We start from the raw sequence: 55,810 nt of genomic DNA on the forward strand, positions 1-55,810 counted from the left end.
GGAAGGAATCCGGCGTCCGATTGATAATCGCCATGACCGCGACCTGGCGCGAGAAGTCGAACGCCCGGCGTCCGATGGTCCGCCGCGGACTGATGAAGTCAGGACAGAAAATCTGAGAATTCGCTTCCATGCGCCCGACCTAGACGAAGAGGGGTATGACATACCGGCCGTGCCAGCATAACGGCAGCTCAGCGAGCCATCGGCCGAGCTGATCCGCGGCCGTCAGGACGGCCGGCGACGTACGTGCGTGACGAGTCTCAACAGGCCGAAGAACACCAGGGCCCCCACCACCACGACGGTCATCGCGACGGCGCGCTCGGAGAACGTCTTGGACTTGACGAGCACCGCCCCGGAGCCGATCAGGAACCCGAGCAGTGTCACGAAGAGCCCGAGCACCTCGACCATCTTCAGCAGACCTTCGGAGACCAGCTCCTGGGCGAACGAGACCCGCTGTGCGAGCCGCTGCGACGCCTCGTCGATCTTCTCTTCGAGAGCCGCGGACGCCTGGTCGATCCGCTCGTCCACCCGGGCGGCCATCTCGTCACCGAGCCGCGCGGCCTCCTCGGCCGCCCCCCGGCGCATGTCCCGCGTGTGGATGATCGTCCGCCGCTCCTGCGCGTACTGCTCGTGCACCAGCATGTTGCCGACACCGAACCGGTCGATCGCCAGATCGATCTCCGTGAGCGCCTCGTCGTACCTGCCCAGCCGTCGCAGGGCGGCGGCGCGCCGGTAGTGGATGTTCGCGTCGTCATCGCCGCGCGCCATCATCTCGTCGGAGAGGCGCAGCAGCATGTCCGGCTGTTCGTCGAGATGATCGGCGAACCAGATGGCGGTCAGGGCCACCTGACGGCTCTTACGATCCGCGTCCGGTGCCTGGACCGCCCTGTCGTACAGGTCGAGCCCGTTCAGCGCCCGCGAGCCGAGCCCGCCGAAGGCGGCGAAACTCCGGATCAGGGCATCGTCGTGGAACTCGGTCAGCCACTCGTTGCAGCGCGCCAGGATCTCCCGGAACCGGTAGTCGAACCGCAGCCGCTGACCGTGCACGTACGCCAGGACGAGCCGCTGCGTCCGCGAACCGGTGACGCCGCGGGCCGCACCCCACTCCAGATCCCCGGGGTACCGCTGCTCCCCCACCCGAGCCATCCAGGCGAGATCCGTGGCGGCCCGCCGGATCTCCGGAACGTCGAGCCCGTACCGCTCCACGTACCGAGCCAGCTCCGCGATCCAGTCAAGCCCGTCGGACGAGGTACGCGACGCGAGCCGATCGACCAGCACGGCGGCCCGCTCGTCCACCGGCACGAGCCGCATACGCTCATCGAGACCGTCTTCTCCCGGTAGCGGCGGAGCACCGTCCACGGATCGCCCCTGCGCGGGGACGGCACCTTGCTCCATGATCCTCCTCGCCACCACCGAACACGGGACCCGCGCCCGGCTCTGCCCGACCGGCAGTCTAGATCCCAGGAGCCGAGGATGATCAACAGCGCGGCTGCTATCGGGTGGCGGTAGGCGCCTGATGCTTGGCCGGCCACCACCAGCGCGCATGCCGGCCGAGGCGCGACCGGCACCAGCATGAGTCCAGACAGTTACAGCCGTGCCGCCGCTCAAAGCGCGTGTTGTAGGCCACCAGGGCGGCGAGTCCTGCCGCGAGCCCGGTCAAGCCGAGCAATAACCATCGCATGTCCGCACGGTAGACCGGCCGGTCGGCAGAGACCAGGCGGTGCAGCGGCGGGAACCCGCGGTCAGCCACCGAGCCGAAGCCGCACGAGGACGCACTACCCTTGACAGTGCGCTGGCGCACGGGCGGAAGACCAAGATCCGGAACACGCCCGGTACGGTCACCGACCGAGAGCACGGAACCCGCCGTCTCCGCTAGGCTCTACCAGCGACAAGCCCTCGTAGCTCAGGGGATAGAGCAACGGTTTCCTAAAGCGGATCTTGGATTCTGAGCCGCTTGCCAGTCCCCCACTCTGAACAGCCAACTTGCGCCGCGACCAGCGATGACGCGCTGCCAGTCGACACCGGGCATATGCAGCCGTATGTCACCGGGCGCAGGCCCTTGTAGGTGGTCGTGCAATATGTGTGCAATGGCCGCAGGGTGCGTTTGTCGAGGTCACCCGGCAAAACGAAGAGGCCCCCGGACGAGCCGAGGGCCTCTCTCAGACGCGGGACCGCTATTGGATGCCAAGCGCCGCCTCGATACGCCGATTCGCGATCTCACGCTGTCCGTCGATGCACTTGGCGTACACCTTGAGCAGGACGTCAACGCTGTGCCCTGCCCGCTCGGCCACGTCGGGAGCCGCAACCCCCGCGTTCAGCCAGAGCGAGACCGCCGCGTGCCGAAGGTCGTACGGAGTCTGAGCCAAGGGAGAGAGCACCTGCGCCGGGGTGAACGCCAGCGTCCGCGCCTGACTCCACACACCGTTGATCGCCGAAGCGGCGAACGGTCGACCCTTCGACGTCCGGAACAGCCGGCCGTCCGCCGACGCGCCGTGAGCGTCGATGTGCTCCCGCAGGATGGCGACCAGTTCCGGCGGGATCGGCACGTGACGTGTCTCCCTGTCGGCCCGGTGCTTGAGACCCCGATCGTCGTGCGTCTCACCACTGTCGGTCCATTGCTTGCCCGCCTGCGGACGCGTCCTCTCAAGCGTCAGGCTTCCCCACCCCTCCCCCGGTAGCAAACAGTCGGTTTCCCGCAGGCCGAGCGCTTCAGCGGGACGCAAACCGCCGTAGTACATGCAGGCGAACATCGCCCGCATGTGCTCACCTCTAGTACGCCCGCAGTAGGTCACGGCCGTCAGCAACTCCTTGGCCTGCTGCGGGTTGACCACGGCACGCCGGTCGACCTCTTGAGCGATCTTCAGGCTTCGTCGTTTCGACTTGACCCGGTCGAGCGGGTTGTCTGCGAGTTCTTCCAGCTCAACGGCGTACTCGATGACGTTGTAGAAGACCGCCCGCTTACGGCGGTAGGTCGTCGTAGCTGCCCGCTTGCCGTCCATCGTGAGGGAAAGGGCGTTGAGCGCGGCGTGCACCGTCGAACTGTCTTCCAGCGCTCGCACCGACAGCGACGCACGTTGTAGCCAGCGCAGCGCCGCACTGATCTCGGTGTCCGGACCGGCGCGCCGGTCCTCCGGCAACAGTGCGTGTCGCCTCAGCGCGGCCCGTAGCGTCTCGATGCTCGGCTTTCCCGGCTCATCCTTCGTCAAAGCCGGGGTCACCGTGGCGAGCGCGTCTGTCATGCTGTCTCGGCTCTTGGCGGCGAGATGCGGCCACTTGGTGGCGACGTACGCCTGCACGAATTCGAACCACGTTGCGGCGTTCTTCGCCTTGAGCATCGACTCAGGAAGGCCGGTGTCAACGTCGAAGGCTTCTCCGCGCTTGGCCGCTTGTCGAAGGTCGGACAGGAAGCTTTCCGCCAGCGCCTTGGTCCGGTAGGTCTTGGTTTTTCGACGTCCACCGACCTGCCAACGCGCCACGTACGACGGCGTCTTGCTCGACTTGTTCCGGTAGACCGTCCAGAACTTCACGTCATATGTGGTGGTCACGCCGCCTCCCGCAGGTTCTCAAGCCACGCGGTGAACTCACTGCGCCAGACGCGGATCTCGCCATTGGGCAACCGGAGACCAGCCGGAGCCGAGCCGGTCTCACGCCAGCGATAGAAGGTGCGCCGGGAGACGCCGCCCAGCTCATCGAGGATCTGAGGAACGGTCATCAACTCATCTCGTTTACTCACATGGCCTCCATGAGTCCCGGCAGGCTTCCGCCCGCTCCGGTGGAGTCGAGTGGTGGCAGTGCCCTGGCGCTAAGTGCGGCGGCCAGGAAGGCTTCGCCGGGAGTGTGACCCTGTCCCGCGTAGTCCCAGTGCGCGACGACGAGCACCTGGTCCTCGTCGAAGAGGGGTAGTCGGCCGGTCGTGATCTGGTGTTCGCGCTGGTTGTAGGCCATGCGCGCTTCTCTGAGCGCGCCGAGGGTCGTGGAGTACCGGCGGGACTTGGTGGAGAAGTGGCCCCGGAAGCCGAGCATGTGCGCCCAGTCGGCAAGCCGGAGGTCGGCCATCTCCTCCAGTGCGCCGAGACGCCGACACTCCGCGATCAGTCGGCGGGCGTGGTCGCGTATGGCGAGCTGGTCCAGGTCATCGGTGGCGCGTATCCGGCGGTCCAGGGTGCCGACGCACTCGGCGGCTTTGGTGGCGTACTTCGCGATGTAGCCGGCTACGGCTTGGTCGGTCAGTTCCCCGGTCGTGGTGATCGGTCGGACGTCGACCTGCGAACCCCACGTCAAGCGTCGGGCCTGGAGTTGCTCCGCCTCTGGGGTGGTCACCGTGACGGCGCGGGCGGCATGGCGTACGACGTCGTCGAGGAGCTCACCGGTCGCCCAGCCGGGCGGGGATGCGGTCGGCCCGTCGGGTCCGTCGAGGCGCACGATGGCGTGGAAGTGGACGACGCCCCGGCGCTGGTACTCGGCAACCTTGGCGAAGGACACGGTGAGGATGTCGCGCAGCTCACGGACGGTCAGGCCCGCCGACTTTGCCAACCGTCGCCGCAGGGCGAGGGTAAAGCGCCGCCACAGTTCAGGCGCGAGCGCGTTGAACAGCACCGAGCCGCTGTAGTCGTAGCAGTCCAAGCAGAGCGGTTCACCCAACCGCGGATCATCGGCCCCGTGCCGTTCGGTGCAGGATCGCGGGCGTCCGTGCGGGCAGTCCCCCAGGTCCCGGCGCGCGTGGCACGGCTGCACCCCGCCGGCCTTTTCTCGCCGGGCGTGGACCGGCCCGAAGGAGGGGGCGGTCAAGGTGACGAACGCAGCCGGGTGAGCGGTGACGCTGTCGGGGACGCCCTTTCCGCCGACGAGTCCCGCGCGGACGAGCTGGTAGGTATCGGCCCGGTAGACCTCTGCGCATGAGGGGCAGCGGGAGGCACGGCGGGTCTTGCACGCCACGCGCAGCACGCCGTCCGGCTCGTGGGCGGTGGAGTAGCGGTGCAGCAGAGCACCGGTGAGCGGGTCACGGTAGTCGACACGGCCGCGCAGGTGGATGGGTTGGGCGCAGCCGCCGGTACGTCGGATCTGAGCGGTCCACCGCTGGTAGTCCGGGGAGCTCGCGCGGCGCGCGATGTCGCGGAGCGTCAGCGGGGAGGGGACAGCAGCAGGCAAGATGAAGGTATCTCCTGTCGTGGAACGGCTGGGGATGGCCCCCGACGTGGCGCAGGACTTGGCGGTTGTGTGGCCACGCCGGGGGCGCCGAGGCTCAGCAGAAGCCGAGGCCCTCGCAGTGCTCGCAGGTCTCGCCGTAGGAGTCGAGGCCGGTTCCGCCGCAGGTGCAGCACTGGAAGTGCTCCGTCGGCGGGATGTCGGCCGGTCGGCCGGCGACGTTCATCAGGCGGCGGTGTAGCGGTCGGGGTGGAAGACCGGGGCGTAGCTCATGAGCGCCTCGTGGGCGGCCTGGCGTTTGGCAGGGACGTGGATGGCGTTGTAGGTGATGCGGCCGAAGGTCTTGGAGACGGTGTAGTGCCCGCCGCGTCCGGTCTCGTCGGTGACCGTCTCGCCCAGCGCGGTAGCGATGCGGTCGATCTCGGCGCGTTCGGCCGCGTCGTCGTCGGCGTAGGGGAAGACGGTGTAGTCCCCTCCGTACTCGCGGACGGGAATGCTGGGGTTGTTCTCCAGGAAGTCGGCCAGGGCGCGGAGGCCGGCGATGGTCTGGGCGCGGGCGAGCAGGTCGCCGGGAACGGTCGGCGGTGTGGTCATGGAGTTTCCCTTCAGGCGGTGCGGATCTCGTGGAGTAGCTCGGAGGCGAGCTGGTTGGACACGCCCAGCCGAGCCCGCAGGGCATCGCGGGTGATCGGCCGCCCGTGCCGGTTCTGGTGTTCGTCGGCCACGCGGCGGGCGAAAGTGAGCAGTTCATTCGCCGGTCCGCCCGTGGACGCCGTCTCTTTGGGGGCGTCCGGTTCGGCCTGCTCGTCCTGGCGGTTCGGGACGGGGACGAGGGCCGAGGACGGACGGCCGAAGGACGGCGGGACGGGGGACGTAGCAGTGACCGCGTCGTCCGGAACAGGGCGGTGGCCGGATGAGCGACGTTCGAGCATCGAGACCGCGACGAGGAACGCGCCCGCCGGAGTGGCAGCGGTCAGCCAGCCCCACGCCGTCCGCTCGGCCTGGGCAAGATTGGCGGCCAGGGAGAGCGAGACGCCGCCGGACAGGACCAGGGTCGGCCAGGACACCGGCCCCGTACGGCGACCGGTGCGGCGGTCACGCTGTCGCTCACGAGCGGCCATGACGCAGGTCAGATCGATGCAGACCGCGATCGCCCAGGCCATCCAGCCGTGTTGACCGTGCTGGTTGGCGGTGTCGCGTATGTGGGTGAACGAGCCCGCCGCCGCGATCGCCGCCAAGATGACGACCGGTCCCGAGTCGGCCAGGAGGCCACCGAGGCGGGCCATCACGCGGCCCCCCGGTCGCAGGAGGCCAGCAGCGCGGCCAACTCGGGGTCACAGCGGTGAGCCTCAGCCCAGCCGAGCAGCCAGCCGAGTGCATCCGGGTAGGCCGATTCGGTCTCGGCGCACTGGGCGCACACGGCGGCGTGGACGCTGCGCGTGGGGTCGAAGGTGAGGCGGACGGGGTCGAGGACGGAACGGCGGGACGAGGACGGACGGCCGTCCCGAGGACGGGGACGAGGGGACGAGACAGCGGCCGGGCGGTGCAGAGGGATCACGTTCGTCATGGCGAGTCTCCGAGGTCGGGAGTCAGGCGGCTTGGTTGTCAGGCAGAGCGCGCGGGCCGGTGCGGACCAGGTGGACCCATGGGGTGGTGAGGTGGCGGTTGGCGCGGGCGGCGGCTTCCGCGTCGGCCTCGGTGGTCAGTGCTGAACGCGCCCGACGCCAGGACCCGTCACTGCCGGCCACGATCGCCACGCCGGGGGTTTCGGCGGGGATGGCGCGGGCGGCCTCCAACGCGGCCGGGTCCATGTCGCCGAGGGTCATAGTCGCGGTCTCCGGATCGTTGACCCGATGGCAGACACGGCCGGACAGTTGCGAACGGAGTGCGGTCACGCCTGGTCCAAGGTCGGAGCCGATGCGCTGGCCGCAGACGATCAGGTAGACCCCGAACGCCCGCCCGAGCTGTGCGATACGCAGCAGCGCGACCGAGGTCTTCGCCACCTCGTCCTTCTCGGCCTTATCGGCGATCAGGAACAACTCGGCCACCTCGTCGACCACCACGACGATCGGGATTGGCCGCAGGTCCACCGGGAGTCGCCACACGTTGCGTACGCCGTGTTCGCGGCAGTCGGCCATCCGGTGCGTCAGCTCGGAGACCAGCCCGTCCAGCAGCCGCACGCAGGCGGACCGCGTGGTGGCCAGAGCGGACATGCGCGTCACGTACGGGGTCAACTCGACCCCGCCCTTGAGGTCGAACCCGACCAGTGCGACCGCTTGAGGAGCCAGGCCCCGGATGATCGCGTTCAGCAGCGTTGACTTACCCGATTGGGTGGCTCCGGCGAACAGCCAATGCGGGACGGTCTTGAAGTCGATCACCCACGGCCGCCCGTTCTCCAGAACTCCCGGCCGTACGGTCAGCAGGTCATCCGGTGTCGGAGCAAGCGGCGGAACCGTGACAAGAGGGTCCTTGCGAGTGGCGATCAGTACGACCCTGCCCGGCTTGGAGTCCAGCACCCGTACCGCGTGAGCACGCCAGGCGTGCGCGAGCCGTTCGGCGACCTTGGCGAAGTCGTCCGGAATCTGCCCGTCGTTGAGCCGGATCGGCAGGCGCCAGCCCTGCCGCGACGGCCGGATCAGGCCCAGCCGGGGGGCCTTTTCGATCTCGACCCGCCGCAGGTGGCGGCGTTCCACGATCGCCGTTGCCTCACGGGAGGCGGCCCCCAGGACCGGAATGGAATCCAGCGTGACGCGCCACCGCCGCCGCTTGTGGGTCAGCTTGCAGGCCGAGGCGACGTGTTGCCAGGTCGCGTACAGCCACACCGCGCGGGCCGGGAACCCAACGCACAGCCAGAACGACAGCGGATAAAACCGCCGCCACGCCAGGCCCCCGGCGACCACGGCGACAAGGACCGCGAGCGCTTCAATGAGCGTTGCCTTGTCGAGCATCTGCGCGCCCCTGCTCAGGCGGCCCGGACGGCGGACGCGGGAACGATGGCCGAGGCGCCGAAGGAGATCCCGTGCCGTTCCTGACCGTTGATCACCTGGTTCCAAGGCCGGGCGATCAGGTTCGAGGCGGTGACGATCTGCCCTACCTGGATCTCAGGATCGCCGGGAACGTTGACCTGGACGAGGTCGATCCGGCCGGCCTCGTTCGCGACCGACAGTCCGACCTGGTAGACCGTCCGTCCTTCGCTGTCGACCTTCACTTCCCCGGTCTCGCGGTTGGTCAGTCGCGGCTGGGGCGGCGCGACGCACACGAAGGTCAGGGCGGTGGTGTCGACCGGGATACCGATGTTCTGCATGGTTCTCCTCTACGAGTCGCTCTCTAGTTTTCTAGAGAACATGATTCATAGAGTACCTAGGGATGTTAGAAAAGCAAGCCATCTAGGCAGACTTCATTGGGGAACCTAGAAACCTGTGCTGGATCGGCTAGTCTTGGGCCATGGCCAGCACGCATCCCGACCGCCGCAAGCTGTACGTCCGCATCGCGGATGAGCTGCGAGAAGAGCTAGCCGCGGGCAAGTACCCGGTGGGTGAGCCCTTCCTGTCAATCGGGGAGCTGGCCGACCGGTTCGGCGCCGCGAAGATGACGGTGGACCGCGCCGTAGACGTCCTGCGTGGCGAAGGTTACCTAGAGAGCCGACAGGGAAGCCGTACGACGGTCATCGCGCTCCCTCAGCCTCAGCCCGACGCCGCCGGCGAGCCGCAGGAGCACAGCGAGGAGTTCCAGGTTCTCTTCGGCCAACTCCAGGAGATCCGCAGCCAGCTCAAAGGCTTTGCCGCCAAGCTCGAAGAGCTTGACCAGCGCACCAAGGGCCTCTGATCGCGGCGTCAGTTGAAAGGACCTATGTGCGCCGAAGAACACCGTGAGTCCCGGTGCGGCGTTCGGGGGCTGCGGGTCTGACTGCTGTGTCGTTCTGAGGGGTCGGGGTTCGCCTCAGTGTTCGGCGGCCAGGCGTAGACCGGCGTCAGCGAGTTTCGTTTTGATTTCGGCCACGGCGGACGAGCCGATGTTCCGAAACTGGCGAAGGTCATCTTCGGTGAGCGCGACGAGGTCACTGATCTTCACGGGCCTGACGTCGCCTCCCCATTTCAGCGCGTTGAAGGTACGTCTCGACAGTCCAAGACACCTGATCGGACAATCAAGCCGTACGGAATGGGCCTGGTCTGAATGATCCAGGCGTTCCGTCGAAGACTCTGCGGAATCGCTGTCGGCTAGGTCGGCCAGCAGGACGATGCTCAGGATGTGGGCCGCTTGATCCCCGGACTCAATGAGCCCACGGTCTTGCGTGATGACGTGGACCCTGTCCCTACCGATCGAGATGGTGACTGACTCATCCGGACCGAACTTCACCGTCTGAACGGCCTTCAACCCGGCCGACTGACGGCGTTCCGCCGTATTCAGAGCGACCAGACGTTCGGTCGTACGCCAATCCGCGCCGGTTACCTGACACCACCGGCGCACCTCGTCGTTGGACAGACGGGCCATGCCGCGCTCCACGCGTGACACTCGCGGCTGAGACAGACCGGTCCTCGCCGCCAACTCGTGCGTTGACAAAGCCGCTACCTGCCGCAATGCAGCTAGCTGAAGTGCGATGTCGGTCACATCAACCCTTCTTGCGCTTCCTTGTAAAAGGCCGGCCGCCTGACAGACGCAACGGCTTACGGCAGCGAGTCGGCGAGGCTGGTCGAGTCACCATAGAGCGCCCATATGGGGGCCGGCTGGGCCGGACGCCGCATGGTCATGCTCTGGTCGCAATAGCGATAAGCAGCACGGTGATGCCTATCAGCACAGGCATGTTCGGAGATCGCCGCAATCTCATCCGTATGCGAATGTAGTTGCGACTTCGACATAGACGGAACAGATAGGGCAGAAGGCACAGCGCCGCAACCTCGACCAGGGCCTTCATCCCGCTCCCCCTGCAGGCCGAGTCCTGGATGTGTGCGCTCGCCATCGTTTCCGCGCCAAAGCGCCGAGGATGCGCACATCGGTCGGGACGCCGATGCCGGTAGGCCATTGGGAGACATCGAGCAGGCCGGGATGGACCAGATCCAACGGGTCGAACCAGGAGAGGATCTGGTCGGCCGTCCGGAAGATCAGAGGCGCCGAGGCGTTTTTGTAAGCGTCTTCGATCTGGGTGATGACGGCCGGGTCGGTGTCGGTCGAGGTAACCGCCGAGACGGCGAGGTAACTCCCGGCCGTCATGGCGTCGGCGAACGTGTCGAGGATTCCGGCCGGGTCATCGGCATCGGGGACAAAGTGCAGCACCGCCACACACAGCACTGCGACCGGCCGGGACAGGTCGATCACTTCGTTCAGACGTGGATCGGCCAAGATCGCCCACGGCCGTCGGACATCGCCCTCAACGATCGTGTAGCCACCGGGTGTCGATGAGGGATGGGCGCGCTGGTGGCTGAGTACGACCGGATCGTTGTCCACGCCGATCACACGTACGCTCGGATTGAAAGCGCAGGCGACCTCGGCGACGTTCGGTGAGGTCGGGATACCGGTCCCAAGATCAATGAACTGATCAATCCCCGCCTGGACGCAGTACCGCACCACACGCAACAAGAAGGCCCTGTTAGCCAATGCGAGCGTGGGCGCCTGGGGGAACACTCGCATGACTCTCTCGCCCGCCTCACGGTCGGCCGAAAAATTATCTTTACCGCCGAGGTAATAGTCGTATATTCGTGCCGGTGTCGGCGTGGACGCACTGAACGAGAGATGTGCGCGCGTGTCGTCATTCATGGGCGGAAACGGTTCTTTCTAAAACAGAACGACCGAGTGTATGGGCAAGGCGCAGCGGTCAACGCGCGTTCGGGGCGCTATTTCTTACCTGCTGAGGCTGAGGGGAAGCTACTGAGGGCGTCGACGCGGGTAGGGCTGTGATGCAGCTCCACGCGGACCATTGCGCTGATCAGAGCCTCGGGCGTCGGCTCGTCGACCACCAACGGTTCGGGCGTGAAGCAGCTGAACGCGGTGAACGTTCGATGCCAGGGCGACCACATAACCAGCCAATCGCGGTAGGTCGCCTGAATATGCCGGGCCTGCTCGAAGCACTCCCCATCGTTGACGGGCGCCGCCCCGCTGCGCTTATAACGCCGAGCCAAGATGCCCGCGGAAGCCCGACCGGCCAGCCCTCCACGCGACATCACGACAGCCCACCCGGCCTCGATCGCTGGGCCTTGACGTACTCTACGATGGCCGCCGCTGCCCCGGACGGGTCGGCGACTGGATGCCGGTGCGCACCCTCGGACCACTCGAAGCAATCTCCCGAGGCGTCCACCGTGATCGTCAGAGTAGGTTCATTTCGGGTACGGATTACCGCCGCGGGCCGAGCGTCACTCATTCCCACGCTTAACCCCAGCGCGGCCAGGCGCCGACACAAGTGTGTAATCAGCTCAAGCTCACGGTCTTGGTAGCCGATGTTCACGGCGTTACCTCCTCGTTGGTTACCGAAGCCATCCGGCGGCTTCGCTCGCTAAACCTGCCAGACGAGCCAGTTTCAAGACGCCCGAGTGGCAGAGAGGCTTTGGGCTTATGCGGTTCGGCCCGTTCGCTCGTCCGCATGGTCGGTGACGCGCCGCGTAATCGCAGCGGCCCACGCCTGCAATTCGCCCAACTCTGCGGAGATCTTGGCGACCTCGGCAAGCAGTAGCTGACGCTCGGACTCCGTCAAGCGCTTCTTCCTCCCCATCCAGGCTTTCCGCGCCTGGTCGATTGATGTGACCAGTGCAAACTCGTCCGCGCTTGGGACGAAGTTGTCATTGCTCATCACGGCTCACCCCCGACGACGCGGAAACCTCGGACGTGCGTAGCGATTCGTCGGGCTGCGCCAGCCACGTCGTTGACAGGGTGCTGGTGGCTCGCTTCTGCCCAGGAGAAGTACCGACTGCTGAAACTGACGAAGATCCATAGAAAGACGCCAGGGGTGTCAGTTACGACGGCCAGCCCTGCCACGTCCTCGCGAATTTCAGAACAGATGTCATGCTCCGTAAGAGCCGCCCGCAATTCGGCAAGCAACTCCATCTCCAGTGACTTGCTCGTTTCCACTCTCACGTCCCTCGGTGGGAGTGAGACCGTGTGATGGCTGTCAGCCGATCTCGCCATGCCGCCGGTCCCGCCGTCGTTCATGTCTTAGAGCTTCGTGAAGAGACGTGTCGCGCTGCTACACCGCGCGTATTGCATCCCGAACGTCTAGTGCTCGCTTCGCCTCATCTATGTCTCATCTCGTGCTACCGTCGCCCGTGATGGACGAACGGATCACGGCCCCCGTACGGCTGAAGGTCTTGCTGCGGGAGCGTCATTGGCAGACGTACCGAACGTTCACCGCCGAGTACGACAAGGCTGCTAAGAAGGTTGACCCTTCGCTGGAGGGCGCCGGACCGAGCCGCGCGCAGCTCCACCGCTGGATGTCTGGAGACGTCAAGGGCCTGCCATATCCCGACCATTGTCGGGTTTTGGAAAAGATGTTCCCCGGCTGGACCGCTGAGCAGTTGTTCGAGCGCGTCACCGACGACCACGACACCCCGCCGGTCGGCGATGATTCGGCCGGCGCCACGAAGGCCGCAGACCTACTTGAGACCATTGACCGGCAGCTTCACGCGCCTGAGGGAGACGTGAGGTGGGAGCCTTCCGAGGCTTCAAGCCCGTCAGTGTCTCCGGCATTGCTTCACTCGGTCGAAGGAGCCAGCGACACTGCTCGCAGGCTCGGGCGTCAACTCCTTGAACTACAACGCGTGCTTCGCCTGAGTGACGATGAGGCAGCTCAGCTCGCCAGCCTGTCCGGAAACATCGTTGAGCTGTCGATGAGCGCAGACATCGACATCGACCACGAGGGCTGGTCGCGGGTCACCTACCGCCACCAGTTGCTCAACCTGACTGACAAGCCCATGACTCGGCTGGCCCGAGAGGTGTGGTTCGAGAACACGCGTGATCGACTCGTCATCGGACCTGTCAGCGACCCCGACCGCCACGTCATGATCCAGCGCAGACACGACACGGCGAACCTGTCGAAGTTCGCGTGCCAGATTTCCCCACCGCTCCAGCCGGGAGACATGGCGACAGTCGGTTTCGTCTGTGAAGGTGGCCAGTTTGTTTACGATCACTACTGGCGGAACTCGATCCCTCGCTACACGCGGCAGTACACGCTCCGTATCCGCCATCAGGGCGCCGGACAGCTCTTGCGTTGCTCGGCAACAGAGGAAGAACCGAACGGGTCGGAGAGCTCCGCCGAAGATCACCTAGTGTGGGATTACGACGGCGACGATGTGAACATGACGCTGACCCGTGACCATCTGCGCCCTAACCAGGCCATCACGCTGCGATGGGATGTCCAGCATGAGTCTGCGTGAAGACGTCGAAGCCGTCCTCCGTGCATGGAACGCCTACGAGATCGCCCAGGGCGGTTCGCCCATCATCGACTTCGATTGCTTCCCCGGAGGTCCGGAGGCTGAACCGGTCACCGACCGGCTCACGGCCTATCGCAGGCTGGCAGCGCTCCGCTCGGTGGCGGATGGGCCCCTTGCTAGCCGACTCGATGCCGACCTTGCCTATCTCGGCGCCGTCCTCGGAGAGCGGCCACCGTTGAGCGACTACATCCGGGCGACGCAGGGATGTGGTGCTGCCGGTTGGCCGGCTGAGTACGTGGAGGAACGCGCCGAGATGGCTCGCGGCGCTCTCGCAGATCTCGGCATCGGGTGGGGGCCGGACACTAACTCCGACCTTCGCCAGGCTGAAGGACTGCTCGACGTGCAGGAGGCACCCGATGCCATCCGCCAGGCCGCGCGGGAGCTGGAACCCGTCATCCGAGAGGCGACCGGTAGCACTGCCCCCTACAGACTGACGATCGAGACAGCCGAGATAGACGCGTACTGGACTTACTGGCTCGACGGAGCCGGTCAAGACGTCCGCCTACGGCTAAACCTGCCCAACGTCGAGTTCACCCAAGTAGGTGCCCGGCAGTTTGCCCTGCACGAGGTACTCGGACACGGATTGCAGAGCGCCAGTCTCGCAGCCAGGGCAGCAGCCGAAGACGTCCCATGGGTCCGTCTGCTGTCCATCCACGCGCCGCAACAGGTCATGCTGGAAGGGCTCGCCCAGGCATGGCCTCTCTTCGTTCTCCCAGACGACAAGGTGCTCATCACCAGAGTCCGTCTCACGCACTACACGCAACTCGTCCTCTCCCAAGTCCACCAGGCGCTCAACGAAGAGACCCCGGTGATCGAGTGCGCCGATCATCTGCGGGTCTGTGTTCCGTGGTGGAGCGACAAGACCATCGCGGGATACCTCACCGATCGTGGCGCAGACCCCGTACACCGGTCGTACATGTGGGCGTATCCCGCCGGGTTCGACTGGTTCGTGGCCCTCGCCGAGGCCGACGCTAAGGTGTCCCGGGAGGTGCTTCATGCCGCGTACCGGGAACCACTCACCCCAACCGACCTCGCCGAACTCTGGCCAGCGGGACCGCCTATCGGTGGCCCCGGAGGCTCTCTTCGTCTACGGAAGCCTCCAGTTTCCTGACGTCCTGTTCGCCCTCATCGATCGAGTACCCGACCACGAGCCAGCGGCGGCGAAGGGGTGGCGAGTGGCGACATTGCCCGAACGCGTGTATCCGGGTCTCGTTTCTGGAGAAGCCACCGCCCGCGGCTTCCTGCTGACCGGCCTCGCTCCCGAGGAGTGGCGCGTCTTGGACGCCTTCGAAGATCCGGTGTACGAACTCACGCGGATCGATCTCATCGACGGCCGCCATGGATGGGCATACGCGTGCAACCCTGACGCCGAGGTAGGAGCCGACGACTGGTCCGCCGAGGAATTCGAGACACGCCATCTCCCGGCCTACGTCGAGCGCTGCGCAGCATGGCGCCGACGCTACGAGAACCAAGCAGAAGCCGGCTGAGCCCACCAGAGCAGGCAGAAGACATCGGCGGGAACCCGGCATAGCTCGCCGGATGAGACTTTTCCTTACGTCTTTAAAGGCGTCCCGCTGCGCGGGCCGCCGCGGTTCGGCCGGTCCGCGCCGGGCGTGCGGCCTCTGCGGGCCGGTCCCGCCGCGGCCGTCCGACCGCAGCCGACGACAGCGATTGCCTAACCCAGCTGGTCTCATGACTCCGGGATGTCACCGGTTGGCTTGAGCCGATCGAGCTCCCCCCTTACGTGCTCCGCGTCTCCGGGTCGCCCCAACTCCTCCAATACCTGAATGAGGACCTCAAACGAACGTGTGAGGTCGGGGCGGTAGCGGTCGGGATAGATGGCGGCCAGCTCCCTTCGGATCGCTAAGGCTTCCTCAGCAACGGGCAGCGCCTCGGCTGAACGGCCCAGCTCCGAGAAAGAGATGCCGAGGTTGTTCAGGGATTGGGCGAGGTCGGGGCGGTAGCGATCGGGATAGATGGCGGCCAGCTCCCTTCGGATCGCTACGGCTTCCTCAGCGACGGGCAGCGCCTCGGCTGAACGGCCCAGCTTCGAGAAAGAGATGCCGAGGTTGTTCAGGGATTGGGCGAGTTTGGGGCGGTAGCGATCGGGATAGATGGCGGCCAGCTCCCTTCGGATCGCTACGGCTTCCTCAGCGACGGGCAGCGCCTCGGCCGGACGCCCCAGCTCCGAGAACCAGATGCCGAGGTTGTTCAGGGCGTCCGCGAGGTCGGGGCGGTAGCGATCGGGATAGGCGGCGGCCAGCTCACGGTAGATCGTGACAGCCTCCTCGGCGACGGTCAGCGCCTCGATCGGACGCCCCAGCTCCGAGAACCAGATGCCGACGTTGGACAGGGCGTCCGCGAGGTCGGGGCGGTAGCGATCGGGATAGGCGGCGGCCAGCTCACGGTAGATCGTGACAGTCTCCTCGGCGACGGTCAGCGCCTCGGCCGGACGCCCCAGCTCCGAGAACCGGACACCGACGTTGGACAGGGCGTCCGCGAGGTCGGGGCGGTAGCGATCGGGATAGGCGGCGGCCAGCTCCCTTAGGATCGCGACGGCTTCCTCGCTGACGGGCCGCGCCTCGGCCGGACGCCCCAGCTCCGAGAACCGGACACCGAGGTTGGACAGGAATCGGGCGAGGTCGGGGCGGTAGCGATCGGGATAGGCGGCGGCCAGCTCACGGTAGATCGTGACAGCCTCCTCGGCGACGGTCAGCGCCTCGGCCGGACGCCCCAGCTCCGAGAACCCGACGCCGAGGTTGGACAGGGATCGGGCGAGGTCGGGCCGGTAGCGATCGGGATAGGCGGCGGCCAGCTCCCTTCGGATCGCGACGGCTTCCTCGGTGACGGGCAGCGCCTCGGCCGGACGACCTACTTGAGACAACGCGACACCAAGCCTCGTCAGCCAGCGTCCGTGCAGCGGCACGGCCTCAGCGGGCAGCAGACCCAGAATCCGCCGGGTGATCGCGACATTAGCCTCGGCGAGCAGGATGGTGGGATAGGGGATGGCGTCCGCGATCGCGGTCAAGGTGTCCAGATCTGAGGTCAGGTCAGCCACCACGCGTTCCAGCAGCGGCAGCACCCGTTCCAGCAGCGGCGCTGCCGCCGGCTGATCGACCGACGCGCGGCCCAGCAACGTCAACGCACGCCGCGCCTGCCGGTCATCCAATCCTTCCAAGCATGCCTCGGCGAGTTCGGTGGACGTGCTCAATTGGGCGACGACGTGATGTTCGGCGAGCCGGTCAGGTTGCAGCGACCCCAACCACTCAGCCCCCGCTCCCGGATCAGCGTGGGGCGGATACAGCTCCCGCAGCCATCCGGCGACCTTCAGCGACACCACCGCACCCGGTACCCGCTCCAACAGGTCCATTGCCTCGTCCCGGCTGGCCGCCCCCAACAGCGCGCCGGCCGCCACAATCTGCCGCAGCGTCGCCACCGTCATCCCCGCAGGCCCCTCTAACAGACCACCGCGGACGGCGCTGCCCTGCCAGAACCTCTCCTCATGCCCCAGCAACTCATCCAGCACCTCGGCGACATCCACCAAAACTTCGGCGGTTCCATCGCCATCGCGGGCGTTCAACACCGCGACCAACGCGGCCGCATGCAAATCCAAAATCCGCGCCCGACCCGCACCGGTAGCCACCCTCACCCGTTCCGGCGGCCGTACCCCCAGTGCTCTGGCGAACTGCGGAACCGCCAGCGCCACGATCTGCTCATCCGACAGCCCCTCAGCCACCGCCGAAGCCAACGACTCACCCGGATACGCATCCGCCAACAGCTTCCGCACCCGCGGCTCGCCCTCCCCCAACCGGTCCCACCACTCACCGGCGCTACGAGCCAGCAACAGCACCCGCACCGGAACCTCCGCGGCGGCCGCGACCTGCCGCAGCAATCCCGCCAACCCAACCCGAGTCTCGGCATAATCCACCATCAGCAACAACGGCCGGCCCCCACCGAACGCCGAAACCGCGCCAGTCTCGCCTCCATCACCAACCCGGACACACGACCAGCCGACCTCAGCCATCCGCGCACACAACTGCACCGCAAGACGGCTCTTACCAACCCCACCCGGGCCGGTCACCAACCGAACCGGCCCCGCCGAATCGTCCCCACACCAGGCGATCAGCTCGGCCAACTCCCCCTCACGGCCAACGAAGTCCACCACCGCACGCCGCGGGTCCAACAACCCAGCCGGCCCCTCATCAGCAGCCAACTCACCAACGCTGGCGCGCGCCTGCAGCTTTCCGGCCTGATCCTTCATCCAATCGAAGACTGTCGGAGCGAACCCCCCACTGACCGCCCCGACGACTCCACCAAGCCACGTGACGTGGTGATCGCCCAGCCAGGTAGCCGCCAAGGCACCCAACCCGGCCATACCCGAGCCCACGACCACACGGACTAACCGCCGGCCACCTGCCATTAACCAACACCCCAACCCGAGCCCGCGGGAGACACCCGACTCAGACCTCCCATATGACCACAAGGTGCCACCCGGCCGTCACACATCAACCAAAAGCAGGTGCTGACGCGCCGCTTCCGGTCCTCAGAGCCTGACGGCTCCTGCGGTCCGGGTCGGCTTGTCCTCTAATCACGACACTCCTCACCGAGCGCCCGAACCTGCCGTGGTATAGCAGATAAATACAGCAACACCGTCATACAGCACCTCCCGCCGCCGTACGACACCACAGAACGACACGGCATATACGCGGGATGATCGCACCACTCGGTGGCGCGCTATGCAATGTCCCTCCAGCTCATAGCGCAAGTGGGAGCATGAACGCCGACCCTCTGTAAATCCGTCGCCGCTGGAGTCAGTCTGTAGGCCGGGTACTAATTCGGCGGGTCTGTGACCTGCCTCGGCGGCGGGTCCCCGCCGTTGACCTGGTCGTGGCGGTCTCGGCGGTTCTCAACGTTTCGTGTGTGATCGCGCTGCGATGTGCCCTCGATGTGCCCTGCGTGTTGACCTCTTCGGCGTGAAGCACCCCCACCCGGTTTAGAGAAGATCCTTCCTAGCAGCCCAGACCACAGCTTCGATTGGCGTATTAACGTCGAGCTCGTCACAAATTCTCCTCAGGCGTCGCCGGAGGACCTTGGGCGTCACTCGTAGTCGCTGGGCGGCGACGTCGGCCGTAACTCCACGTGAAATTTCTGCCAGTAGTTCGATATCTTCGGAAGCGAGGACCGTGACCTTCAGGGGGGTGGGGACGATGACATCTCGTTCCGCTCCGCGTACATCCTGGAGATCGTGTCCAATCGCCCGGGCGGCGAGGAGCAGGCCGAACGCGAAGCGCGTTCCCTTGATGAGCCGGGTGATCGGTAGGGCTTGATCGCCGCGCAAAACAAAGTGCAACTCAGGGAGCCACTCCTCTTCGTATGTCGGCATACGCAACTCGGGCGGTAGTCGCCGACTAGCTGCGAGGAGAATGGCAAAGGGGAGGCCGTCGAGACGATTGCGGATCTCTTCGCTCACCAGATCGCCTAGCGCGACCAGGAGCAGACCACCCATGAACGCAAGGCAGGTCCACGTGAAGGCGCTCATGTCTCACTCCCCCGAGACCGAGGGTTAAGAGGTCCGATAGCCGGCGGCCGTAGTTGCTCGCTGAGTGCGGCGAGTTCGTAGCGCGCGCCTTCGACTCCTTGTTCACTGATCATGTACAACCGACGACGCGGTCGCCCCGAGCTTGCAGGATCGATGTCCTCTTGACGTCCGACAAGCCACCCGGCCTGCTCCAAACGAGCCAAGATCGGATACAGAGTGCCACTCGCCAGCCGGGTCAGCTGCATGATTTCAAAGCCGTAGCGAAGCTGTGCAGGTTCTTCTAGAAAGACCCTCAACACCTTCGCCACGGTAGTCGTGATCTTCACTTCTGATGCCATGTAGAGAGTCTACATAGGGGTGCGTCGCCTGACGAGTCGGTTCGTCCATCCCGTCTGCCGTCGTCCCACCCGCACAGGGAAGCGGAACCGCCGGCGGTGGTGAAGGTGGAGCACTTCATGACTGAACGACCTTCGCCACCGCCGGCGGTTCTGCTTGGCTTGTCCTGGGACGTCGGCAGGCGGGATGGACGCTTCCACCTCAGCCACTCACAGACCCGAACCAGATTCGGGGCCACCCCGGAGCCGGAGTGCCCCGCCGGAGGCACTCACCCTCCTGGCACAACCGTCCACGCGACCAACAGCAAGATCCCTCGGCGACCGTCTGACGTCTCGGCGGCCCGAGGGTTAAAGCGTGATCCGCGCCAGCCGACCGGCTTTCCGGCCCGCCCGGAGCGGGAGCGTCAGCGGGAGTCGCAGGGCGGGCGCCGAGTCGGCGGCGCGTGCGGCCCGCTTGTCGGGCCGCCTCGAAGCCGTGCAGACAGCTTGCACAGAGTCTGGTGGCCCGAGTGGATGCCAGTCGCGGCGGCCCCCACGGCCGCACTGCACCCCGTATCCTGGACGTCGACGTGGAGGCGGGCGATCGAGCACAGGGCAATATGTGTGCAATGATCGCAGCGTGCAGCGGACGGCCCAGCGGCTCCGCTAGGCTCTGACCAGCGTCAAGCCCTCGTAGCTCAGGGGATAGAGCAACGGTTTCCTAAACCGTGTGCCGCAGGTTCGAATCCTGCCGGGGGCACCTACCTGATCAAGGAAAACCTCTGGCTGACCAGCACGAACGCCGGTCGGCGGGGTTCTGCATGTGTGCAGCCGTAGGCCGCCGGAAGCAGCTCTCAGTCGCTGGTCGCGGGAGATACGCGGGATGAACCTGGGCGGCGTTGGCCCAGGTGAACTCCTGGATCGACTGCTCCCGTCGAGCCTTGCGGGGTCGGCGTGTTGCGTGAGGCCTGATGCGGTCGGTGAGCCCTCGCCGATCTTCGTTCGATCTATGTTGCGTTTGTGCCGGCACTCCGGTCAGTGCGCGAGCGAACCCGGCGCCGGAACCATCAACAGATAGATAGCCACAAGAGACACGGCGATTATGACTATCGACCACAGCGGAAATGCGTTCATAAAGGCGAACTGACCGGCGATGGCAAGCAGCATGAGTGTGATTCCTGCCGTTCTCGCCCACGCTCGTCTTGCAAAAATCGAAACACCAACGAAGATCTGCAAGATCCCCACGATGATCCAGATCCAACCCCAGGCGGTGAAATCAAAGACGAGCAGCTTGCTCGATGGGACCAGATAGAGGGTCCTCTTAGTCAAAGAGGTAAGACCATCCACTATGTTGAAGAAGCCTACCAATCCAATCAGAAAACCGGCGAATGACAACAAGCCCGATGTGATCGGTTCGCGAGAAGTGTGACCTCCGGCAATACCCGGCATGGCAGCCCTCCGGTCGACAGGCCTGTACAGCAACCCCCGTTCCCTGCCCGCTGTCCACCCTAAACGGCACCAGTCATTTGATAGCCGATTCCATGGGACGGTCTTGACACATCGAGACGATCCACGGGGCAGCCGACCAGCGGCGCGGCCACTGCGAGGCAAGGCCGTGACGCCGTTCGAACATCGCTCGGCAGCTGGGCGCCGTGTCAGATGCTCCGACCCGATATTCCGTGAGTCCGGTTGGTTCGCTTAGTGTCCCGACGGGCCTTTCCGCCCCGGCCATTGACCTTGGTCGGCCCATTGAGCATCAGCCCAGCCGTAACATCCCAGAAGCCGAGGTCCGCGACGGTTGGAAGCCAGACGAACGTCCATCGTCGCGCGGTTCGCTTCATGGAGACCTCCGCACCGGTAGGACGCCCATTCAGGTCGACGGCCACCCGCCCACCTTGCCGCTGAGCTTCAGGTTTTCCGGAACATCGATCCGGAAGCTATCGCCGTACGCGCAGTCCGGCGATGACGAGTTCGACCAGTCGGCGTGCGTCGTAGCGGGGGTCGTTGTCCGCGCCGATGCAGAGGTTCCCGACGCCGCGCATGAGTTCGTACGCGTCGACGTCCGCGCGGATCTCGCCGGCGGTGGCCGCGGCTTCGAGCAACCGGGCGCACACGGGCAGGAGGCGGTCGATGAAGTAGGCGTGCAGTGCACCGAAGCCAGGGTCGTCGGATCGCAGCACCGCGGCGAGCCCATGTTTGGTGACCAGGAAGTCGACGAACAGGTTGACCCATCGCTCCAGCGCGGCGTGCGGGGTCGCGCTGCTCTCCAGCAGGGCCGGGCCGGCCTCGGCGCAGGCCTCGACCTGGTGCCGGTAGACGGCGATGATCAGATCCGCCCGCGTCGGGAAGTGGCGATAGATCGTGGCCACCCCGACTCCCGCTCTGGCCGCGATGTCGCGCACCGGCGCTTCGACGCCCGAGGTCACGAAGACCGCCGCGGCGGCGTCGAGCAGCGTTCTCTCGTTGCGCCGGGCGTCGGACCGTTTGCGCGGGGCCGTACTCCCCGCGCCCCCGTCGCCGTCGTTCACCGCGCCTCTCCTTCCGTCGGAACTTGCCAAACCGAAACAGCGTTCCGTATCGTTTCGGAACACGGTTCCGTTTGCTCATGATGCCAGAGCAGGGGGCCGGTGCCCAAACCACGTACACCCGGATGAAGGAAACACTGTCATGCAGTACCGCACCTTGGGCCGCACCGGTGTCCAGGTCAGCTCCCTCGTGCTCGGCGCGATGAACTTCGGCAGGATCGGACGCACCACCCAGGACGAGGCCACCGCCATCGTCGACGCCGCCCTCGAGGCGGGGATCAACCTCATCGACACCGCCGACATGTACGGCAACGGCGAGTCGGAGGAGATGGTCGGCCGGGCCATCGCGGGGCGCCGTGAGGACATCGTGCTGGCCACGAAGGCGAACATGCCGATGGGCGACGAGCGCAACCACCAGGGCAGTTCACGCCGCTGGCTCGTCACCGCGCTGGACGACAGCCTGCGTCGCCTCGGCGTCGACCACGTCGACCTCTACCAGATCCACCGGTGGGACCCGACGACCAGCGACGAGGAGACGCTGTCGGCCCTGACCGACCTGCGGCGCGCGGGCAAGATCCGCTACTTCGGCTCCTCGACGTTCCCCGCGTATCGCATCGTGCAGGCCCAGTGGGCCGCCCGGGAGAACCACCTGGGCCGGTACGTCACCGAGCAGCCGAGCTACTCGATCCTGCAGCGCGGGATCGAGGCGCACGTACTGCCCGTCACCGAGCAGTACGGACTCGGGGTGCTGGCGTGGAGCCCGTTGGCCTCGGGCTGGCTGTCGGGCGCGATCCGCGAGGGCCGGGAGATCACCACCAACCGCTCGGCGTTCATGCCGCAGCGCTTCGACCTCTCCGTCCCGGCCAACCGTGCCCGGCTCGACGCGGTCGAGCGGCTGGCGAAGATCGCCGACGAGGCCGGTCTGACGATGATCCAGCTCGCGCTCGGTTTCGTGACCGCGCACCCGGCCGTGACCAGCGCGATCATCGGCCCCCGCACGCTGGATCATCTGCGTTCCCAGCTCGCCGCCGCGGACACGGTGCTCTCCCCCGACGTTCTGGACGCCGTCGACGAGATCGTCGCACCCGGCGTCGACCTCGCCCCGGAGGAGAAGATCGACACTCCGCCCGCCCTGCTCGACCCGTCGCTGCGCCGCCGCTGATCGGCCTGCGCCGGAACCTCCCGGACCCGACGTCGGGTCCGGGAGGTTCCGCCGTCTCGCTACGGCAGAGTGCGCCAGTAGTACCAGAACCGGTTGAGGATCAGCAGTGCGATGAGCACGTACCAGGCCAGCGGCACCACCCAGTGGTAACGGGCGACCACCCGTGCCGCCGGTCGCCACGATCCCGGGACCGGTATCACCCCGCGCCGGACGTTGTGCAGCGTGACGTACCAGAACAGCGGGATCGTCGCGGTCCACACCACCATGCAGTACGGGCACAGCGCGCCGATGTGGTAGAGCGTCTGGTCGATGAGCCAGTGCACGAACACGACTCCGAACAGGACGCCCGCCTGGAGCCCGAGCCAGAACCAGCGACGGAAGGCCGCGCCGGCGAGCAGGGCGGCACCGACGACGATCACGGCGGAGAAGCCCGCGATGCCGAGGAACGGGTTGGGGAAGCCGAAGGCGGCTGCCTGCGGCGTGCGCATCACCGAGCCACAGCTGATGATCGGGTTGATGTTGCAGCTCGGCCGGTAGTTCGGGTTCTCCAGGAGACGGATCTTCTCCAGGGTGAGGACGGCCGAGGCGGCCAGGCCCAGCGCTCCGGCGAGCAGCAGCGACCAGGCCAGCGGGCCGCTCCCGGACACCGCCCGCGGACGCGTGGCCGCCGAGAGGGTGGACGTCGACGTGGTCATGACCGCTGCGAACGGCCGGAGACGGACTGCTGGACGAGCGCGGTGTACCGCGCCGGCGCGATCGGGTTCCCCGCGCCGTCGAGTACGGCCAGCGGCCGGCCGTTCAGCTTCAGCGTCGGGGTGCCGTCGACTCCGCTGCGGTTGAAGGCGTCACTGACCTTGTGCGCCCAGCCCGCGTAGGTGCGGTCCTTGACGGCCTGGACGAAGGCGGGCGTGGTCAGGCCGGGCACCTTCGCGGCGAGGGCGAGCAGCCGGCTCTGGTCGGCGAAGCCGTCGGTCCGTTCGTCGGGCTGGCCGGCGTACAGAACGTCGTGGAACGCCTTGAACCGCGCCGCGCCCTCGTTGAGCGCGGCACCGGCGGCCTGCAACGCCTCCGTCGAGCCGTGGCCGCCCAGGTTGCCGTCCAGGAACGTGCCCATGTGGTAATGGATCTTGTAGACGCCCGTGTCGGCGAGTCGCTGGATGGCCTTGCCGTCGGCCTTCTCCAGCTTGCCGCAGTACGGGCAGCGGAAGTCCTCCCAGACGTCCAGGGTGTCAGGCGCCGTCGCCCTGCCATAGACGATCACCGTGCCGTCGGTGCCGGAGGCGTTCGCGGGCATCGTCACCCGGCCGTCCTCGGCGCCGCCGCTCGCGGTGCCGATCGCCAGGGCCGTTCCGCCGCCCAGGAGGATCGCCGTGATGGCCGCGGCGATGCCGGCCTTGCGCCGGCGGGCGTGTGCCCGCCTCCGCCGGAGTTGTTCGGCGTGCAGGCGCGACCGCGCGGATCGGGAGCTCTTCGTCGTGTTCTTGGTGTTCTGGTTGTCGCTCATGGCCGTCCTCGGCTCGAAGAGTGGAGAAAGGGACGCATGACCTGAGCGGGAGACCCGCGGACGGGTCCCCTCCGGAGACAGCCGGGGACGCCGTACGGCGAGGCGTACGGGGGCCGGGCGGTCTCTCAGCAGGCCGGAGCGAGAACCGGCGGGCCCCGTCGTGTCGAGGTACGTCGCAGCACGTGCCGGGGGCCGGGGCACGGCCGCTCCAGCGGCGGCACCCGCCACGCGGGCGGCAGCGGGTCAGGAGTGGCCGCCGTGAGCAGCGCCCACAGCACCGTCAACCCGGTCCAGCTCAGCGCCGCGGCCGCGCGCAGCACCACGAAGACGGCCGCCTCACCGCGCCGCAGCCAGGCGGCCATCACGAGCGCGACCACGGTGTGCAGCGCGAGCAGCACCAGGACCTGGCCGGCGGCCAGAGCGGCCAGTGAGTGGGAGGGAGAAACAGCGGCGGCGCCGAGCAGGCCCGGACGCACCGAGCCGCCGCCACAGACGAGCAGCCCCGGCCAGCCGCCGGAACCCGCGCCCGGCACGGCCACGGCACACCGCTCCTGCACGGTGTTGAACAGCGCGTTCAGCGCCAGCTCGGCCGGGACCAGCATGGCCGCGATCTGGAGGAAGCGGCGCTCCGCCCCGGTCAGCAGCAGGGCCAGGAGGAAGACGGCGGCTCCGGCGACCAGCAGCGTGGTCAGCGGCAACGGCCTGCCGGTCACCACGAGACGGCCTCCGGCGGACAGCAGCACGGACAGCACGGTGAACACCACCGCACGCGCCGCCCGCAGCCCGTAACCCGCCCTCATGGGGCGAGTATGACATCACGGGCCGACGTCCAGAAGTCCGCGTTCCCGGAGAAAGCCGACGTCAGAGAGTGGCGAGCCCCACCGCGGTCTGGATGACGACGGCGAACACGCACACGACCGCGACGTAGGCCACGATGCGCTGGTTCGGCTCCACCGCGTGAGAGGGCGGCGCCGGCGTCTTGCGGTGCGACGGCGCGCCGTCGCCGTACCTCGGGCGGAGGCGGGCCAGCGGGTTGCCCCGGCCGGGCAGGCGCCACAGGGCGTCCGTCTTGAGCTGCTGGTGACCCGCGACGTTCGTGCAGGCGAACAGGCGGCCGCGGGCGCCGTTCCGGCAGGCGTCGCCCTCGCGCGTGGCCACTCCGCACCTGGTCGGGCAGAAGCACAGCTCGTACATGGACCAGACCAACGCAGTCAGCGCCCACAGCCTCCAGGTGCCCGCGAACAGGGCGAAGGCTCCCAGCACCGCGATTCCCGTCCACCACGCCCACTGCGCCTGGCTGCGGGTTCGTCTGGCCATGACCGTCCTCTGCTCGCGGTACCCGTCAGCAAAGCACCCCCGTGGCGCGGCACCACGGTCTTGGCCGGAAGAGGTGAAAAAGCCTCACATGTGGCATATGAGACAGGAGGAAACACGGTGACGGTGTATCGCCAAGGGCCGGGGTCGGCGCGGGGCCGACGCGGATGAGCGGGAAGGATGGCCTTCATGCGGTGGACGGTCCACGGACGGCGGGCGATCTATGAGAGTTCGTGGATCAGTCTCGACCTGGTCGACGTCGAACTCCCGGACGGCAAGCGGTTCGAACAGCACGTCGTACGGATGGCGCGGCCCGTGGCGGCCGTCGTGATCCTGGACGGACGCGACCGCGTCCTGCTGATGTGGCGCCACCGGCACGTCACCGACACCTGGGGCTGGGAGATCCCGGCCGGGCGGATCGAGGAGGGCGAGACCCCCGAGGAGGCCGCGGTGCGCGAGGCCGAGGAGGAGACCGGCTGGCGCCCGGGGCCGCCGCGGCTGATCGTCGTCTCCCAGCCCTCCAGCGGCTCGGTCGACTCGCGTCATCACATCTTCCGCGCGGACGGCGCCGAGCACATCGGCCCGCCGACCGACATCACCGAGGCCGAGCGCATCGCCTGGGTGCCGCTCTCCAGCGTCCGCGGCCTCATCGCCGACGGGAAGATCGTGAACGGCCCGACGCTGATCGGCCTCCTCCACGTGCTCTCCGACCCCGGGGGCGCGGCGGAAGGGACTTGATCGTCGCCCGGCGCGGAGGAGAATCCGCCCATGCGCCCAACGATTCGCGACATCAGGCCCGGCGACGGGGAAGGCTGCGCGCGAGCGTGGGCGGACGCCGGGCGCTACTACTCCGCGCTCGTCCCCGAGGTGATCCAGGTGCCGGAGGAGGACGGTCTCGCGGAGTGGTTCGAGGCGGCCATCCGCGAGGAACGCACGGCCGACGAACTGTGGCGGGTGGCCGAGATTCCGCCGCACGGCGTGGTGGGAATCATCGAGGCGGCGATCCTGCGGCCCGCGCCGGACGCCCACCGGCAGATCCAGCGCGATCTGTCGCGCACGCGTCTCGTGGTGAACCTCCTCGCGGTCACGGAGGATTACCGGCGCCGGGGCGTGGGCACAGCCCTGATGGAGGCAGCCGAGGAATGGGGGCGCGCGGGCGGGGCGGTGGTCGCGGTGACGGACACCAACCTCAGCAGCCCGCTCTCGGTCCCGTTCTACGAGGAGCGCATGGGTTACCGGCGGCAGGCGGTACTGCTGCGGAAGACCCTCGAGCGCGGGTGATCTTGTCGCCCGTGCCCGATGAATCATGATCAATATGCCTGAATCTCTCCGGCATAGCGGTCAAACCCATAGTTACGCCCCCAGGCGGCTACCTCGAATGACAGACGCGTCACCGCCGTGGCGCGTACGGTCCATAGGAAGGCGAGCCAACCATTCGAGGAGCCTCCTTGGACACGGTTCAGCAACTGCACGACATCTCGGATAGCGACGTCGCGGCATGGCATGACGTCCTCGCCGCGTCGGTGGCCCGTGACCTGCCCGGCGAGCCGATGCCCACGCTCGACCACGTGCACGGCGACCTGACCACCCCGGGTCTGGACAGCCGCGATCTGCGGTGGACCGTCCGGACCGGCGACGTGCTGACCGGGGTCGCGCGGCTCCGCCTCTTCGACGGCCCGGGGCGCGACCACCTCGGCCAGGTCACGATCGACGTCCATCCGGACCACCGGCGGCGCGGCGTCGGCTCGCGCCTGCTCGAGACCGTCGCCGAGGCCGCACGCCGGGAGAGACGCCGCAGCCTCGTCGTCGAGGCCTCCTCCGACACTCCGGGCGCCGCGTTCCTCGAGGCCAAGGGGTTCGCCTGCGTGCTCTCCCTCAGCCTGCTCCTGCTCGACGTACGCGAGGTGACCGGCATCACGGAGATCGTGCACGCCGAGCACCCGGGCTACCACCTGACGCGCTGGCTCGGCGTCGTACCCGACGAGCTGGCCGACACGTTCGCCACCGCCAAGTCCGCCATGGGCGACATGCCCGCCGGCGACATGGACACCACGACCACCTGGGACGCCGACCGCGTCCGCGACATGGCCGAGGTCGTGGAGAAGCGCGGCGACACCCTCCTCACGGTCGGCGCCCTGCACGGCGACACGATCGCCGGCTTCACCGAGCTGGTCATCCCGGTCGGCGACGGCACCCGGGCCATCCAGTCCGACACGGCCGTGGTGCCCGAGCACCGCGGCAACGGGCTCGGCCTGTGGGTCAAGGCCGCGATGCTCGAGTGGCTGCGCGCCGAGTGGCCGGCGGTCGAGGAGATCGAGACCGACAACGCCGAGGACAACGAGCACATGCTCGCCGTCAACGAGCGGCTGGGGTTCCGTCCGCTGCGCAAGACACGGCAATACCACTACGAGCTTTGACGACCGCCGCCCGCACCGCGACCTTCTCCTGAGCTTGACGGTCTACAGTTACTGAGAGTTCAGGGAGGCACAGGTGCTGTACTGGTTCATGTCCACCGTCGTCCGGCGGCTGCTGAAGATCGTCTTCCGGCCGGTGGTCTCGGGCCTGGAGAACGTTCCGGCCGAAGGTCCGATCATCTTCGCCAGCAACCATCTGTCGTTCGTGGACAGCGTGCTGATCCCTCTCGTCATGCCCCGCCGCGTCACGTTCCTGGCCAAGGCCGAGTACTTCGACAGCAGCGTCCTCGGCGCGTTCCTCAGCTCGATGGGCCACATCCCGGTGCCGCGCACGGAGCAGCGGGCGGCCGTCGCCGCGCTCGACATCGCGCTCAAGACCCTCGGCGAGGGCAACGCCTTCGCCATCTACCCCGAAGGCACCCGCTCCGAGGACGGCCGCCTCTACCGGGGGCACACGGGCGTGGGCTGGCTCGCGCTGAACGCCCAGGTGAGCATCGTCCCGGTCGCCGTACGCGACACGCAGCGGATCATGCCCGTCGGCGCCCGCCTGCCGCGCATCCACCGGCCGGGCGTGACGTTCGGCAAGCCGATCGACTCCAAGCCCTTCGCCGACATGCCGCCCGCACGCGGCCGCCGCGCGCTGGTCGACGAGATCATGCAGGAGATCCAGAAGCTGTCCGGCCAGGAGTACACCGGCACCTACAACGAGCGCTCCAAGGTCACCGCCGCCTAAGACTGCGCGTCGACCAGGGCGAACATCCCGTCCGCGAACCGGCGGGTGAGGCGGGCCAGCTCGGTACGGTCACGCGCGCTCCAGCCGGCGAACACCTCGTCGAGGACGCGACGCCGACCCTGGTTGATCGCCTCGACCACGCGGTGGCCCTCAGGGGTGACCGTCGCGGTCTTGATCCGCCGATCGTGCGGCGCCTCGTCCCGGCGGATCAGGCCCCGCCCTTCGAGCCGGGCCAGTGAGCGGCTGGCCTTCGGGTGGTTCTGCTCGGCGAGCTCGGCCAGTTCGAGGACGCCGATCGGGCCGCGCAGGTCGATGTGGACGAGATAGCGGATCAGATCCAGGTCCAGGTCGACCCCGGCCCGGTCGAGGATCAGCGCGAAGAACCGGGGGCGGGAGACCCGCCCGAGCATGCCGAGCCAGACGTCGTAGTAGTCCTCGGCCTCTTCCATTCCGTTCATTATGCACCGGTTCGGTGCTACGGTTCCGTTCACACTGAACGGAATTGGAGTGGCCATGCACGCCGCCGTACTGCACGGGCTCGGCCGTACGCCGCGCTATGAGACGTTCCCCGCGCCGGTGGCCGGTGCGGACGAGGAGGTCGTGACGGTCACCGCGGCGGCGCTGAAGCCGTCCGACCGCTGGATGGCCGCGGGCGTGCACTACGCCCCGCCGGCGTTCCCCACGGTCGTCGGGCTCGACGGCGTGGGGCGGCTGGACGACGGGACGCGGGTGGCGTTCTTCGGTCTCCGGCCGCCGTACGGCGGGATGGCCGAGCGGACCCTCGTACGGCGCGGCCTGTGGCTGCCGGTGCCCGACGGCATCGACGACGCCACGGCGGCCGCGGTGCTCAACCCCGGCGGTGCCGCCTGGAAGACCATCGTCGTGGAGGGCGAGGTGACGGCCGGGCAGACCGTCCTCGTGCTCGGCGCGACCGGGGCGTCCGGCCGGATCGCGGCGCAGCTCGCCAAGGGCCGCGGCGCGCGCGTCGTCGCGGCCGGACGCGACCAGCGGATCCTGGACGAGCTCGTGGCGCGCGGTGTGGACGCCGCGATCCGGGTCGATCGCCCGCACGACGAACTGGCCGCGGCGATCGCCGGCGAAGGCCCGTACGACCTGGTCGCCGACTACCTGTGGGGCGCGCCGGCCGAAGCGGTCTTCGCCGCGCTGCCGAGCACCCGGCCCGCCGCCGGGCGGACGCGGTACATCCTGGTCGGCATGAGCGCGGGCGAGACGGCGTCCCTGCCCGCCATCGCGCTGCGCCGGGCGCCCGTGCAACTCGCCGGCAGCGGGATCGGCGGAGCGGCCTCCGTCGCCGACGCCGCGACCGGCTACGCGGAGGTGCTCCGGCGGGTCACCGCGGGCGAGATCACATTCGACGTCGCACCGGTGCCGCTGGCGGACGTGGAGTCCGTCTGGCCGAAGGCCGGCACCGACCGGCGCACCGTGTTCATCCCCCAGGGTCTGTCTCGAAGTCCCCGTCCGTAGCGAGCGGTGTCCAGGCGGCGCGTCGCAAGGCGGAGGAGGGAGTCAGCCTGGTGTTGGCTGGCGACCGACGACAACGCGGCGAGGCGGCGTCTGGGCGCCGCGCAGTAGGACAGCGGGGCTTCGAGACAGGCCCTAGAGCAGGGCGAACGTCAGGTCGCATTCCGGCCAGCGCTCGCGTCGGCGGGCGATCATTCTCGACGGCATGAAGGAAATCGAAGGCAAGGTAGCCCTGGTCACCGGTGGTAGCCGGGGCATCGGTGCGGCCGTGGCCCTACGGCTGGCCGAGGGCGGGGCCGACGTCGCCCTCACCTACGAACGCGACACCGTACGCGCGGACGCGGTGGTCGACCAGATCAAGGGCATCGGCCGCCGGGGGCTGGCGATCCAGGCCGACAGCGCGGACGTCGCCGCCCTCACCGCCGCCGTGGACACGGCCGTGGGGACGTTCGGCGGGCTGGACATCCTGGTCAACAACGCCGGAGTGTTCATCGTCGGGCCGCTCGACGACCTCGGCCCGGCGGAGCTCGACCGCACTCTCGCGGTCAACGTGCGGGCGCCGTTCGTGGCCTCGCAGGCGGCGGCGCGCCACATGACCGAGGGCGGCCGGATCATCAGCATCGGCAGCAACATGGCCGAACGCGCGACGTTCCCCGGGTTCACGCTCTACGCGCTGAGCAAGACCGCGCTCGTCGGCATGACCAAGGGGCTGGCCCGCGACCTGGGCCCCCGCGGCATCACCGCGAACCTGGTCCACCCCGGCCCGACCGACACCGACGCCAACCCCGCGGACGGCCCGAACGCCGACGCGATCCGGGGCTTCACCGCCCTGGGCCGCTACGCCGAACCGCGTGACATCGCCGCCACCGTCGCTCATCTCGCGGGTGACGGCGGCCGGTACGTCACCGGCGCCGTGATCAACGTCGATGGCGGCTTCACCGCCTGACGACCGCGGGGAGGGCCCTAAGCGGTACGGGCGAGGAACGTCTCGACGGAACGGGTGAAGACGGCCGGGTCGTCGAGCCACGGGTAGTGGCCGGCGCCCGGCTGGACGACGAGCTCGGCGTCCGGCAGCAGCTTCGCGACGGCGGCCGCGACGCGGGGAAGCGGGCCGCCGTCCAGCTCTCCGGCCAGGACGAGCGCCGGGGCCCCCAGGGCGGCGCGGGTCGCGGCGGGCGCGAAGGCGCCGGCGGACGCGTACCGCTCGGCGGCCTGCTCGTTCATCTGCTCCGCCTCGGACGTGGCGTGCGCCCGTGCGGTCGCGTCCCAGCGGCCGTAGAAGAAGGGCGCGGCGGCGTCCCAGTCGTCGTCGGTCGCCGTGCCGGCCCAGATGGCGTCGAAGGACGGCCGGGCGGTCGCGTACCACGGCTCGGCCGATCGCAGCGCGGCGGCCTCCCGGCGGTGCTCCACGGTGAAGTCGATCCCGAGCGCGCGGGCGCGGGCCGTGACCAGGGTGAGGCTGCGGACGCGCCCGGGATGGCGGGCCGCGTACAGCAGCGCGAGGTCCCCCGCGGCCGAGTGCGCGAGCAGATCGACGCGGTCCAGGCCGAGGTGGGCGCGCAGGGCCTCGACGTCGGCGACCTGCCGGTCGCAGCGGTACGTGCCAGGGTCGGTGGGCACGCCGGAGTCTCCGGTGCCCCGCAGGTCGAGCCGGACCAGCCGGCGTCGCCTCGCCAGCCCGCCGAGGTCACCGAGGTAGGCGGAGGCGCGCATCGGCCCGCCGGGCAGGCAGAGCAGGGGCTCGCCCGTGCCGAGAAGGTGAAAGGCGAGGCGGGTCCCGTCGGCGGCGGCGAAGGCAGGCACGGGCCCCATCCTCACGGCCGGGAAACGCTCAACGCAAAGCGTTACAGCGACTGCTCGAACCAGACGACCTTGCCGGTCGGGGTGCGCTGGGTGCCCCAGCGTTCGGCGAGGGCGGTGACCAGTTGCAGGCCGCGGCCGTTCTCCGCGGTGACGTCGGCGCGGCGCAGCGCCGGGAGCTCGTGCCCGTCGTCGCGGACCTCGCACAGAAGAGAGTCGGTACGGATCAGGCGGAGTCCGATGTCGCCCGCGCCGTGGCGTACGGCGTTGGTGACCAGCTCGCTCACCAGCAGCTCGACCGTGTCGGCCAGTTCGGTCAGCCCCCAGGTCGCCAGGGCCTCGCGGACCAGCTCGCGGGAGTGGCGGACGCGGACCGGGAGCGCGTCGAACGTCCAGGAGATGACGTCGTCCTTGGGTATGCCCTTGAACCGCACCGCGAGCAGCGCGATGTCGTCGTCGCGCGGGCGGTTGGCGCCGAAGCCGTCGATCAGCGTCTGGCACACGCTCTCCAGGGGCTGCGGCGGGCCGCTGAGGTACTCCCGCAGCGCGGCGAGGCCCACGTCGATGGCCTGGCCCCGGCGTTCGACCAGGCCGTCGGTGCACAGCACGAACTGGCTGTCGTCCTCCACCTCGAACTCGGCGGTCTCGAACGCGACCCCGCCGACGCCGATCGGCGCGCCGGAGGGTACGTCGAGCAGTTCGCTGTCGCCGAACGGCGAGACCAGCACCGGCGGGAGGTGCCCGGCGTTGGCCACCTCGCAGCGCCGCGCCACCGGGTCGTACACGACGTAGATGCAGGTCGCGATGTACTCGTCGCCGAGCCGGCGGGCGAGGTCGTCGAGCTGGCGCAGCAGCCGGCCCGGCGGCAGGTCCTGCGCGGCCAGGGTGCGTACGGCCGTGCGGAACTGGCCCATGATCGCCGCTGAGGTCATGCCGTGTCCCATGACGTCGCCCACGACGAGCGCCAGCCGGCCGCCCGGGAGCGGGATCGCGTCGAACCAGTCGCCGCCCACGCGCACGGCCTCGTTGGCCGGGACGTAGCGGTAGCAGATCTGCGCGCCGGCGACGACGGGCGGCGCGTCGGGCAGCATGGTCTTCTGCAGCTCTCTCGCCGCGCGGCTCTCGCGCCGGTAGAGCCGCCCGTTGTCGACGCAGACCGCCGCGCGACGGCAGAGCTCCTCCACCATCGCGACGTCGAACTGGTCGAACGCCGGACGGTCGGGCCGCCGCAGCAGCGTGAGGTTGCCCAGCGCGGTGCCGCGGGCGATCAGCGGGGAGACGAGGAGCGCGCGGCCCTGCAGCAGCGGCCGGAAGTCGCGATCGGCGAAACGGGCCGACATCCGGCGCGCGAACCGCTCGCTGACCTTGGGAACGCTGACGCTGTGCCCGGTCAGCAGGCTCTGGGTGAACGGAGTGGCGGCGGGCAGGCGGAGCTTCTCGTCGCGCGGCACCAGGTCGTCCCAGCGCCCGTACGCGTCGTCGTGGCTCACCGCCACGCGTACGGCCGTGGGCGACTCGTCGGGGGTCAGCGGGGGCAGCTCCTGGTCGGAGACGATCGACTCGAGGAGCTGGACGTCGGCGAAGTCGGCGAAGCGCGGCACCAGCGCGGTGCACAGCGCCGCCGCGGTCTGCACCGGGTCGAGCGTGTCGACGATCCGGCTGCCCGCGTCGTTGAGGAAGTCGAGCCGCTCCTGGGCCGCCGACCGGTCGAGCGCGCGTACGGGCGCCGTCGCGCGCCGCGGCTCGCCGACCTTGGTGATGCGCTGCTCCGGGGACGGCGGGGTGCCGAAGTAGGCCGCGAACGGCAGCCGCGCGGTGACGCTGACGTTGACCGCGGGATAGCCGCGGATGAGGACCTGGCGGACGATCGATTCGGCGGCGCCGGGCGGCATGGCCGGCAGCATCTCGGTCAGCCGCCGGCCGAGCATCGACGGGTCGGCGCCGCCGGGAGGCAGGAGGGTCGGCTCGACGCGCAGGAGGCGTACGCCGCTCTCGCTGGTCAGCGGGGTCGGGGAGGGCGCCTTGACGAGGACGTCGCCCAGCGCGAGGCCGGGCCCGCCGTCACGCAGCCGGTTGGCGTCGGCGGCGATCGCCAGGACGCGGGCCCGGTCGGGGCCGCTGAGCGGATAGACCCACCAGGCGACCTCGCGGAGCGGGCCGTCGTCCATGGCCGGGACCAGGAAGGCGCCGGTCCAGGCGTGCCTGATGCGGGAGCCGCCGGGCTCGAACGCGTCACCGTGCTCCTGCGGCAGCCGCAGGAGCGTACGCAGCGGGCGGCCGGCGGCCTCCTCGTGCGCTAATCCGAAGATCTCGTCCGCGGTGTGGCTCCAGTGGGTCACGTGGCCGAGGTCGTTGAGGAGGATCACGGCCATGGGGGCGAGGCCGAGCAGATGCTCGTGCAGCAGACGGGGCGAGCCCGCGACCGCGGGACGAGCGACGGCATGGCGACGTTTCACCGGCAAGGACACCTCCCCGAACGAGCGCTTCGCACAGCCCCCCTGCACCCGTTGTGAGGGGCACGCTACAGACCGCGCGGCATATTCGCCTCGGTTTTCGCCCCAACGTCATGGGACCGGCCAGGCCAGCGGGTCCCAGCAGCCCCGTCCGCCTCCCGGCTGAGTGCGCGCTCACCGGCGCGGCGGGCCCTGGTAGCGTTCGAGACGAAGATCGAGGTGGAGGTCGCATGTCCGGCTCGATGCGCATCCGCATCCTCGCGGCGGCCGTCTCCGTCATGCGAGAGCGCGGGGTCGCGAACACCACGACCAAGGAGATCGCTCGCGTCGCCGGGGTGGCCGAGGGCAGCATCTACAACCACTTCGCCGACAAGACGGAGCTCGTCGCGGCGTCCATGGCCGAGGTGGCCGGCGGCATCCGCGACGCCCTCACCCGCCTGTTCGAGCGGGTCGGCCAGAACTCGGTGGAGGACAACCTCGCCGAACTCGCCGAGGCCCAGATCGCCTTCTTCACCGACGTGTTGCCGATCACCGGCGCGGTCCTGGGCGACCGTGACCTGTGCGCCCGGTCGCGCGACCGCGCGCCGGAGTCGCCCGACGGTTCTCCCCCGGGCCCGGTTCTCAGCCACGCCGCGGTGATCGCCTACCTGGAGGCCGAACGCGACGGGGGACGCCTGGCCACCTGGGCCCGTCCGCCGTACCTCGCCGCCCTCCTGATCGGCGCGTGTCAGCAGTACGCCTTGCTGCGGCTCCTGACGCCGCCCGAGGCCATGACCGAGGTCGCGGGTCTGCCCGCCGATCCGGCGGAGTACGCCCGCCAGGTCGCCCACACCGTCATGGCCGGCCACCACGCCCGCCGCGCCCGCCCCCGGTAACGGTCCGCTCCGCCTACCCGGAGTGGTCGTTCCGACGCCTCAGGTTTCTCAGCTCCACGTCCGGTCTTCCCATGTTGTTCCAGGTCACGTACGATTTGGGGTGGAAGCGCCGGAACGCGGAAACGTCCGGACCAGCACAGACCGTGACCAAAACCACTTTTCACGGATGGCATGTCCGCGTTAGAATCATTGCTCGTGGCAAACGCCGCGGATCGGGCGTAACACTGCCCCGGCGCCCTCCAGCGCGGCCCGCTCCCTCGGGCCTCTGGTCGGCGGCCATGTCCCGTTTTTCCCTTGGGCGATGAAGCCGACAGCCGCACAGGGTCCTGCTCTGTGCCCGGAGTCCGTACCTCCATCCGTGCCCCCGGCCCGGCTCCGGTTCCTGACAACCGCAGGGCGAAGGCTCGCCCAGCTCAGCACCCTACGGAGCGAGTATGACCACAGCGGCACCCGCAGCGGGCCGCCAGCACGACGAGCGCTACGAACGCGACGTCAGGCCGCTCATCGACCCGCTGTACGCCAGCGCGGTGCGTATGACGCGCAACCCCACTGACGCCGAGGACCTCGTGCAGGAGACCCTCGCCAAGGCCTACGTGAACTTCCACCAGTTCGAGGAGGGCACGAACCTCAAGGCCTGGATGCATCGGATCCTCACCAACAACTTCATCAACACCTACCGCAAGAAGCAGCGCGAACCCCAGCGCGCCGGCACCGAGGAGATCGAGGACTGGCAGCTCGCCCGCGCCGAGTCGCACACCTCGACCGGGCTGCGCTCGGCCGAGCACGAGGCGCTCGACCGGCTGCCCGACTCCGACGTGGTCAAGGCGCTGCGCGCGCTCGCCCCCGAGTTCCGTACGGCCGTCTACCTGGCCGACATCGAGGGCTACCCGTACAAGGAGATCGCCACGATGATGGGCACGCCCATCGGCACGGTGATGTCGCGACTGCACCGGGGCCGCCGCCAGCTCCGCGAGCAGCTCCAGGCGTACGCCCCTCGCGTGAGCGTCGTACGCGCCGCGTGACCCGCTGGGCCCTCAGGAGGCCTGGACCCGGAGATAGCCGGTGAGCTGCTCGTAGCGCTGCCAGCCCTCCTGCTGCCGTCCGTCGCCCAGGGGGTACCACATCGCCGTGTCGCCGATCCGCTGCCCGGGCACACCGGGCGGTCCCGGCGCGGTGCCGCTCACGGCCAGGCCGATCGGCGCCGCCGGTCCGACCCAGCGCGGCCCGGTGGTGAGATCGGTCAGTCCCGGGCTGAGCTGGACGAAGCACGAGACCAGGGGGAACTCCGCGGCGAGCGCGCCGATGACCGTCGACAGCGACCCGACCGGCGCCTCGCGGGGATCGGTGTAGCCGATCACCAGCGTGACCGCCTCCTCGGCCGCGTCGTCCACCTGCGACAGCAACATCGTGCCGACCGCGGGGCGACCGCCGCCCCCGCCCACCACGGTCAGCCAGATCGCGGCGGAGACGCGTGAGCTGAACATCTCGCCCAGGTCCTCGAGCCGCCACACCGCCGTCGCGGGCTCGGAGGTGCCCCATCCGCCGGGCGTCTCCCCCGTGAGCGACCGGCACAGCTGCTCCGCCGCGCCGCCGATCGCGCCGCCCTCCGGGTGCCGTACGCGGAAGGTCAGCGTCAGCTGGGCGCCGACCGGCGCGGCCGGAGGCGTCGTGTAGGTCGGCGCGTACGCCCGCGCCTGCGGGTCGACGACGAAGGCCTCGCCGTCCCACAGCAGGGGTACGCCCGTGAGCCCGTCATAGTGGCCGCCGTCGGCGCGGACGACCCAGCGGCTGTTCGGCCCGGTCAGCACGAGCCGCAGCGGCATCGTGATCCGCGACTCGGGCGGCGTCACGACCTGCAGGCCACGCCCGGTCTCGCTGCACAGCCGGAGCCCCTCGGCGAGCCAGGTGGTGAACGGCACGACCGGCCGCTCCTGGAGCACCACCATCGCCTTCGGGGTCAGAGCGTCGACGGCCGGGTGGGTCACCGGGTCTCCTCCGCGGGCCAGACGATGCCGCCCTGCCAGTGCACGATGTCCTGGGCGAACCTGCGCGCGATGCGCCGGGCCTCCGGCATCCCGGCGGCGGCGCGTACCTCCACCCACCAGGCCGGCAGCCGTACCCTCTCCGCCGGCTGCGTACCGAGCAGGCGCTCCACCTCACCGGGCACGCGCACCAGCTCCGGCGCCTCGATCGAGACGAGGAGCCGTCCCTCGGGATCGTAGAGATGGCGGGCGCCCGGGCCGGCCTCGACCATCCGCAGCGCCTCACCGAAGGCGATCATGCCCTCCACGACCGTGGGAATGTCGGGCTCGTTCCGCACCAACGCGATGATGTCGCTGGTCAAGGCCGCGAACCTCCTTTTCTCCGGTCGGGGTCAGACATCGAGGGCCCGGCCGAAGGCCTCGAGTGCGATGCGTATCGCCGCGGCCCTCGTCTCCTGGCCGATCCGGGCGGACTCTACCGCCGTTCCGGTCGCGAGGTGCCGGTCGTACGGCATGTGCACGACCGGCATTCCGCCGCCGCTGAGGAGCTGCCCGGCCCTGGTCAGGTCGGCGTCGACGTGGGGCGTGTGCGTGACGAACGCGATCACGGTGCGGGTCAGCAGGTGCTGGTAGCCGTTGCGGGCCTGCCACTCGAGGGCGCCGCGCGCGCTGAGCGCCCCGTCGACCGTGCCGGGCGTCACCATCACCTGCGCGTGCGCGTCGGCGAGGATGCCGCGTTGCAGCTCCGGCAGCAGCCCGGCGCCGCAGTCGATCACCAGGGCCGCGAAGTAGCGGCTCATCGCGCTCGCGACGGTCTTGAACTTGGCCAGGTCGAGTTCGTGGGTGATCTGCCCGTCCGCGGTCCCCGACAGCACCCAGAGCCCGTCGGCCGTGCGCCCGAGGAAGGACGCCGTCTCCTCGAAGCTCCGCGGCCCGGACTCGGCCAGGTCGTGCAGCGACCGCTCGATCCGGAGGCCGAGGCGCAGCGGCAGGGAGCCGAGGCCGGAGTCGGCGTCGACGGCGAGCACGCGGTCCTTGCGGTACTGCGCGAGCGCCGTGCCGGTGAGCCCCGCGATGGTGGTCTTGCCCGCGCCGCCGCGGATGCTCGTCACCGCGATGTGCCGGCAGGAGGACACCGGACGGCTCAGGATCTGCGCCGCATCCGCGGTCCGGCGTATCTCGTCGGCGGCGGCGGTGCCCATCGCCCGGCGCACGCCGCGGGACATGCGCCGCATCAGCGGGTCGCCGTGCACCGACCGGCGTACGAGATCCTGCGGCACCGGCCTGCCGGGCTGCGGAGGCGCGGCGGGCTGCGGAGGCGCCGAGCCCGGCGGCCCGGGGTCGCGCCGCCAGGCCTCCGCGTCGGACCGGTCCCACGCCTGGGGCGGCTGCTGCGCCTGGTCCTCCGGCGGCGGCTCGGTGCCCCAGGGCGTCTTGGCGACCAGGCCCCAGTGGGTCTGCGACGCCAGTTCCCAGGCGGACGCCTGGTTGGGACCGGCGTCCTCCTGCTGCTCGAGTGCCTGGTCGGGCCAGCCGTTCATCGACGGCTCGTCGCGCGGGCTCTTCTGCGGCTCCGGCGGCTGCTCCCACGTGGGCGGGCTCCAGGCGGGGCGCTGCTCGGCGGGCGTGGCCGCGGGCGGCTCCGCCTGCGGGCGCGGTCTCGGCTCGTCCCACACGGTCTGCGGGGCCGCCGGGACCGGTCGCCCTCCGTCGTGAGTGGCGGCGTCCTGAGAGGCGGCGCCCTGGTCCGGCGCGGGCGAGGGTCCCGGCTCGTCCCATCGCGTCGCGGACGGCGCCGGGACCGGTCGGCCCTCGTCCGTACGGGCCGCGCCTCCGGGATCCGGCGCGGGCATGGCGGGTGGCGGCTGCGGTCCCGGCTCGTCCGAGGGCATCGCGACGGGCGCGGCGACCGGCCGGTCATCGTCCTTATGAGGGGCGTTTTCCCGGGTCGGCGGGGACTGGGCGGGTGTTTCGCGCGGGCTTTCCGGGGGCGATGCCGGGTGGCCGTCCGTGGGCGCGGATGACCGGCCGGAATCGGGAGTCACCAGCCCGGACAACGGCATACCGAGCTCGGCAAGCGCGGTGGCCTGCCAGTCAGGCTCGGACAACGTCTTCCCCTCGGCGCGCAGCAGGCTGACAACACGGATTGCTCCCGATCCTATCGGCGTAAGCCCCCTCTGGCCTCCACAAACGGCACCCCATCATGATTACCGTGAGAGATCGATGCGCTACAGTATGCGACTGAGGAGCCGCCGAAACAGGCGGTCTTTTTCGGGGGGAAAAACCGACATGCGACGAATATTGGCTACTTCCATAGCCGCGGCCATTCCGGCCATGCTTCCGGTAAGTGCGGTCCACGCCTATTCCAAGCCGGCGCCTCCGCCCGCGGCGAGTGGCCATTCCAAGGTGCGGGCGCACGGCCACGGACGCACCTCGCACAACCGGCCCGTGTCCGAGGGCGAGACGCACGGCCGGCCGGACAACGACGTGAAGGTCGACGCGGACGACGGCGGCGGCCCGTCCGACGCCGCTCCGCAGAACGCCGCGCCAGAGCACGGCACCGGCCGCACCCACAACGCCACCGGCTCACGCGGCCGGCCGGCCCGGCCCGTCCGCAACAGGCCGACCTCTTCGCGGCCGGGCACCGGCCCGGACAGCTCGTTCGCCGACGCCGACGACCCGGCGCTCCCGCCGGAGGCCGCCGCGGCGGTCAAGGAGGCCGACGAACTGCAGGACTCCGCCGGCCAGGCCAACGCCCCGGCCGACAACGCGCCGAAGCAGGGCTCGGCGCCCGCCGGCGCCGCTCCGGCCGCTCCGGCGCAGCCCGGCGGCGCGACCCGCCCGCAGGGCCCGGTCTCCGACCAGAGCACCAACCAGACGGCAGGCCGCCAGCTCGGCCGGGCACGCGCTCCGAAGTCCATGCCGGTCGCGTTCTTCAGCGGCAAGCCGGCGGCGCAGGGCTCGCGCCTGGTGCTGCACACCACCGCCGGGAACACGCCCGAGCGCACCGTCACGCTGCAGTGCTACCCGACGGGCGGCACGCACCCGAAGGCCGCCCAGGCCTGCGCCGACGTCGCCCGGGCCGGTGGCGACCTGGCGCAGATGCCCGCCAACGCCAACCCGCGGGCGTGCTTCATGATCTACTCGCCCGTCACGGTCACCGCACAGGGCCAGTGGCATGGCCAGGCCGTTCGGTACACCAAGAAATTCCCGAACACCTGCGTGATGCGCGACAAGACGGGTTCGGTCTTCGACTTCTGAGCCGGGCCCGGTGAGAAGTTCGAATAAGTACCGCACGCTTGGGTAAGCGGGCGCTTGACGGACGAGAGGAGTCGGTCATGGCGTCGAAGGTTCACCGGCCGGTGCACTGGCGAGTGCATGAGGTCATGACGCCAAGACCCGTCACCCTTCCTCTGGACGCTCCGCTTACCGAGGCGGCACGACTGATGCGCGACGAGAACGTCGGCGACGTCCTCGTCACCCAGGACGGCATGCTCTGCGGCCTGCTGACCGATCGCGACATCGTCGTGCGCGCGGTGGCCGAAGGACGGGACCTGACCGCCACACGCCTCGCCGACGTCTGCAGCGCGGGCATCGTGACGGTCAGCCCGGACGAGGCCGCCGAGGTCGCGCTGCGGCTCATGCGCGACCGCGCCGTCCGGCGGCTTCCCGTCGTCGAGGACGGCCGGCCGGTGGGCGTCGTCTCGGTCGGGGATCTGACCTCCGACCGAGACGAGGCCTCCGACCGAGAACGAGAACAGGACACCGGCCGGAACGAGATCTCCGAGCACGCCCGCCGGAGCGCGTCCCCCACGCTCACCCACTGACACCGGCCGGCCCGCGGGATCGCCCGGGCGCGGACGTTCGACGCCGTACAGCGGCTACCGTGAATCCGTGGCGTTCGAAACGCAGATCAGCAGCGAGCTGGCGACCCAGGTCGCCCGGCTCGGCCTCGTGCAGGAGGCGTCCGCGACCGTGGCACTGCGGCGCATCACCGAGCTGGCCACCCGTGCCGTCCACGGATGCGCCGGAGCCACCGCCGTACGCTGGAGCACGGGCGAGGCATCCGAGCCGCTCGACCAGGCCGGCACCCATCCCCACCTGGCGTACCTCAGCGAGATCCAGTGCGTCCGCGGGGCCGGGCCCATCTACGACGCGGCCCGCAGCGAGACACCGATCTTCTGCGGCGACACACTCGCCGAGACCCGCTGGCCGGAGTACACGCCGCTCGCGTTGCAGCGCGGCGTCCGATGCTTCGCCGACACCGTCTACCGCACCGGCCCGGTGATCGTCACCCTCACCATGTACGGCGTGGTGCCCGGGGCGCTCGACCGACGGGAGCTCAGCCTGGGCGCGCTGCTCGCCGCCCAGGGCGGCGCCGCGGTGTCGAACACCCGCCTGTACGAGGACGCGCACCGCACCGCCACCCAGCTGCGCCAGGCGGTCGAGGCGCGGTCCATCGTCGACCAGGCCAAGGGCGTGCTGATGCATGCGATGGGCTGTGACGCGGACACCGCGTTCGCCGAGCTCAAGCGCATCTCCCAGACCCGGCACGTCAAGTTGACCGCGATCGCCCAACGGATCGTCTCCGGCAGCCGCACGGAGACCTCCGGGCACCACTAGTCCCAGGACTCCGCCGTCTTCGAGACAGGTTCCAGTCAGAGATTCGTCCGCTTTCGGAGGCGGGTTAGAGTTACGCACAGCCGACCGACCCCGACCGATCCGACCGACCCGCCAGCCGGAGGGCAGCATTCCCGACCAGCGACCACCCGAGTCTCTTCGTCCTGAGGCGCTCCGCGCCGAGATCGCCGCTCTGGAGGGCCGGGCCGGAGAGCTGAGCAGTGCGGCGTTGCTGCCGGACGCCGACCGGGCCGCGCTGCTCGACGCCGCCCTGACCGACCTCGAACGCGCCGTGACGGCGTTGCGGACGGTGGGGGCCGACCAGACCTCCACCCAGGCGAAGAACGAGGTGGCCGACGGTGAGCGCCGGCTGTTGCGCACCGTCTTCCAGGACGCGCCGGTGCCCCTCTTCCTGCTCGAGCGCGACGGCACCGTACGCCGCGTCAACCGCCAGGCCGGGGCGCTGCTCGGCTCCTCGGCCGGTTACCTCACCGGCAAGCCGTTCCCGACGTTCTGCGACCTGGCGACGCGGGCCACGGTCGGCTCGCACATCGCCGGAGTGTTCCACTCGGGCCGCCGGAAGCGCTCACGGGTGCGGCTCCTGTCGGGGCACGGCCCGGTCGAGGTGGACGTGACGTTCGCCCGCGTCTGGGTGACCGGCGAGCCGGACCCGCTGGTGGTCGCGGCCACCGCCCCCGCGACGCGCGAGCCGGCCGCCCAGGATCTGCCGCAGCAGGCCACCGCCACTCACGACGCCGTGGCCACGGTCGTCCACCGCATGGACGTGCTGTCCACGGCCACCGGCATGCTCCTGGACGACGACTCCTTCACCGAGTCCGTGGCCGTACGCCGCTGCGCGCGGCTGCTGGCCGCCGAGCTGGCCGACTGGGTCCTCATCGACCTCGAACGCGACGAGCGGCTTCTGCGGCAGGTGGTGATCGGCCCGGACGACGAGCGCAGCGCCGAGGTCGCCCGGACGCTGGAGGACCTCGACCCGGCCCCGGACACCCTGCCGGCCACCGTGCACGTCTCGGGCCGATCCGTGCTCCAGGCGCACCTCGACGATCTGGGCGTCCTCGGCATGAGCCCGACCGGGCCTCCGGTGTGCGGGCTGATCCAGGCGTCGTCGCTGATCTGCGTGCCGCTGGACGACGGCGAGCGGTGCCACGGCACCCTGACGCTCGCCGTCTCCGGCGAGCAGGGCCCGTTCGACCTGATGGACCTCGGCCTGGTCGAGCGGCTCGCCCGCAACCTCGCCCTGGTCATCCGGGCGGGGCGGCGCTACCGCCGCCGTGCGGTGGTCGCCGAGCGGCTGCGCGCCGGTCTGCTGCCGCGTGAGCTGCCATCCGTGCCGGGGGCGGAGGTGGCGGGCCGCCACCATCCGGCGACCCGCGACACCGGCTTCGGCGGCGACTTCTATGAGGTGTTCCCCACGGGCTCGGGCTGGGGCATGGTCCTCGGCGACGTGTGCGGCAAGGGCGAGGACGCCGCGGCGGTGACGGCCACCGCCAAGAACGGCATCCGGCTGCTCTCCCGCTGGAATCCCAAGCCGACCGAGGTCCTGTCGATGATGAACGACGCGCTCATCGACGACGAGCGCTTCGTCACCGCCGTGATGGCCTACCTCGAGCCGCGCGACCACGGCATGGCGATGACGGTGGCCAGTGCCGGGCACCCGCCGGCGATCCTGATCCGCCGCGACGGCGTCATCCGCACGACGAGCGGCGGCGGTTTCCCGCTGGGCCTGTTCGAGGACGACTTCGGGGTCGGCGTCGAGCAGCTCGACCTGGAGCCCGGCGACACGCTGTTCCTCTACTCCGACGGCGTGCCCGAGGTGTCGGACCCGGCGCAGACCCGGTTCGGGCACGAGCGGCTCATCGAGATCCTCGCCGCCCACGGCGAGCAGCCCGTCGCCGATGTCGTGCTGGCCGTGGAGAGCGCCCTGCTGGACTTCTCCGGCGGTGACCTGCGCGATGACGTGTCGATGCTCGCGCTCCGGGTGACCGGCTGAGCCGGGCTCGGTGATCTTTTTTCAACAAGATCCGGGTGATCGTGTTTAGACCGGTGCCCGGCAGGTAAAGTGACATAGCAAGTAACCGTGCCTAAGACGCAGGCACACCACGGGAGGGCGGTATATCCGCCCTCGACTTCCGGAGGGTGTGCATGCGTACTTCAAGCCTTTTCGCCAGCGCGAGGCTGACGCACGCGTTCTCCTCCTTGATCGCCGACACGGACGTACGTCCGGCGGCGGGGCGCACGCTCACGCTCTTCTCCGGTCGTGAGAGCCGGCGCTCATATCTCTCCCCCCTCGGTCGTCGCGACGCCCTGCCTCGTCCGGCCGGACGAGGCCCGTCGCCCACGGCCACCCAGACGAACCCCCTCCCCAGGGATATTCAGGAGTCAGCCCGATGAACATAGTCATGGTCTCCGTTCACACGAACCCCGTCGCCACGGAAGCCTCGTCGCACGAAGGCGTTCGCGTCCACGTCGCCGAGCTGGCGCGCGAGCTCGGCCGCCAGGGACATCGGGTCACCATCTACACGCGCCGCGACGGCCTCGGTTCCGGTGAGCGGGTCCGCCTCGCGCCGCGGGTGAACGTGGAGTTCATCTCCGCCGGCAACGCTCTGCCGATGTCGGAGCAGGAGGTCCTCCCCCATATCCGGGAGTTCGCCGACAAGCTGGCCAAGCGCCTGGTCGCGGGCCGTCCCGACGTCATCCACGCGCACCACTGGCTGAGCGGCCTCGTCGCGATGTCCGCCGCCGACGGCCTCGACATCCCCATCGTCCAGAGCTTCCACGGCCTGGCCTCCCTCCGGCGAGGGGGCGAGGTCTCCCCGGCCCGCCTGCGCGTGGAGCGGGCCATCAGCCGCAGCGTCGACGCGCTGGTCGCGACCACCGAGACCGAGTGCGACGAGCTCACCCGCCTCGGCGTCACGCGCAAGCGCATCGCCTGCGTGCCGTCCGGCGTCGACAGCGAGCGTTTCACGCCGCAGGGCCGCACCCTTCTCCCCCGCAGCGAGAACCCGCGCATCGTCATGCTGTCGCGGCGGTTCGCCGAGGACGGCGTGACCACCGCCATCAAGGCGCTCTCCCGCATACCCGACGCCGAGCTGGTCGTGGCCGGCGGGCCGGCTCCCGACGAGCTCGACGGCGACCCCGGCATCCACCGGCTGCGGATCGCGGCGAAGGAGGCCGGCGTGGACGAGCGGGTCACCTTCCTCGGCCGGGTCGACCCCGACGACGTTCCCGGCCTGCTGCGGTCGGCGGACCTGACGGTCAGCCTGCCCTCGTACCAGTCCTTCGGCCGGGTGCCGGTCGAGTCGATGGCCTGCGGCACGCCGGTGGTCGTCACTCCCGTCGGCGGCCACCTCGACACGGTGATCGACGACGTGACCGGCGTCTACGCGCGGCCCGGCCGGCCGGCCGAGCTGGCCCAGCGCATCCGCAACCTGCTCGCCGAGCGCACCCACCTGACCGCCCTGGGGATCGGCGGCGCCGACCGGGTACGGGCCCGCTACTCCTGGGAGCGGGTCGCCAACGAGACCCTCAAGGCCTATGAGTCCGTGCTCCCGGCCGCCGAGCCCGAGCAGGACGTGCACGAGGAGGAGGAACTGGAGCTGGCCGTCGCGAGCTGACGCCCGGCACAGAGAAGACCCGGGAGCGACCGCTCCCGGGTCTTTCCGTTCGCCGTTACGGCACCGGCGCGTACGGCTCAGGCGTAGGCGAGCTCAGTACGAGCGGGCGTACAGGATCCGCTTGCCGTACGCGGACGGCTCGCCGCAGCGGAAGCAGACGCCGTGCTCCTCGGGTGCGTCGCTCGGGATGACGCGCGGCGTCGCCGCCGTGTCGGCCTTGATGGCGTCCTCACAGTCGGTGCGGCCGCAGTGGAACACGCGCGCCCAGCCCTGGGAGACCTGGTCCGGGAAGGCGTCCCAGCTCTCGACGTCGGCGGTGTGCTCGTCGCGGAACCGCTCCGCGCGGGTGTAGAGGAAGGCCTGGAAGTCGTCCAGGATGCCGGGCATCAACTCCGCGGCGCGGTCGAGCGGGATCTGCTCCTTGCCCTGGTCGCCGAGGCGGCGAGCCAGCGTCACCACCCCGCCGTCGAGGTCGCGCGGGCCGATCTCGAGCCGCACCGGGACGCCGCGCAGCTCCCACTCGTTGAACTTGTAGCCCGGACGCAGCTGCGACCGGTCGTCGACGTGCACCCGCACCCCGGCCCGCTTGAGCTCACCGGCCAGGTCACGGGCTGCCGCGGCGGTGCGCTCGGCGGCCTCGTCGCGGCCGATCGGCACGATCACCACCTGGTACGGCGCGATCCGCGGGGGCAGCACGAGGCCCTTGTCGTCGCCGTGCGTCATGATCACGCCGCCGAGCATGCGCGTGGACATGCCCCAGGAGGTCGTGTGGGCGTGAACGAGCTTGCCGTCCTCGTCCTGGTAGGTGATGTCGAAGACCTTGGCGAAGTTGGTGCCGAGGTAGTGGGACGTGCCGGACTGCAGGGCCCGGCCGTCGCGCATCATGCCCTCGATCGTGTAGGTGCGCTCCGCACCGGCGAACCGCTCGCTCGGGGTCTTCTCGCCCTCGATCACCGGGATCGCCGCCAGCTCGCGCGCCAGGCCGGCGTACGCGCCGAGGGCCCACATGGTCTCGCGCATCGCGTCCTCTTCGTCGGCGTGCGCGGTGTGGCCCTCCTGCCAGAGGAACTCGGTCGTGCGCAGGAACATGCGCGGGCGCAGCTCCCACCGCACGACGTTGGCCCACTGGTTGAGCAGCAGCGGCAGGTCGCGGTGCGACTCGATCCACTTGGCCATGTACTCGCCGATGACGGTCTCGGAGGTGGGCCGCACGACCAGCGGCTCCTCCAGCTCCTTGCCACCGGCGACGGTCACGACGGCCAGCTCGGGCGAGAAGCCCTCGACGTGCTCGGCCTCGCGTTTGAAGTAGGACTCCGGGATGAACATCGGGAAGCAGGCATTGCCGTGCCCGGCCTCTTTGATGCGCCCGTCGAGGTCGGCCTGCAGCAGCTCCCACATCCGGTAGCCGTACGGCCGGATGACCATGGTGCCGCGCACGGGGCCGCGGTCGACGAGCTCGGCCTGGATGACGAGTTCGTTGTACCAGGCGGAGAAGTCTTCAGACTGAGGAGTTACACCTTCCCGACTCACGCTGCCGAGCGTACCGGCCCACGGCACCCCATGTGGACGACCGGCTCAGGCGAGCCCCCTTATGTCCCTCACACAGGCGGGCGGTCTAGCGTACAGAACGTGCCAGACGAGCCCACGCCCGAGGCCGAGTCCTCGGCGGAGAAGGAGCCCCGGAAGCGCAACCGGTCCTTTCTCCGCGAACTGCCCATCCTCATCGGCGTAGCACTCGTGCTGTCGCTGCTGATCAAGACGTTCCTGGTGCAGGCGTTCTTCATCCCGTCCGAGTCGATGGAGCGCACCCTCCACGGCTGCGCGGGCTGCACCGGCGACCGGATCCTCGTGGAGAAGATCAGCTATCGCGTGGGCGACCCCAAGCCCGGCGACATCGTGGTGTTCCGCGCCCCGCCCGCCTGGGAGCCGGAGACCCGCGTCGCCAAGCCGACGAACCCGGTCCGCCGCGCGGTCAACTGGGTCGGCGCGGCGTTCGGCGTCCCACAGCCGAATGAGAAGGACCTGGTCAAGCGGGTGATCGCCGTGGGCGGCCAGACCGTACGGTGCTGTGACGCGCAGGGCCGGGTGCTCGTCGACGGGCACCCGCTGGACGAGCCGTACGTCTACCAGGACGATCATCGGCAGTTCGGGCCGATCACGGTCCCGCCCGGGCGGCTCTGGGTCATGGGCGACCACCGCTCGGACTCCGCGGACTCCCGATTCCACCTCGACGACGGGCACGACGGCACGGTCCCGGCGGGCAACGTGATCGGCCGCGCCTTCGTGATCATCTGGCCGCCGTCCCGCTGGAACAGCCTGCTCTCGACCAGGTCGTGACGACCGCCCGGGCGCCGGCCGCGACCACGGTCGCGGCCGTCCGGGACGGCGGGCCGCTCGGGCATGCCGCGGTTGGTGGCGTTCCCGGGGCTCCCGTTCGTCCTGCCCGCCCACCCGACGGGCCGGGCCGCGCCACGACCGGCCTGGCCGGTGTCGGCCGCGATGTCCTGCCTGATCGGGTGGTCGCCGCGCGACCCGTGCAGCGTGGCCGACATCGTGATCGCTGATCACCCGCCTGTCCTGAGACGGAGAGCCGGGCCCGGCGTGGCGGGACCGCCGGTGGCCCGTGTCGTGCTGGGGCGCGCCGCCGGGCCGGGCGTCGGTGGCGTGGTCGTTCGGGTGGTCCTGGTGCTGTTCTTCGTGCCCGCGCCGCCGGTGGGTACGGCCTGATCGCCGGGGTCCCCGAAGACGCTCCCGGGCCGGGCCGTGTGGACGGCCGCCGGATCGGCGGCGCCGCCCTCACCCGCCTTGCCGCGGCTGCCGGAGGTGGCCGGGTCGTTCTCCGCCACGGGCGCCCTCCTCGACCGGCGGGCCGGACGCCCCACGACCTGACCGCGGCGGGCCGAGGCGGAAAATCGTTTGGGCGTCTCCGGCTGATGGCCCAGACTTGGCGGGCGTGGGCCACGTCGAAGTCGCGCATCTCGACCACACGCTTCCGGACGGGCGGGTGCTCCTCTCCGACGCCTCGTTCCGGGTCGGCGACGGGTCGGTGGCGGCGCTGGTCGGGCCCAACGGCGCCGGCAAGACGACCCTGCTCCGCCTCGTGGCGGGCGACCTGGAGCCGCAGAGCGGCTCGGTCGTGCGCAGCGGCGGCCTGGGCGTGATGCGCCAGTTCATCGGCAACATCCGCGACGAGTCGACGGTCCATGACCTGCTCGTGTCCACCGCGCCGCAGCGGGTGCGCGACGCGGCGGCCGCGCTGGAGCGGGCCGAGCTGGCCATGATGGAGCGCGACGACGAGCCCACCCAGCTGCGCTACGCCAAGGCCCTCACCGACTGGGGCGACGCGGGCGGATACGACGCCGAGGTGCTCTGGGACGCCTGCTGCGTCGCCGCGCTCGGCGCGCCGTACGACCGCACCCGCTACCGCGACGTGAAGACCCTGTCGGGCGGTGAGCAGAAGCGCCTCGTGCTGGAGGCGCTGTTCCGCGGCGCCGACGAGGTGCTGCTGCTCGACGAGCCCGACAACTACCTCGACGTCCCCGGCAAGCTCTGGCTGGAGGAGCGGCTGCGCGAGACGCGCAAGACGGTGCTGCTCGTGTCGCACGACCGCGAGTTGCTCGCGCGCGCGGCGCGGCAGATCGTCACGGTGGAGGCCGGAGCCGTCTGGACGCACGGCGGCGGTTTCGCCACCTACGCCGAGGCACGGCGCGAGCGGAACGAACGGCTGGAGGAGCTGCGGCGGCGCTGGGACGAGGAGCACGCCAAGCTCAGGGCGCTCGTGCAGATGTTCAAGCAGAAGGCGGCCTACAACTCCGACATGGCGTCCCGATACCAGGCGGCGCAGACGCGGCTGCGCCGGTTCGAGGAGGCGGGGCCGCCGGAGATCCCGCCGCGTGACCAGAACCTCAAGATGCGCCTGCGCGGCGGCCGCACCGGCAAACGCGCCGTGATCTGCGAGGCGCTGGAGCTGACCGGCCTGATGCGGCCGTTCGACACCGAGATCTGGTACGGCGAGCGCGTCGCGGTGCTCGGCTCGAACGGCTCGGGCAAGAGCCACTACCTGCGGCTCCTGGCCGGTGAGGACGTGGCGCACACGGGCGTGGCCCGGCTGGGGGCGCGCGTGGTGCCGGGCCTGTTCGCCCAGACCCACGCACGGCCGGAGCTCCGGGGGCGCACGCCGGCGGAGATCCTGATGACCGAGCACGCCCGGCTGCGCAACGAGGCGATGTCCGCGCTGTCCCGTTATGAGCTGAACTACTGTGGCGACCAGCCGTTCGAGACGCTGTCGGGCGGGCAGCAGGCGCGGTTGCAGATCCTGCTGCTGGAGATGAGCGGCTGCACGCTGCTGCTGCTCGACGAGCCGACCGACAACCTCGACCTGGCCAGCGCCGAGGCCCTGCAGCAGGGCCTGGAGGCCTACGACGGCACCGTGCTGGCGGTCACGCACGACCGGTGGTTCGCGCGGTCGTTCGACCGGTTCCTGGTGTTCGGCGGCGACGGCACCGTCTACGAGACGGCCGAGCCGGTGTGGGACGAGACCCGCGTCGACCGTCCGCGCTGACCGGGCGTCCACGGCGGGCCGCGCACGGCCCCGGCGGCGCGGCCTCCCTCGCCCGGCCCGGCCGGCTGCCGGGATCGCCCGGCCGACCCGATGAGGCGGTGATCCGCGAGGTCGGTCCCGCCCGTGGCGTACCGGGGACCACGGCCCCCGCGCGGCGCTCAGCCGGCCGGCTCCGAGTCGAACTCGATTTTCACCTCGTCCGCCAGCCGGAGCTGGCCGAACAGCGCGGAGTACGGCTTGATCCCCCAGCGCGACTGGACGACGGTCGCCTCCCCGGTCAGCCGCTCGCCGGAGATCCGGCCGTGCACGGTGACCGGCCGGGTGACGTCCATGATCGTCAGCTCGCCCTCGATGGTGAACGCCGAGGGCGTGCCCGATACTTCGGTGGACCGGAACCGGATCACCGGGTGGGCACGCGTCTTCAGGATCTTCTCGCGGACGGTCTTGAGGATCTCGATCCGGTCGGCGGCGGTGAGCGCCATGACACCGCCGCCGCCCTCGACGACCTCGAATGACGCGGGATCCATCTCGGCGGTCACCGCGCAGGCGGACGGATCATCGAGATCGATGGCCGCCTCGCCGGACCAGCGTGTGACCTCGATGGTCAGATCGTGGCCGGCCCGGCGGCCGAGCCCGCTCCGGCCCGTGCGCAGCCGGAGGGTCCCCGACGCGGGACCGAGTGCGTACGTGCCGCTGGTCAGCGCCATGGACGCCACACTACGGCCGTCTCGGCGGGCCCTGCGGGCGTCCGAGCGGAACTCAATGCTCGGTGAGCAGCCCGATGGCCCGGACGATCTCGCCCAGGGTGTGGAACTCCTGACCCTCGGGCAGCCCGGAGACGGCGTCGACGACCGAGTCGGGGGCCCGGTGGGACCGCAGGTGGGTCAGCAGCCGTGCCCGGTCGGCGGGGAACACGGTCGGCGGCAGATGCCGGGTCAGCGCGGCACGACGCGCGACGTCCGCGGGTGACATGCCGCGCGGCGGCGTCCGATGGCGCTCCGGTGGCGCGTCACCGCTCTCCTGCCCGCCCTCCCGGACGCGGCCGGTGCCGTTCCTGCTCAGGCTTTCGGTCTCCTTGTGCAGGTAGTCGTCGCGGACCGGACCCTGCTTGTCGCTCTCGCGGTGCATAGACCTCACCTTTCGCGTCCCTCTCAGGCGCCCCTGCGCGCTGGCGTTTCCGGGTCTACCTCCTTCGGGCCACGGCAGCGGAACGGAGCGCCGGATGCTCCACCTGGCACAGGGCGGTCGCCGCGCGACCCCCTGTGAGCCGCCGTACCCGAGCCGGGCCACGGCGAACCCTCACCCACGACGACCTGCGAAGTCTTCCCGATCAAGCGCTCGGCGGGTCCTCTTCGGCCGGGGGCTCGGGCAGGGGACGCCGGCTGGGCTCGGCGACCTGGGGCGGCCCGAACACGGCCAGCGCCGCGCGCTTCTTGGTGATCTCCACCGGGCCGTCGGCCGCACCGAGCTCGCCGTCGCAGGCGAGGCGCAGCGAGCCGTCGGTGCCGCTCAGGCGCAGGGAGGTGGTGCGCCAGGTCTTGTAGTCGGGCATCAGGTGCAGGTGCCCGATGAGCAGCGCGGCGACAGCCCGTGACTTGCCGATATGCCGTTTGGCGCCGATCAGCCGTACGTCGAGCAGGCCGTCGGCCAGGTGCTCGCGCCAGGTCGGCGCGACGCCGTAGGAGCCGTACCGGCAGTTGCCGATGAAGGCGAACCACACGCGCAGCCGCCGCCCCTCGACGTACACCTCCGTCGGCTCGGTGTGCCGCAGGACGCGGACCGCGGCCACCGCGAGCGCGGGCCACTTGCCCAGGCGGTTCTCCATGCGCCGGCGCAGGTCGACCAGTTCGGTGTACGCGCCGAAGCTCGCCGTGTTGAGGAACGGGCGCCGCCCCGCGCAGGCCACGTCGACCCGGACGACGGCGCCCGACCGGTAGGCCTCGATCGCGTCCTTGGCGGTCTCCAGGCCGATCGCGCGGGCGAAGTGGTTCAGCGTGCCGCCGGGGATCACCAGCAGTGGCAGCCCGCGCTCGACGGCGATCTCGGCCCCGGCGTTGACCGTGCCGTCGCCGCCGCAGACCCCGAGCACGGTCGCCCGGTCCGCGGCGTCGCCGAGCGTCTTGCCCAGGTCCTCACCGGCTTCGACGATCTCCGCCTCCGGCAGCTCGGCGCGGAGCAGACGTGTGACGTCGCCGCCGCCTGCGTCGTTGTTGATCACCACGACGACGCCGGCGCCGTCGGATGAGATGCCCTGGACGGCTTCGGCCGGCATGGACCACACGGCTCCGGCGGGCGCGGGACGGGTGGGCCAGACCAGCCGGGTCGTCGCGGCGGCCACCGCGCCGAGCGCCAGACCGGCCAGGACGTCGCCCGGGTAGTGCGCGCCGGTGTAGACCCGCGAGAAGGCCACCCCGGCGGCGGCCGCCGCGACGGGAAGCACGACGGACGCGGGCGCCTCCATCGCCAGCGCGCCGGTGAACGCCGCGGCCGCAGCCGAGTGCCCGGAGGGGAAGGACGGGGACGTCGGCAGCCGCCACCGCACCCGCGCGGCGGGAAGCGCGGTGCCGCGCCCCACGCTCGTCGGCAGGCCGGCCAGCTCGATCAGCGGACGGCGGCGGCGGAACATCTGCTTGCCGACGAGATTGGCGATCGGGCTGGTCAGGCTCAGCGCGAACACGCCGCGCAGCGCCGCCCGGCGCAGCCGCGGCTGTCGCGTCACGGCCAGTCCGCCGGCGACACCCAGCCACAGCAGGGAGTGGTCGGCGACTCTGGACAGGCGAGGGAGGACGTACTCGAAACCGGGGAGCCGCGCCGCGGCCACCGCGTCGAAGGCGCGCTGGTCGAGCCGGCCCGCTCTTTGCAACAGGGGCATGCGAGCCTCTATCCCCCGTCGCGGTCAAGATATGTCCGGGGTTATCCAAGGTCAGTGGCATCGTCGGGGGCCGGACGGCACACCCGGGCTCGGTATCCCGATTACCTCCCGATCACGCCGAAGATCACATTCTCGCCATGCATCTCACCGAACGTCGATGCCGGGGCTCTGTCTGCAATAGGCTCATCCGCATGAGTCACCCGGAACGGCTCGGAGCCTCGGGTGGCGGACCGGCCAACGCGATCGCGGAGCCCCCTCACATGAACGGGCATGGCTCGCTGGCCGACTTCGCCACCGCGCAGGGGCTCAAGCAGAGCGCCGCCCGCCCCCCGATGGGCTCGTACATTCGCCAGGTCTGGCAGCGTCGCCACTTCATCTGGGCGTTCGCCTCGGCCAAGAACATCGCGATGTACACCGAGTCGCGCCTCGGCCAGGTATGGCAGGTCCTCACGCCGCTGCTCAACGCCGCGGTGTACTACCTGATCTTCGGCCTGCTGCTCGGTGTCAGCCGCGGCCTGCCGCGCAACACGTTCATCCCGTTCCTGGTCTGCGGTGTCTTCGTCTTCACCTTCACCCAGCGGTCGGTGCAGACGGGCGCCAAGTCGGTCGGTGACAACCTGTCGCTGATCCGCGCCCTGCACTTCCCGCGGGCGAGCCTGCCGCTGGCGTACACCATCATCGAGCTGCAGCAGCTCCTCGTCTCGATGGTCGTGCTCTTCGTCATCGTGCTCGGCTTCGGCGAGCCGCTGACCCTCGACTGGTTGCTGCTGATCCCGGTCCTGATGATGCAGGTGCTGTTCAACGTCGGGATGAGCCTCGTACTCGCCCGCATCGGCGCGTTCAACCGAGACATCCAGCAGCTGCTGCCGTTCATCATGCGGACCTGGCTCTACTTCTCCGGCATCATCTACAGCCTGTCCGGGCTGATGAAGTCGCCCAAGATCCACCACCACCCGTGGATCGGGCACGTCCTCGAGGCCAACCCCGGATACGTCTACGTCGAGCTGTCACGGCTCTCCATCCTCGACAGCTACCGCGGCTACGTGCACGAGAAGCTGCACGAGCAGACGGACCATCTGTGGTGGTACGGCCTGGGTTGGGCGATCGTGGTGTTCGTCGTAGGGTTCTGGTTCTTCTTCCGCGCCGAGGAGAGGTACGGCCGTGGCTGACGTCAAGGAGAAGCTCAAGGTGTCCGAGTACGCGGCACCGCGGGTGACCATCGACCAGACCCGCGAGCCGATCGTCGTCGTCGACGATCTGCACATCAAGTACCGGGTGTACGGCGCCGGCGGCAAGGGCAACGCCGCGAGCGCCTTCATCCGCGTGCTCCGCCGCGAGCACCGCCCGACGATGAAGGTGGTCCACGCGATCCGCGGGCTGTCCTTCGTCGCCTACAAGGGTGACGCCATCGGCGTCATCGGCACGAACGGCTCGGGCAAGTCGACGCTGCTCAAGGCCATCGCCGGCCTGCTGCCCCCGGAGAGCGGCGGCGTCTACACCTCCGGCCAGCCGTCGCTGCTCGGCGTCAACGCCGCCCTGATGAACGACCTCACCGGCGAGCGCAACATCGTCCTCGGCTGCCTCGCGATGGGCATGTCCCCCGACCAGGTCAAGCAGAAGTACGACGAGATCGTGAAGTTCGCCGGGCTCAAGGAGGGCTTCATCCAGCTCCCCATGCGGGCCTACTCCTCCGGCATGGGCTCGCGGCTGCGGTTCGCCATCGCCGCCTCCAAGTCCCACGACGTGCTGCTCATCGACGAAGCGCTGGCCACCGGCGACGCCAAGTTCCGCCGCAAGAGCGCCAAGAAGATCGACGAACTGCGCGAAGAGGCCGGCGCCGTCTTCCTCGTCGCCCACCAGCTCGACTCGATCCGCGAGATGTGCAACCGGGTGCTGTGGATCGACGAGGGCACGCTGGTGATGGACGGCGAGACCGACGCCGTCGTCGACGCCTACACCGAGGCCACCGGCAAGTAACCCCCGCCTTCGGAAGCCCGAGCCCCGCATGAGGGGCTCGGGCTTCACGCTTCGTGAGCCGCCGTTCACCGGAAAAGCAGGTTTGGCGAACGACTTTCCGGGCCGCTCCGAACCGTGCCGAACTGCCCCTTTATGCCGGCCCGCCGCCGATCTACCTTCGAGGGAGACGCTACTTCCGAGAGAGGCGGGGGGTTGGCACCGAGCAGCGAACGGCCCGGCGAGCAGCCCGGCGAACACAGTGGCAGCGAACACAGTGGCCGGCACCGCCGGCGAGCGGGCCGGCCGTGAGGCGCCGCGACGAGGCGGGCACGGCGGCGAAGGCCGTCGAGGCCCGGGGTCTCGTCAAGGTGTACGAGGGGCGCCGTGACCGGCAGGTCCGGGCGCTCGACGGCATCGACGTGTCCTCGAACCAGGGTGAGTACCTCGTGCTGCTCGGCCCCTCGGGCTGCGGCAAGACCACGCTGTTGCGCACCATCGCGGGTCTGGAGCGGC

58 protein-coding genes and 1 tRNA gene (2 of these 59 running past the window's edge) are annotated in these 55,810 nt (G+C 69.7%); 25 read left to right on the forward strand and 34 right to left on the reverse strand.

Features of this window, described 5'->3' with window-relative positions; all coding sequences use genetic code 11:
- The 11 genes from folP to QSK37_RS13285 all read right to left on the reverse strand — a co-directional run.
- On the reverse strand, positions 1-34 hold the 5' end (the start) of the coding sequence (gene folP, locus QSK37_RS13235) for a dihydropteroate synthase (RefSeq protein ID WP_285620182.1). 773 nt of this gene lie to the left of the window's left edge; the window shows 34 of its 807 coding nt (coding positions 1-34); it begins with the start codon at positions 32-34; its stop codon lies off the left edge, out of view.
- 188 nt (positions 35-222) lie between these two features.
- Entirely contained in the window at positions 223-1,308 is a 1,086-nt protein-coding gene (locus QSK37_RS13240) for a hypothetical protein (RefSeq protein WP_285620184.1), read from the reverse strand.
- A gap of 863 nt (positions 1,309-2,171) precedes the next feature.
- Positions 2,172-3,542 carry a tyrosine-type recombinase/integrase gene (locus QSK37_RS13245; protein ID WP_285620185.1) on the reverse strand — a complete coding sequence of 457 codons (1,371 nt, stop codon included), beginning with the start codon at positions 3,540-3,542 and terminating at the stop codon, positions 2,172-2,174.
- A complete protein-coding gene (locus tag QSK37_RS13250; protein WP_285620186.1) occupies positions 3,539-3,730 on the reverse strand; it encodes a helix-turn-helix transcriptional regulator in 192 nt (63 codons plus the stop codon). The genes QSK37_RS13245 and QSK37_RS13250 overlap by 4 nt, the downstream gene beginning before the upstream one ends.
- Entirely contained in the window at positions 3,727-5,145 is a 1,419-nt protein-coding gene (locus tag QSK37_RS13255) for a replication initiator (protein WP_285620187.1), read from the reverse strand. The genes QSK37_RS13250 and QSK37_RS13255 overlap by 4 nt, the downstream gene beginning before the upstream one ends.
- A gap of 94 nt (positions 5,146-5,239) precedes the next feature.
- Positions 5,240-5,368 (reverse strand): hypothetical protein, encoded by a 129-nt coding sequence (locus tag QSK37_RS13260; protein ID WP_285620189.1) that lies wholly within the window; start codon positions 5,366-5,368, stop codon positions 5,240-5,242.
- Positions 5,368-5,736, reverse strand: a complete 369-nt coding sequence (locus QSK37_RS13265) for a hypothetical protein (RefSeq protein ID WP_285620190.1) — start codon at positions 5,734-5,736, stop codon at positions 5,368-5,370. Before QSK37_RS13265 ends, QSK37_RS13260 begins: the two co-directional genes overlap by 1 nt.
- A gap of 11 nt (positions 5,737-5,747) precedes the next feature.
- Complete coding sequence (locus QSK37_RS13270) at positions 5,748-6,428, reverse strand: DUF2637 domain-containing protein (protein ID WP_285620191.1); 681 nt, start codon at positions 6,426-6,428, stop codon at positions 5,748-5,750.
- Positions 6,428-6,709 carry a hypothetical protein gene (locus tag QSK37_RS13275; protein WP_285620192.1) on the reverse strand — a complete coding sequence of 94 codons (282 nt, stop codon included), beginning with the start codon at positions 6,707-6,709 and terminating at the stop codon, positions 6,428-6,430. Before QSK37_RS13275 ends, QSK37_RS13270 begins: the two co-directional genes overlap by 1 nt.
- A gap of 22 nt (positions 6,710-6,731) precedes the next feature.
- Positions 6,732-8,090 (reverse strand): FtsK/SpoIIIE domain-containing protein, encoded by a 1,359-nt coding sequence (locus QSK37_RS13280; RefSeq protein WP_285620194.1) that lies wholly within the window; start codon positions 8,088-8,090, stop codon positions 6,732-6,734.
- Positions 8,091-8,104: 14 nt separating this feature from the next.
- Positions 8,105-8,446: an SCO3933 family regulatory protein gene (locus QSK37_RS13285; protein WP_285620195.1), complete on the reverse strand. Its 342-nt coding sequence runs from the start codon at positions 8,444-8,446 to the stop codon at positions 8,105-8,107.
- A 140-nt stretch (positions 8,447-8,586) separates the two neighbouring features.
- On the opposite strand from QSK37_RS13285, the gene QSK37_RS13290 reads away from it, so the two are divergent.
- A complete protein-coding gene (locus QSK37_RS13290; RefSeq protein WP_285620196.1) occupies positions 8,587-8,967 on the forward strand; it encodes a GntR family transcriptional regulator in 381 nt (126 codons plus the stop codon).
- A gap of 114 nt (positions 8,968-9,081) precedes the next feature.
- Here QSK37_RS13290 and QSK37_RS13295 read toward each other — a convergent pair whose 3' ends face one another.
- The 4 genes from QSK37_RS13295 to QSK37_RS13310 all read right to left on the reverse strand — a co-directional run bounded on the left by QSK37_RS13295 (position 9,082) and on the right by QSK37_RS13310 (position 12,198).
- Complete coding sequence (locus tag QSK37_RS13295; RefSeq protein ID WP_285620199.1) at positions 9,082-9,750, reverse strand: DNA-directed RNA polymerase subunit alpha C-terminal domain-containing protein; 669 nt, start codon at positions 9,748-9,750, stop codon at positions 9,082-9,084.
- Between the two features lie 300 nt (positions 9,751-10,050).
- On the reverse strand, positions 10,051-10,893 hold the full coding sequence (locus QSK37_RS13300; protein ID WP_285620200.1) for an SAM-dependent methyltransferase: 843 nt from the start codon (positions 10,891-10,893) through the stop codon (positions 10,051-10,053).
- A 790-nt stretch (positions 10,894-11,683) separates the two neighbouring features.
- Complete coding sequence (locus tag QSK37_RS13305) at positions 11,684-11,920, reverse strand: hypothetical protein (RefSeq protein WP_285620201.1); 237 nt, start codon at positions 11,918-11,920, stop codon at positions 11,684-11,686.
- Positions 11,920-12,198: a hypothetical protein gene (locus QSK37_RS13310; protein WP_285620202.1), complete on the reverse strand. Its 279-nt coding sequence runs from the start codon at positions 12,196-12,198 to the stop codon at positions 11,920-11,922. Before QSK37_RS13310 ends, QSK37_RS13305 begins: the two co-directional genes overlap by 1 nt.
- Positions 12,199-12,395: 197 nt before the next feature.
- Between QSK37_RS13310 and QSK37_RS13315 the strand changes: the two genes are divergently transcribed.
- Genes QSK37_RS13315 through QSK37_RS13325 form a run of 3 tightly spaced genes read left to right on the forward strand, consistent with a single transcriptional unit; the run spans position 12,396 to position 15,043 of the window.
- A complete protein-coding gene (locus QSK37_RS13315; protein ID WP_285620204.1) occupies positions 12,396-13,499 on the forward strand; it encodes a hypothetical protein in 1,104 nt (367 codons plus the stop codon).
- Positions 13,486-14,667, forward strand: a complete 1,182-nt coding sequence (locus tag QSK37_RS13320) for a hypothetical protein (protein ID WP_285620207.1) — start codon at positions 13,486-13,488, stop codon at positions 14,665-14,667. The genes QSK37_RS13315 and QSK37_RS13320 overlap by 14 nt, the downstream gene beginning before the upstream one ends.
- Entirely contained in the window at positions 14,552-15,043 is a 492-nt protein-coding gene (locus QSK37_RS13325) for a gamma-glutamylcyclotransferase family protein (protein WP_285620208.1), read from the forward strand. The genes QSK37_RS13320 and QSK37_RS13325 overlap by 116 nt, the downstream gene beginning before the upstream one ends.
- A 203-nt stretch (positions 15,044-15,246) precedes the next feature.
- Here the strand turns inward: QSK37_RS13325 and QSK37_RS13330 are convergent, their stop codons facing one another.
- The 3 genes from QSK37_RS13330 to QSK37_RS13340 all read right to left on the reverse strand — a co-directional run bounded on the left by QSK37_RS13330 (position 15,247) and on the right by QSK37_RS13340 (position 19,433).
- Positions 15,247-17,817: a tetratricopeptide repeat protein gene (locus QSK37_RS13330; RefSeq protein ID WP_285620212.1), complete on the reverse strand. Its 2,571-nt coding sequence runs from the start codon at positions 17,815-17,817 to the stop codon at positions 15,247-15,249.
- 732 nt (positions 17,818-18,549) lie between these two features.
- On the reverse strand, positions 18,550-19,095 hold the full coding sequence (locus QSK37_RS51725; RefSeq protein ID WP_432705562.1) for a helix-turn-helix domain-containing protein: 546 nt from the start codon (positions 19,093-19,095) through the stop codon (positions 18,550-18,552).
- Entirely contained in the window at positions 19,092-19,433 is a 342-nt protein-coding gene (locus QSK37_RS13340; protein WP_285620213.1) for a PadR family transcriptional regulator, read from the reverse strand. Before QSK37_RS13340 ends, QSK37_RS51725 begins: the two co-directional genes overlap by 4 nt.
- Positions 19,434-20,096: 663 nt before the next feature.
- On the opposite strand from QSK37_RS13340, the gene QSK37_RS13345 reads away from it, so the two are divergent.
- Positions 20,097-20,169: transfer RNA gene (locus tag QSK37_RS13345), tRNA-Arg, on the forward strand.
- A gap of 275 nt (positions 20,170-20,444) precedes the next feature.
- Here QSK37_RS13345 and QSK37_RS13350 read toward each other — a convergent pair.
- On the reverse strand, positions 20,445-20,858 hold the full coding sequence (locus QSK37_RS13350; protein WP_285620214.1) for a DUF7144 family membrane protein: 414 nt from the start codon (positions 20,856-20,858) through the stop codon (positions 20,445-20,447).
- A gap of 488 nt (positions 20,859-21,346) precedes the next feature.
- Positions 21,347-21,937 (reverse strand): TetR/AcrR family transcriptional regulator, encoded by a 591-nt coding sequence (locus tag QSK37_RS13355; protein WP_285620215.1) that lies wholly within the window; start codon positions 21,935-21,937, stop codon positions 21,347-21,349.
- 139 nt (positions 21,938-22,076) lie between these two features.
- Between QSK37_RS13355 and QSK37_RS13360 the strand changes: the two genes are divergently transcribed.
- Positions 22,077-23,096, forward strand: a complete 1,020-nt coding sequence (locus QSK37_RS13360) for an aldo/keto reductase (protein WP_285620216.1) — start codon at positions 22,077-22,079, stop codon at positions 23,094-23,096.
- 59 nt (positions 23,097-23,155) lie between these two features.
- On the opposite strand, the gene QSK37_RS13365 is transcribed toward QSK37_RS13360, so the two are convergent.
- The 4 genes from QSK37_RS13365 to QSK37_RS13380 all read right to left on the reverse strand — a co-directional run bounded on the left by QSK37_RS13365 (position 23,156) and on the right by QSK37_RS13380 (position 25,917).
- Positions 23,156-23,791, reverse strand: coding sequence for a vitamin K epoxide reductase family protein (locus QSK37_RS13365; RefSeq protein ID WP_285620217.1), 636 nt, complete (start codon positions 23,789-23,791; stop codon positions 23,156-23,158).
- Complete coding sequence (locus QSK37_RS13370; protein ID WP_285620219.1) at positions 23,788-24,600, reverse strand: DsbA family protein; 813 nt, start codon at positions 24,598-24,600, stop codon at positions 23,788-23,790. Before QSK37_RS13370 ends, QSK37_RS13365 begins: the two co-directional genes overlap by 4 nt.
- Before the next feature lie 125 nt (positions 24,601-24,725).
- Positions 24,726-25,400, reverse strand: a complete 675-nt coding sequence (locus QSK37_RS13375) for a hypothetical protein (RefSeq protein ID WP_285620221.1) — start codon at positions 25,398-25,400, stop codon at positions 24,726-24,728.
- Positions 25,401-25,461: 61 nt separating this feature from the next.
- Positions 25,462-25,917 carry a hypothetical protein gene (locus tag QSK37_RS13380; protein WP_285620223.1) on the reverse strand — a complete coding sequence of 152 codons (456 nt, stop codon included), beginning with the start codon at positions 25,915-25,917 and terminating at the stop codon, positions 25,462-25,464.
- 186 nt (positions 25,918-26,103) lie between these two features.
- Between QSK37_RS13380 and QSK37_RS13385 the strand changes: the two genes are divergently transcribed.
- The 4 genes from QSK37_RS13385 (at position 26,104) to QSK37_RS13400 (ending at position 29,061) form a co-directional block, all read left to right on the forward strand.
- A complete protein-coding gene (locus tag QSK37_RS13385) occupies positions 26,104-26,652 on the forward strand; it encodes an NUDIX hydrolase (protein WP_285620224.1) in 549 nt (182 codons plus the stop codon).
- Positions 26,653-26,682: 30 nt separating this feature from the next.
- Positions 26,683-27,195, forward strand: a complete 513-nt coding sequence (locus QSK37_RS13390) for a GNAT family N-acetyltransferase (protein WP_285620225.1) — start codon at positions 26,683-26,685, stop codon at positions 27,193-27,195.
- Between the two features lie 167 nt (positions 27,196-27,362).
- On the forward strand, positions 27,363-28,331 hold the full coding sequence (locus QSK37_RS13395) for a GNAT family N-acetyltransferase (RefSeq protein WP_285620226.1): 969 nt from the start codon (positions 27,363-27,365) through the stop codon (positions 28,329-28,331).
- A gap of 73 nt (positions 28,332-28,404) precedes the next feature.
- Entirely contained in the window at positions 28,405-29,061 is a 657-nt protein-coding gene (locus QSK37_RS13400; protein WP_285620227.1) for a lysophospholipid acyltransferase family protein, read from the forward strand.
- Here QSK37_RS13400 and QSK37_RS13405 read toward each other — a convergent pair.
- Positions 29,058-29,510 carry a MarR family winged helix-turn-helix transcriptional regulator gene (locus QSK37_RS13405; protein ID WP_285568655.1) on the reverse strand — a complete coding sequence of 151 codons (453 nt, stop codon included), beginning with the start codon at positions 29,508-29,510 and terminating at the stop codon, positions 29,058-29,060. The two genes, QSK37_RS13400 and QSK37_RS13405, sit on opposite strands and share 4 nt — an antisense overlap.
- A 64-nt stretch (positions 29,511-29,574) precedes the next feature.
- On the opposite strand from QSK37_RS13405, the gene QSK37_RS13410 reads away from it, so the two are divergent.
- Positions 29,575-30,546 (forward strand): quinone oxidoreductase family protein, encoded by a 972-nt coding sequence (locus QSK37_RS13410; RefSeq protein ID WP_285620228.1) that lies wholly within the window; start codon positions 29,575-29,577, stop codon positions 30,544-30,546.
- A 202-nt stretch (positions 30,547-30,748) separates the two neighbouring features.
- Complete coding sequence (locus QSK37_RS13415; RefSeq protein WP_285620229.1) at positions 30,749-31,489, forward strand: SDR family NAD(P)-dependent oxidoreductase; 741 nt, start codon at positions 30,749-30,751, stop codon at positions 31,487-31,489.
- Positions 31,490-31,506: 17 nt separating this feature from the next.
- On the opposite strand, the gene QSK37_RS13420 is transcribed toward QSK37_RS13415, so the two are convergent.
- Complete coding sequence (locus QSK37_RS13420; RefSeq protein ID WP_285620230.1) at positions 31,507-32,346, reverse strand: alpha/beta fold hydrolase; 840 nt, start codon at positions 32,344-32,346, stop codon at positions 31,507-31,509.
- A 41-nt stretch (positions 32,347-32,387) separates the two neighbouring features.
- On the reverse strand, positions 32,388-34,799 hold the full coding sequence (locus tag QSK37_RS13425) for an ATP-binding SpoIIE family protein phosphatase (RefSeq protein WP_285620231.1): 2,412 nt from the start codon (positions 34,797-34,799) through the stop codon (positions 32,388-32,390).
- 227 nt (positions 34,800-35,026) lie between these two features.
- Between QSK37_RS13425 and QSK37_RS13430 the strand changes: the two genes are divergently transcribed.
- On the forward strand, positions 35,027-35,671 hold the full coding sequence (locus QSK37_RS13430) for a TetR/AcrR family transcriptional regulator (RefSeq protein ID WP_285620232.1): 645 nt from the start codon (positions 35,027-35,029) through the stop codon (positions 35,669-35,671).
- A gap of 434 nt (positions 35,672-36,105) precedes the next feature.
- Positions 36,106-36,693 carry a sigma-70 family RNA polymerase sigma factor gene (locus QSK37_RS13435; RefSeq protein ID WP_285568642.1) on the forward strand — a complete coding sequence of 196 codons (588 nt, stop codon included), beginning with the start codon at positions 36,106-36,108 and terminating at the stop codon, positions 36,691-36,693.
- A 12-nt stretch (positions 36,694-36,705) separates the two neighbouring features.
- Here the strand turns inward: QSK37_RS13435 and QSK37_RS13440 are convergent, their stop codons facing one another.
- Genes QSK37_RS13440 through QSK37_RS13450 form a run of 3 tightly spaced genes read right to left on the reverse strand, consistent with a single transcriptional unit; the run spans position 36,706 to position 39,506 of the window.
- A complete protein-coding gene (locus tag QSK37_RS13440; RefSeq protein WP_285620234.1) occupies positions 36,706-37,656 on the reverse strand; it encodes a DUF6177 family protein in 951 nt (316 codons plus the stop codon).
- Positions 37,653-38,015 carry a hypothetical protein gene (locus QSK37_RS13445; RefSeq protein WP_285620236.1) on the reverse strand — a complete coding sequence of 121 codons (363 nt, stop codon included), beginning with the start codon at positions 38,013-38,015 and terminating at the stop codon, positions 37,653-37,655. The genes QSK37_RS13440 and QSK37_RS13445 overlap by 4 nt, the downstream gene beginning before the upstream one ends.
- 30 nt (positions 38,016-38,045) lie before the next feature.
- A complete protein-coding gene (locus tag QSK37_RS13450; protein ID WP_285620238.1) occupies positions 38,046-39,506 on the reverse strand; it encodes a nucleotide-binding protein in 1,461 nt (486 codons plus the stop codon).
- Between the two features lie 595 nt (positions 39,507-40,101).
- Here QSK37_RS13450 and QSK37_RS13455 point away from each other — a divergent pair.
- The 5 genes from QSK37_RS13455 to QSK37_RS13475 all read left to right on the forward strand — a co-directional run bounded on the left by QSK37_RS13455 (position 40,102) and on the right by QSK37_RS13475 (position 45,908).
- Positions 40,102-40,914, forward strand: a complete 813-nt coding sequence (locus QSK37_RS13455; protein WP_285620239.1) for an SSI family serine proteinase inhibitor — start codon at positions 40,102-40,104, stop codon at positions 40,912-40,914.
- 77 nt (positions 40,915-40,991) lie between these two features.
- Positions 40,992-41,480 (forward strand): CBS domain-containing protein, encoded by a 489-nt coding sequence (locus QSK37_RS13460; RefSeq protein ID WP_285620241.1) that lies wholly within the window; start codon positions 40,992-40,994, stop codon positions 41,478-41,480.
- Positions 41,481-41,547: 67 nt separating this feature from the next.
- The gene (locus QSK37_RS13465) at positions 41,548-42,276 is read left to right on the forward strand and encodes an ANTAR domain-containing protein (RefSeq protein WP_285620242.1); all 729 of its coding nucleotides are present in this window, start codon (positions 41,548-41,550) and stop codon (positions 42,274-42,276) included.
- 226 nt (positions 42,277-42,502) lie between these two features.
- On the forward strand, positions 42,503-44,284 hold the full coding sequence (locus tag QSK37_RS13470) for a SpoIIE family protein phosphatase (RefSeq protein WP_285620243.1): 1,782 nt from the start codon (positions 42,503-42,505) through the stop codon (positions 44,282-44,284).
- Between the two features lie 397 nt (positions 44,285-44,681).
- Positions 44,682-45,908 carry a glycosyltransferase gene (locus QSK37_RS13475; RefSeq protein ID WP_285620245.1) on the forward strand — a complete coding sequence of 409 codons (1,227 nt, stop codon included), beginning with the start codon at positions 44,682-44,684 and terminating at the stop codon, positions 45,906-45,908.
- Between the two features lie 93 nt (positions 45,909-46,001).
- Here the strand turns inward: QSK37_RS13475 and proS are convergent, their stop codons facing one another.
- Positions 46,002-47,438, reverse strand: a complete 1,437-nt coding sequence (gene proS / locus QSK37_RS13480; protein WP_285620247.1) for a proline--tRNA ligase — start codon at positions 47,436-47,438, stop codon at positions 46,002-46,004.
- A gap of 99 nt (positions 47,439-47,537) precedes the next feature.
- Between proS and lepB the strand changes: the two genes are divergently transcribed.
- From lepB to QSK37_RS13495, 3 genes are all read left to right on the forward strand, one after another.
- A complete protein-coding gene (lepB, locus tag QSK37_RS13485) occupies positions 47,538-48,245 on the forward strand; it encodes a signal peptidase I (RefSeq protein WP_285568629.1) in 708 nt (235 codons plus the stop codon).
- 63 nt (positions 48,246-48,308) lie between these two features.
- A complete protein-coding gene (locus QSK37_RS13490; protein WP_285620249.1) occupies positions 48,309-48,635 on the forward strand; it encodes a hypothetical protein in 327 nt (108 codons plus the stop codon).
- A 226-nt stretch (positions 48,636-48,861) separates the two neighbouring features.
- Entirely contained in the window at positions 48,862-50,469 is a 1,608-nt protein-coding gene (locus QSK37_RS13495) for an ABC-F family ATP-binding cassette domain-containing protein (protein ID WP_285620251.1), read from the forward strand.
- 158 nt (positions 50,470-50,627) lie between these two features.
- Here the strand turns inward: QSK37_RS13495 and QSK37_RS13500 are convergent, their stop codons facing one another.
- From QSK37_RS13500 to QSK37_RS13510, 3 genes are all read right to left on the reverse strand, one after another.
- On the reverse strand, positions 50,628-51,176 hold the full coding sequence (locus tag QSK37_RS13500) for a YceI family protein (RefSeq protein WP_285620252.1): 549 nt from the start codon (positions 51,174-51,176) through the stop codon (positions 50,628-50,630).
- A 52-nt stretch (positions 51,177-51,228) separates the two neighbouring features.
- The gene (locus QSK37_RS13505) at positions 51,229-51,597 is read right to left on the reverse strand and encodes a DUF2795 domain-containing protein (protein ID WP_285620253.1); all 369 of its coding nucleotides are present in this window, start codon (positions 51,595-51,597) and stop codon (positions 51,229-51,231) included.
- A gap of 202 nt (positions 51,598-51,799) precedes the next feature.
- Positions 51,800-53,341: a bifunctional phosphatase PAP2/diacylglycerol kinase family protein gene (locus QSK37_RS13510; RefSeq protein ID WP_285620255.1), complete on the reverse strand. Its 1,542-nt coding sequence runs from the start codon at positions 53,339-53,341 to the stop codon at positions 51,800-51,802.
- Between the two features lie 191 nt (positions 53,342-53,532).
- Here QSK37_RS13510 and QSK37_RS13515 point away from each other — a divergent pair, with 191 nt between their 5' ends.
- From QSK37_RS13515 to QSK37_RS13525, 3 genes are all read left to right on the forward strand, one after another.
- Complete coding sequence (locus tag QSK37_RS13515; RefSeq protein WP_285620257.1) at positions 53,533-54,510, forward strand: ABC transporter permease; 978 nt, start codon at positions 53,533-53,535, stop codon at positions 54,508-54,510.
- Positions 54,503-55,318 carry an ABC transporter ATP-binding protein gene (locus tag QSK37_RS13520; RefSeq protein WP_432705563.1) on the forward strand — a complete coding sequence of 272 codons (816 nt, stop codon included), beginning with the start codon at positions 54,503-54,505 and terminating at the stop codon, positions 55,316-55,318. The genes QSK37_RS13515 and QSK37_RS13520 overlap by 8 nt, the downstream gene beginning before the upstream one ends.
- Positions 55,319-55,602: 284 nt before the next feature.
- Positions 55,603-55,810, forward strand: the 5' portion of a protein-coding gene (locus QSK37_RS13525; protein WP_285620259.1) for an ABC transporter ATP-binding protein. Its footprint extends 872 nt past the window's final position; 208 of the gene's 1,080 nt are visible here — the first part of the coding sequence; it begins with the start codon at positions 55,603-55,605; its stop codon lies off the right edge, out of view.

The organism is Actinoallomurus iriomotensis (assembly GCF_030269445.1).
GTDB classification, from domain to species: Bacteria; Actinomycetota; Actinomycetes; order Streptosporangiales; family Streptosporangiaceae; genus Actinoallomurus; species Actinoallomurus iriomotensis.

Coding starts and splice junctions, on each gene's coding strand:
- QSK37_RS13240 (WP_285620184.1), bottom strand. CDS start 1,308: ATGCGGCTCGTGCCGGTGGACGAGCGGGCCGCCGTGCTGGTCGATCGG.
- QSK37_RS13260 (WP_285620189.1), bottom strand. CDS start 5,368: ATGAACGTCGCCGGCCGACCGGCCGACATCCCGCCGACGGAGCACTTC.
- QSK37_RS13265 (WP_285620190.1), bottom strand. CDS start 5,736: ATGACCACACCGCCGACCGTTCCCGGCGACCTGCTCGCCCGCGCCCAG.
- QSK37_RS13270 (WP_285620191.1), bottom strand. CDS start 6,428: ATGGCCCGCCTCGGTGGCCTCCTGGCCGACTCGGGACCGGTCGTCATC.
- QSK37_RS13275 (WP_285620192.1), bottom strand. CDS start 6,709: ATGACGAACGTGATCCCTCTGCACCGCCCGGCCGCTGTCTCGTCCCCT.
- QSK37_RS13280 (WP_285620194.1), bottom strand. CDS start 8,090: ATGCTCGACAAGGCAACGCTCATTGAAGCGCTCGCGGTCCTTGTCGCC.
- QSK37_RS13285 (WP_285620195.1), bottom strand. CDS start 8,446: ATGCAGAACATCGGTATCCCGGTCGACACCACCGCCCTGACCTTCGTG.
- QSK37_RS13290 (WP_285620196.1), top strand. CDS start 8,587: ATGGCCAGCACGCATCCCGACCGCCGCAAGCTGTACGTCCGCATCGCG.
- QSK37_RS13300 (WP_285620200.1), bottom strand. CDS start 10,893: ATGAATGACGACACGCGCGCACATCTCTCGTTCAGTGCGTCCACGCCG.
- QSK37_RS13305 (WP_285620201.1), bottom strand. CDS start 11,920: ATGAGCAATGACAACTTCGTCCCAAGCGCGGACGAGTTTGCACTGGTC.
- QSK37_RS13315 (WP_285620204.1), top strand. CDS start 12,396: ATGGACGAACGGATCACGGCCCCCGTACGGCTGAAGGTCTTGCTGCGG.
- QSK37_RS13320 (WP_285620207.1), top strand. CDS start 13,486: ATGAGTCTGCGTGAAGACGTCGAAGCCGTCCTCCGTGCATGGAACGCC.
- QSK37_RS13325 (WP_285620208.1), top strand. CDS start 14,552: ATGCCGCGTACCGGGAACCACTCACCCCAACCGACCTCGCCGAACTCT.
- QSK37_RS13330 (WP_285620212.1), bottom strand. CDS start 17,817: ATGAAGGATCAGGCCGGAAAGCTGCAGGCGCGCGCCAGCGTTGGTGAG.
- QSK37_RS51725 (WP_432705562.1), bottom strand. CDS start 19,095: ATGAGCGCCTTCACGTGGACCTGCCTTGCGTTCATGGGTGGTCTGCTC.
- QSK37_RS13340 (WP_285620213.1), bottom strand. CDS start 19,433: ATGGCATCAGAAGTGAAGATCACGACTACCGTGGCGAAGGTGTTGAGG.
- QSK37_RS13350 (WP_285620214.1), bottom strand. CDS start 20,858: ATGCCGGGTATTGCCGGAGGTCACACTTCTCGCGAACCGATCACATCG.
- QSK37_RS13360 (WP_285620216.1), top strand. CDS start 22,077: ATGCAGTACCGCACCTTGGGCCGCACCGGTGTCCAGGTCAGCTCCCTC.
- QSK37_RS13365 (WP_285620217.1), bottom strand. CDS start 23,791: ATGACCACGTCGACGTCCACCCTCTCGGCGGCCACGCGTCCGCGGGCG.
- QSK37_RS13370 (WP_285620219.1), bottom strand. CDS start 24,600: ATGAGCGACAACCAGAACACCAAGAACACGACGAAGAGCTCCCGATCC.
- QSK37_RS13375 (WP_285620221.1), bottom strand. CDS start 25,400: ATGAGGGCGGGTTACGGGCTGCGGGCGGCGCGTGCGGTGGTGTTCACC.
- QSK37_RS13380 (WP_285620223.1), bottom strand. CDS start 25,917: ATGGCCAGACGAACCCGCAGCCAGGCGCAGTGGGCGTGGTGGACGGGA.
- QSK37_RS13385 (WP_285620224.1), top strand. CDS start 26,104: ATGCGGTGGACGGTCCACGGACGGCGGGCGATCTATGAGAGTTCGTGG.
- QSK37_RS13390 (WP_285620225.1), top strand. CDS start 26,683: ATGCGCCCAACGATTCGCGACATCAGGCCCGGCGACGGGGAAGGCTGC.
- QSK37_RS13405 (WP_285568655.1), bottom strand. CDS start 29,510: ATGGAAGAGGCCGAGGACTACTACGACGTCTGGCTCGGCATGCTCGGG.
- QSK37_RS13410 (WP_285620228.1), top strand. CDS start 29,575: ATGCACGCCGCCGTACTGCACGGGCTCGGCCGTACGCCGCGCTATGAG.
- QSK37_RS13415 (WP_285620229.1), top strand. CDS start 30,749: ATGAAGGAAATCGAAGGCAAGGTAGCCCTGGTCACCGGTGGTAGCCGG.
- QSK37_RS13430 (WP_285620232.1), top strand. CDS start 35,027: ATGTCCGGCTCGATGCGCATCCGCATCCTCGCGGCGGCCGTCTCCGTC.
- QSK37_RS13435 (WP_285568642.1), top strand. CDS start 36,106: ATGACCACAGCGGCACCCGCAGCGGGCCGCCAGCACGACGAGCGCTAC.
- QSK37_RS13450 (WP_285620238.1), bottom strand. CDS start 39,506: ATGCCCGCGCCGGATCCCGGAGGCGCGGCCCGTACGGACGAGGGCCGA.
- QSK37_RS13460 (WP_285620241.1), top strand. CDS start 40,992: ATGGCGTCGAAGGTTCACCGGCCGGTGCACTGGCGAGTGCATGAGGTC.
- QSK37_RS13475 (WP_285620245.1), top strand. CDS start 44,682: ATGAACATAGTCATGGTCTCCGTTCACACGAACCCCGTCGCCACGGAA.
- QSK37_RS13490 (WP_285620249.1), top strand. CDS start 48,309: ATGCCGCGGTTGGTGGCGTTCCCGGGGCTCCCGTTCGTCCTGCCCGCC.
- QSK37_RS13500 (WP_285620252.1), bottom strand. CDS start 51,176: ATGGCGCTGACCAGCGGCACGTACGCACTCGGTCCCGCGTCGGGGACC.
- QSK37_RS13505 (WP_285620253.1), bottom strand. CDS start 51,597: ATGCACCGCGAGAGCGACAAGCAGGGTCCGGTCCGCGACGACTACCTG.
- QSK37_RS13510 (WP_285620255.1), bottom strand. CDS start 53,341: ATGCCCCTGTTGCAAAGAGCGGGCCGGCTCGACCAGCGCGCCTTCGAC.
- QSK37_RS13515 (WP_285620257.1), top strand. CDS start 53,533: ATGAGTCACCCGGAACGGCTCGGAGCCTCGGGTGGCGGACCGGCCAAC.